This is a genomic window from Streptomyces sp. WY228, from assembly GCF_019287315.1.
GTDB lineage: Bacteria > Actinomycetota > Actinomycetes > Streptomycetales > Streptomycetaceae > Streptomyces > Streptomyces caviscabies.
The window spans coordinates 2816741-2874411 of the sequence record NZ_CP079114.1 but is presented as its reverse complement, the minus strand read 5'-3'; the positions used below and the strand labels follow the sequence as shown (position 1 = coordinate 2874411).

Annotated in this window: 48 protein-coding genes, 3 tRNA genes and 1 pseudogene (1 of these 52 cut by a window edge); 28 read left to right on the top strand and 24 right to left on the bottom strand. The window is 72.8% G+C overall.

Features of this window, described 5'->3' with window-relative positions:
* On the bottom strand, positions 1-313 hold the start of the coding sequence (locus KV381_RS12410) for a Gfo/Idh/MocA family oxidoreductase (RefSeq protein ID WP_256995054.1). Its footprint begins 869 nt before the window's first position; 313 of the gene's 1182 nt are visible here — the first part of the coding sequence; it begins with the start codon at positions 311-313; the stop codon falls past the left edge of the window.
* A 74-nt stretch (positions 314-387) separates the two neighbouring features.
* On the opposite strand from KV381_RS12410, the pseudogene KV381_RS12405 reads away from it, so the two are divergent.
* From KV381_RS12405 to KV381_RS12340, 14 genes and pseudogenes are all read left to right on the top strand, one after another.
* Positions 388-1439, top strand: a pseudogene (locus KV381_RS12405) (ROK family protein).
* Positions 1440-1631: 192 nt separating this feature from the next.
* Positions 1632-2735: a peptidase gene (locus KV381_RS12400; RefSeq protein ID WP_193463289.1), complete on the top strand. Its 1104-nt coding sequence runs from the start codon at positions 1632-1634 to the stop codon at positions 2733-2735.
* Positions 2736-2793: 58 nt separating this feature from the next.
* Positions 2794-3564: a GntR family transcriptional regulator gene (locus KV381_RS12395; RefSeq protein ID WP_193463288.1), complete on the top strand. Its 771-nt coding sequence runs from the start codon at positions 2794-2796 to the stop codon at positions 3562-3564.
* A 197-nt stretch (positions 3565-3761) separates the two neighbouring features.
* Entirely contained in the window at positions 3762-4886 is a 1125-nt protein-coding gene (locus tag KV381_RS12390; RefSeq protein WP_218785218.1) for a TIGR03364 family FAD-dependent oxidoreductase, read from the top strand.
* A gap of 5 nt (positions 4887-4891) precedes the next feature.
* Entirely contained in the window at positions 4892-5614 is a 723-nt protein-coding gene (locus tag KV381_RS12385; protein ID WP_086779537.1) for a phosphonatase-like hydrolase, read from the top strand.
* Positions 5611-6696, top strand: a complete 1086-nt coding sequence (locus KV381_RS12380; RefSeq protein WP_030631869.1) for an ABC transporter ATP-binding protein — start codon at positions 5611-5613, stop codon at positions 6694-6696. The genes KV381_RS12385 and KV381_RS12380 overlap by 4 nt, the downstream gene beginning before the upstream one ends.
* The gene (locus KV381_RS12375) at positions 6693-7601 is read left to right on the top strand and encodes a 2-aminoethylphosphonate ABC transporter permease subunit (RefSeq protein WP_218785217.1); all 909 of its coding nucleotides are present in this window, start codon (positions 6693-6695) and stop codon (positions 7599-7601) included. Before KV381_RS12380 ends, KV381_RS12375 begins: the two co-directional genes overlap by 4 nt.
* Positions 7588-8385, top strand: a complete 798-nt coding sequence (locus KV381_RS12370; RefSeq protein WP_218785216.1) for an ABC transporter permease — start codon at positions 7588-7590, stop codon at positions 8383-8385. Before KV381_RS12375 ends, KV381_RS12370 begins: the two co-directional genes overlap by 14 nt.
* Positions 8386-8409: 24 nt before the next feature.
* Positions 8410-9465, top strand: a complete 1056-nt coding sequence (locus KV381_RS12365; RefSeq protein ID WP_218785215.1) for a 2-aminoethylphosphonate ABC transporter substrate-binding protein — start codon at positions 8410-8412, stop codon at positions 9463-9465.
* A 143-nt stretch (positions 9466-9608) separates the two neighbouring features.
* Positions 9609-11150, top strand: coding sequence for an alkaline phosphatase family protein (locus KV381_RS12360; protein WP_218785214.1), 1542 nt, complete (start codon positions 9609-9611; stop codon positions 11148-11150).
* A 74-nt stretch (positions 11151-11224) separates the two neighbouring features.
* Positions 11225-12049, top strand: coding sequence for an HAD-IIA family hydrolase (locus tag KV381_RS12355; RefSeq protein ID WP_030087761.1), 825 nt, complete (start codon positions 11225-11227; stop codon positions 12047-12049).
* A 91-nt stretch (positions 12050-12140) separates the two neighbouring features.
* Complete coding sequence (locus tag KV381_RS12350) at positions 12141-12707, top strand: hypothetical protein (protein WP_218785213.1); 567 nt, start codon at positions 12141-12143, stop codon at positions 12705-12707.
* A gap of 1 nt (position 12708) precedes the next feature.
* Complete coding sequence (locus KV381_RS12345) at positions 12709-13434, top strand: class F sortase (protein ID WP_218785212.1); 726 nt, start codon at positions 12709-12711, stop codon at positions 13432-13434.
* Between the two features lie 348 nt (positions 13435-13782).
* A complete protein-coding gene (locus KV381_RS12340; protein ID WP_218785211.1) occupies positions 13783-14829 on the top strand; it encodes a glycoside hydrolase family 6 protein in 1047 nt (348 codons plus the stop codon).
* 92 nt (positions 14830-14921) lie between these two features.
* On the opposite strand, the gene KV381_RS12335 is transcribed toward KV381_RS12340, so the two are convergent.
* The 3 genes from KV381_RS12335 to KV381_RS12325 all read right to left on the bottom strand — a co-directional run bounded on the left by KV381_RS12335 (position 14922) and on the right by KV381_RS12325 (position 19386).
* Positions 14922-16859 carry a kelch motif-containing protein gene (locus KV381_RS12335; protein ID WP_218785210.1) on the bottom strand — a complete coding sequence of 646 codons (1938 nt, stop codon included), beginning with the start codon at positions 16857-16859 and terminating at the stop codon, positions 14922-14924.
* Positions 16856-18778 (bottom strand): glycosyltransferase, encoded by a 1923-nt coding sequence (locus KV381_RS12330; RefSeq protein ID WP_086778342.1) that lies wholly within the window; start codon positions 18776-18778, stop codon positions 16856-16858. Before KV381_RS12330 ends, KV381_RS12335 begins: the two co-directional genes overlap by 4 nt.
* A 534-nt stretch (positions 18779-19312) precedes the next feature.
* Positions 19313-19386: transfer RNA gene (locus tag KV381_RS12325), tRNA-Lys, on the bottom strand.
* Between the two features lie 192 nt (positions 19387-19578).
* Here KV381_RS12325 and KV381_RS12320 point away from each other — a divergent pair.
* The 4 genes from KV381_RS12320 to KV381_RS12305 all read left to right on the top strand — a co-directional run bounded on the left by KV381_RS12320 (position 19579) and on the right by KV381_RS12305 (position 25619).
* Entirely contained in the window at positions 19579-20871 is a 1293-nt protein-coding gene (locus KV381_RS12320; RefSeq protein ID WP_030631900.1) for a peptidoglycan-binding protein, read from the top strand.
* Positions 20868-23111 (top strand): SPFH domain-containing protein, encoded by a 2244-nt coding sequence (locus tag KV381_RS12315; RefSeq protein ID WP_218785209.1) that lies wholly within the window; start codon positions 20868-20870, stop codon positions 23109-23111. The genes KV381_RS12320 and KV381_RS12315 overlap by 4 nt, the downstream gene beginning before the upstream one ends.
* 238 nt (positions 23112-23349) lie before the next feature.
* A complete protein-coding gene (locus KV381_RS12310) occupies positions 23350-23940 on the top strand; it encodes a lytic polysaccharide monooxygenase (RefSeq protein ID WP_030087772.1) in 591 nt (196 codons plus the stop codon).
* A 26-nt stretch (positions 23941-23966) separates the two neighbouring features.
* Positions 23967-25619, top strand: coding sequence for an AMP-binding protein (locus KV381_RS12305; RefSeq protein ID WP_193463278.1), 1653 nt, complete (start codon positions 23967-23969; stop codon positions 25617-25619).
* Between the two features lie 58 nt (positions 25620-25677).
* Here the strand turns inward: KV381_RS12305 and KV381_RS12300 are convergent.
* From KV381_RS12300 to ehuB, 7 genes are all read right to left on the bottom strand, one after another.
* Positions 25678-25751: transfer RNA gene (locus KV381_RS12300), tRNA-Lys, on the bottom strand.
* A gap of 87 nt (positions 25752-25838) precedes the next feature.
* Positions 25839-26408, bottom strand: a complete 570-nt coding sequence (locus KV381_RS12295; protein WP_030087775.1) for a hypothetical protein — start codon at positions 26406-26408, stop codon at positions 25839-25841.
* Positions 26409-26477: 69 nt separating this feature from the next.
* Positions 26478-27236 carry an IclR family transcriptional regulator gene (locus tag KV381_RS12290; protein WP_030087777.1) on the bottom strand — a complete coding sequence of 253 codons (759 nt, stop codon included), beginning with the start codon at positions 27234-27236 and terminating at the stop codon, positions 26478-26480.
* A gap of 167 nt (positions 27237-27403) precedes the next feature.
* On the bottom strand, positions 27404-28261 hold the full coding sequence (gene ehuA / locus KV381_RS12285) for an ectoine/hydroxyectoine ABC transporter ATP-binding protein EhuA (protein ID WP_030087779.1): 858 nt from the start codon (positions 28259-28261) through the stop codon (positions 27404-27406).
* Positions 28251-28895 carry an ectoine/hydroxyectoine ABC transporter permease subunit EhuD gene (gene ehuD, locus KV381_RS12280; protein ID WP_030087781.1) on the bottom strand — a complete coding sequence of 215 codons (645 nt, stop codon included), beginning with the start codon at positions 28893-28895 and terminating at the stop codon, positions 28251-28253. Before ehuD ends, ehuA begins: the two co-directional genes overlap by 11 nt.
* Entirely contained in the window at positions 28892-29623 is a 732-nt protein-coding gene (gene ehuC, locus KV381_RS12275; RefSeq protein ID WP_030087782.1) for an ectoine/hydroxyectoine ABC transporter permease subunit EhuC, read from the bottom strand. The genes ehuD and ehuC overlap by 4 nt, the downstream gene beginning before the upstream one ends.
* A gap of 18 nt (positions 29624-29641) precedes the next feature.
* Entirely contained in the window at positions 29642-30544 is a 903-nt protein-coding gene (ehuB, locus tag KV381_RS12270) for an ectoine/hydroxyectoine ABC transporter substrate-binding protein EhuB (protein WP_030087784.1), read from the bottom strand.
* Between the two features lie 223 nt (positions 30545-30767).
* Here ehuB and KV381_RS12265 point away from each other — a divergent pair, with 223 nt between their 5' ends.
* Entirely contained in the window at positions 30768-31235 is a 468-nt protein-coding gene (locus KV381_RS12265; protein ID WP_030087786.1) for a hypothetical protein, read from the top strand.
* On the opposite strand, the gene KV381_RS12260 is transcribed toward KV381_RS12265, so the two are convergent.
* Positions 31225-32211: a D-2-hydroxyacid dehydrogenase gene (locus KV381_RS12260; RefSeq protein ID WP_032791057.1), complete on the bottom strand. Its 987-nt coding sequence runs from the start codon at positions 32209-32211 to the stop codon at positions 31225-31227. The genes KV381_RS12265 and KV381_RS12260 overlap by 11 nt on opposite strands.
* A 248-nt stretch (positions 32212-32459) precedes the next feature.
* On the opposite strand from KV381_RS12260, the gene KV381_RS12255 reads away from it, so the two are divergent.
* Both KV381_RS12255 and KV381_RS12250 read left to right on the top strand, forming a co-directional pair.
* Positions 32460-33131 (top strand): decarboxylase, encoded by a 672-nt coding sequence (locus KV381_RS12255; protein WP_218785208.1) that lies wholly within the window; start codon positions 32460-32462, stop codon positions 33129-33131.
* A gap of 120 nt (positions 33132-33251) precedes the next feature.
* Positions 33252-34391 carry an LLM class flavin-dependent oxidoreductase gene (locus KV381_RS12250; RefSeq protein WP_218785207.1) on the top strand — a complete coding sequence of 380 codons (1140 nt, stop codon included), beginning with the start codon at positions 33252-33254 and terminating at the stop codon, positions 34389-34391.
* A 22-nt stretch (positions 34392-34413) separates the two neighbouring features.
* Here the strand turns inward: KV381_RS12250 and KV381_RS12245 are convergent, their stop codons facing one another.
* A complete protein-coding gene (locus KV381_RS12245) occupies positions 34414-36345 on the bottom strand; it encodes an EAL domain-containing protein (RefSeq protein ID WP_098025440.1) in 1932 nt (643 codons plus the stop codon).
* A gap of 386 nt (positions 36346-36731) precedes the next feature.
* On the opposite strand from KV381_RS12245, the gene KV381_RS12240 reads away from it, so the two are divergent.
* Positions 36732-37973, top strand: a complete 1242-nt coding sequence (locus KV381_RS12240; protein WP_218785206.1) for a M6 family metalloprotease domain-containing protein — start codon at positions 36732-36734, stop codon at positions 37971-37973.
* Between the two features lie 64 nt (positions 37974-38037).
* Here the strand turns inward: KV381_RS12240 and KV381_RS12235 are convergent.
* The 7 genes from KV381_RS12235 to KV381_RS12205 all read right to left on the bottom strand — a co-directional run bounded on the left by KV381_RS12235 (position 38038) and on the right by KV381_RS12205 (position 44880).
* Positions 38038-38111: transfer RNA gene (locus KV381_RS12235), tRNA-Lys, on the bottom strand.
* The gene (locus KV381_RS12230) at positions 38102-38788 is read right to left on the bottom strand and encodes a bifunctional DNA primase/polymerase (protein ID WP_098025438.1); all 687 of its coding nucleotides are present in this window, start codon (positions 38786-38788) and stop codon (positions 38102-38104) included. The genes KV381_RS12235 and KV381_RS12230 overlap by 10 nt, the downstream gene beginning before the upstream one ends.
* A 285-nt stretch (positions 38789-39073) precedes the next feature.
* Complete coding sequence (locus tag KV381_RS12225) at positions 39074-39415, bottom strand: hypothetical protein (protein ID WP_098025437.1); 342 nt, start codon at positions 39413-39415, stop codon at positions 39074-39076.
* A gap of 229 nt (positions 39416-39644) precedes the next feature.
* Positions 39645-40979, bottom strand: a complete 1335-nt coding sequence (locus KV381_RS12220; RefSeq protein WP_218527371.1) for an AAA domain-containing protein — start codon at positions 40977-40979, stop codon at positions 39645-39647.
* 67 nt (positions 40980-41046) lie between these two features.
* On the bottom strand, positions 41047-42723 hold the full coding sequence (locus KV381_RS12215) for a hypothetical protein (RefSeq protein ID WP_218785205.1): 1677 nt from the start codon (positions 42721-42723) through the stop codon (positions 41047-41049).
* Positions 42714-43748, bottom strand: coding sequence for a hypothetical protein (locus KV381_RS12210; RefSeq protein ID WP_030087803.1), 1035 nt, complete (start codon positions 43746-43748; stop codon positions 42714-42716). Before KV381_RS12210 ends, KV381_RS12215 begins: the two co-directional genes overlap by 10 nt.
* Before the next feature lie 106 nt (positions 43749-43854).
* Positions 43855-44880: a phosphatase PAP2 family protein gene (locus KV381_RS12205; protein WP_030087805.1), complete on the bottom strand. Its 1026-nt coding sequence runs from the start codon at positions 44878-44880 to the stop codon at positions 43855-43857.
* Between the two features lie 251 nt (positions 44881-45131).
* On the opposite strand from KV381_RS12205, the gene KV381_RS12200 reads away from it, so the two are divergent.
* The gene (locus tag KV381_RS12200; protein WP_086779624.1) at positions 45132-45728 is read left to right on the top strand and encodes a histidine phosphatase family protein; all 597 of its coding nucleotides are present in this window, start codon (positions 45132-45134) and stop codon (positions 45726-45728) included.
* Positions 45729-46018: 290 nt separating this feature from the next.
* Here the strand turns inward: KV381_RS12200 and KV381_RS12195 are convergent, their stop codons facing one another.
* Positions 46019-47479 (bottom strand): tetratricopeptide repeat protein, encoded by a 1461-nt coding sequence (locus KV381_RS12195; protein ID WP_218785204.1) that lies wholly within the window; start codon positions 47477-47479, stop codon positions 46019-46021.
* Positions 47480-47773: 294 nt separating this feature from the next.
* Between KV381_RS12195 and KV381_RS12190 the strand changes: the two genes are divergently transcribed.
* Together KV381_RS12190 and KV381_RS12185 are read left to right on the top strand one after the other, a co-directional pair.
* Positions 47774-48205, top strand: a complete 432-nt coding sequence (locus KV381_RS12190) for a hypothetical protein (RefSeq protein ID WP_373461020.1) — start codon at positions 47774-47776, stop codon at positions 48203-48205.
* Between the two features lie 77 nt (positions 48206-48282).
* Positions 48283-49260 carry a spermidine synthase gene (locus KV381_RS12185; RefSeq protein WP_218785203.1) on the top strand — a complete coding sequence of 326 codons (978 nt, stop codon included), beginning with the start codon at positions 48283-48285 and terminating at the stop codon, positions 49258-49260.
* Between the two features lie 15 nt (positions 49261-49275).
* On the opposite strand, the gene KV381_RS12180 is transcribed toward KV381_RS12185, so the two are convergent.
* On the bottom strand, positions 49276-49830 hold the full coding sequence (locus tag KV381_RS12180; protein WP_030631958.1) for a hypothetical protein: 555 nt from the start codon (positions 49828-49830) through the stop codon (positions 49276-49278).
* Between the two features lie 134 nt (positions 49831-49964).
* Here KV381_RS12180 and KV381_RS12175 point away from each other — a divergent pair, with 134 nt between their 5' ends.
* The 3 genes from KV381_RS12175 to KV381_RS12165 all read left to right on the top strand — a co-directional run bounded on the left by KV381_RS12175 (position 49965) and on the right by KV381_RS12165 (position 53825).
* Positions 49965-50696: a response regulator transcription factor gene (locus tag KV381_RS12175; protein WP_030631962.1), complete on the top strand. Its 732-nt coding sequence runs from the start codon at positions 49965-49967 to the stop codon at positions 50694-50696.
* Positions 50693-52132, top strand: coding sequence for a HAMP domain-containing sensor histidine kinase (locus tag KV381_RS12170; RefSeq protein WP_030087819.1), 1440 nt, complete (start codon positions 50693-50695; stop codon positions 52130-52132). Before KV381_RS12175 ends, KV381_RS12170 begins: the two co-directional genes overlap by 4 nt.
* A 217-nt stretch (positions 52133-52349) precedes the next feature.
* Entirely contained in the window at positions 52350-53825 is a 1476-nt protein-coding gene (locus tag KV381_RS12165) for a cellulose binding domain-containing protein (protein ID WP_218785202.1), read from the top strand.
* 141 nt (positions 53826-53966) lie between these two features.
* Here the strand turns inward: KV381_RS12165 and KV381_RS12160 are convergent, their stop codons facing one another.
* Complete coding sequence (locus tag KV381_RS12160; protein WP_373461205.1) at positions 53967-55682, bottom strand: bifunctional aspartate transaminase/aspartate 4-decarboxylase; 1716 nt, start codon at positions 55680-55682, stop codon at positions 53967-53969.
* A gap of 46 nt (positions 55683-55728) precedes the next feature.
* Positions 55729-57405, bottom strand: coding sequence for an aspartate-alanine antiporter (aspT, locus tag KV381_RS12155; protein ID WP_218785201.1), 1677 nt, complete (start codon positions 57403-57405; stop codon positions 55729-55731).
* Positions 57406-57671: the final 266 nt, after the last annotated feature.

Genomic DNA, 57671 nt, shown 5'->3' with positions numbered 1-57671 from the left:
TGTTCGGGGTGGCGATCACGACGAGGTCCAGCTCGTCGGCGCGCTCCCACAGCTCGTCCGGCGAGGCGGCGAAGCGGATGTCGCCGAACGCGGCACGGGCCTCGGCCCGGCGCTCCTCGTTCGACGTGACGACCGTGTCGAGGACCAGCCCGTCGGCCGCGGAGATCAGCGGGGCGTGGAAGACGGAGCCGGCCAGGCCGTAGCCGACGAGTGCGACGCGGAGAGGGGCGCCGGTGGTGCCGGTTGTGCCAGAGGTGCCGGTGATGCCAGAGGTGCCGGTGGCGTTGGAGGCGTCGGGGGCGTTGGGGGTCATGCAATCCACTTAAGCAACGCTGTTGCCAAAGTGCAAGCGACCGGCACAATGGGACCGGTGAAGAGGAGTGAGCCGTGAACGGGAGCCGGACGAGGGCCCAGGCCGGGGTCAACCTGCCGGCCCTGCGCCACCACAACGCCGCGCTGGTGCTGGACCTGCTGCGGGCGGCCGGGGCGGAGGGCATCAGCCGGCTGGAGCTCGCCGAGGGCACCGGCCTCACCCCGCAGGCCGTCAGCAAGATCACCGCCCGGTTGCGGGAGGACGGTCTGGCCGTCGGCGCGGGTTCGCGCCCCTCCACCGGCGGCAAGCCGCGCACCGTGCTGCGGCTCGTGCCCGACGCGCAGTTCGCCGTCGGGCTCCACCTGGACCGCGACGGACTCACCGCCGTCCTGGTCGACCTCGCGGGCCGGCCGGTCGCGGTCACCCGCGCACCTCTGGATCTCGGCGCTCCGGCGGACCGGGTCCTCGCGGACGCGGCCGACGCCGTACGCGACCTGTGCGCGGCCGAACCGCACAAGCCGGTGCTGGGTCTCGGCGTCGCCGTGCCCGGCCCGCTCGACCACCGGGACGGAGTCCTGCACCGGGTCACCGGCTTCCCGCAGTGGGACGGCTATCCGCTGCGCGCCGCCCTGGCCGAGCGGACCGGGCTGCCGGTGGTCCTGGACAAGGACACCAACGCCGCCGCCCTCGCCCTCGCTCTCGGCGGGGCGGGCGCTGGCTCGGCGGCCAGGTGCACCGGGGGGCGAGGACGGGCGCGGGCGAGTTCGGCCACCAGACCCTCCAGCTGGACGGCCCGCTCTGCGGTTGCGGCGGACGCGGCTGCATCGAGGCGCTGTGCCTGGCCGCCGAGGCGCGCGGCGACCGGGCGGAGGCGGCCCGGGCTCTGGGAACGGGCGCGGCGAACCTGGTCGGCCTGCTCGACATCGACCGGGTGGTCCTGGGCGGCCGGACGGTGGCCGCCGACGAGGACGCGTACGTACGGGGCGTCCGGGCCGTGATCGGAGACCGCCGGTGCTGGAGCGTGCCGGCGGGCGGTCTCGCGCCCGGCGCGGCGGACGCGGCCTGGCGGAGGCGAGGTGTGGTCGGATGCCGGGCCGAAGCGAGGTGTGGCCGGGTGCCTGACTGAAGCGGGGTGCGGTCGCGCGCCTGGCGGAGGCGGGGTGCAGTCGCGCTCGACCGAGGCGGGGTGCAGTCGGGTGATCGTATGAGTCAAGTCGGCATGTCGACACTCTGATTCCGCGCGCGCGTGATGGCGTCGGAGGTCACCACCGGCGGCCCCCGGCCCCGGTCGTCCGCGAGCAGCGAAGGGTGACCCCTCATGCCCCCCACCTCCTGCGCACGGCTGCGTGAGGCCCGTGCGCTCGCCGCCCTCGGGCTGGCCGCCGGGATCACGGTGCCGGCCGCGCTCCTGGGCGGCCCGCAGGCCGCCGCCCTGCCGGCCGCGCCCGCCGCCGCCTCCTTAGCCGCCGACGAGCAGCCCGGCTGCGGCGACCCGGCCGCCAAGGACTTCCCCATCGAGGCCCGGATCCAGGGCGCCCCGGACCGGTACGCCTCCGGAGGCGGATACGGCACCTGGTTCCTCGACCTCACCAACACCACGGACACTTCCTGCAAGGCCCTGCACCCGGTCCTCGTCCTCGCCGACCGCGACCGCAGGCTGACGTCGGACCAGATCCAGCTGGAGTTCTCCGAGCCCGGCAGCCCCGGGACCGAACACCGGGTCACCTGGGAGAGCACCGACCGCGACGAGCAGATCGGCGTCTTCGGCGAGGAGGGCGAGCAGGGTGGGCGGAGTGATCCGTTCCTCGGGTTCACCGTGCCCGCCGGAGAGACCGTCTCCGTACGCGTCCGCATGGCCTTCACCTCCGACACCGCTCCCGGCCCGGTCACCGCGCACGCCGCCGTCGTCCAGCGCCGCCATCAGGACAGGACCAGGGGAGGCGGGCGCGAGGACGGTGAATGGGTGGGGGAGTCGGAGAAGTACCCCTTCGTGATCGTCGACGGAGCCACGGGCGGCATCCGCGAACCGGACGGCCCCCGGACCGAGCGCCCCCGGCCGGAGGATTCCCGGTCCGAGCGTCCCGACCCGGAGCGCACCGGGTCGGGTGACGGCACCCGTACGGAGCGGCCGGGCGATTCCGACGGTTCGCGTACGGACCCCGGTACGGGCCGGAACCCGTCACCGGACCGCGACTCCGGCGCGGGAGAATCACCGGACCGCGACTCCGGCGCGGGAGAAGAAGACAGCGGTGGCGAGGAGAGCCCCGGGCTGCCGCCCCGCGACGGACTCGGCCGCCCGCTCCCCGAACTCGCCCGCACCGGACCGGCGTCGATCGCCTGGACCGGGGCCGCCGCCGGGGTGCTCCTGCTGGCCGGGGCCGGTCTGTTGCGGCACGCCCGCCGGGTGCGCCGCAACGCCTGACGGTGCGGGGCCGCGGCCCCGCACCGGCCCGTTCACCCGTGTCTGCCACCATCGGGCCGTGGACTACCCGAACGACCAGGCACCTGGCGCACCGATCCGCTCCGGCATCCCTGAGCACGGCCGTATCCCGAAGTACTACGCGGTCAAGGCCCGTATCGCGGTGCTGCTGGACGAGTTGGGCGAGGGCGGGCTCCTGCCCACCGAGCGGGAGCTCGCCCAGCGGCACGAAGTCTCGCGCGAGACCGTCCGCCAGGCGCTGCGCGAACTCCTCCTGGAAGGGCGGCTGCGGCGGCAGGGGCGCGGCACCGTCGTCGCCGGGCCCAAGCTGGAGCAGCCGCTCTCGCTGGCCAGCTACACCGAAGGCGTCCGCCGCCAGGGCAGGCGGCCCGGCCGCCGTCTCATCGGCCTGGAGCGCTTCCCCTGCCCCGAGGCGCTGGCCGCCGAGGTCGGCGTGGAGCGGGGCGAGCCGGTCTGGCACCTGGAGCGGGTGCTGCTCGCCGACGACGAACGCGTCGGCCTGGAGAGCACGTACGTCGGCGTCGCCCGCGTCCCGGACCTGGACACGCGGTTCGACCCGGACTCCTCCTTCTACGCCTATCTCCGCGACCGCCTCGGGATCGCCTTCGGCGACGCCGACGAGCGGATCGAGACCGTGCTCGCGACCCCCCGCGAGGCGCTGCTCATCGGGACTCCGCCCGCCCTGCCGATGCTCCTGATCCACCGGCTCTCCCGCGACACCGACGGCCGGCCGCTGGAGCGCGTGCGCACGCTGTTCCGGGGCGACCGCTTCTCCTTCTCCGCCCATCTGCGGGGCGAGGGGCGGAGCTGAGGCGAGGGGCGGGGCTTGAGGCGAGGGGCGGGGCTGAGCGGGGGCTGGGCTGAGGCGGGGGGCTGATTCGCCGCCCGGCGCGCACTCGCCCTGGATCACGAAAGCATAACGGGTCTGGTCCAAACTTGCGGGGTCGTTCACCGTCCCGTCGGCGACCGGACGTGTCCGGGACACCCGTCCCGAGGAGCGTGGCCGCCGTGAGAGTCATCGTCGTAGGAGCCGGCGTGGTGGGAACCATGCACGCCTGGCACGCAGTCAGCCGCGGCCACGAGGTCGTACAGATCGAGCGCGAGAGTGAGGCGCGCGGGGCATCGCTCCGCAATTTCGGACAGATATGGATCAGCGGGCGGGCCGGTGGCGAGGAGCTGGGAACAGCCCTGCGCGCACGTGAGTTGTGGGAGGCCATCGGGGGGCGGGTGCCCGGTCTCGGCTTCCGGGCCTGCGGTTCGCTGACCCCGCTGCGCACCGCGCACGAGGTCGCCGTCGCCGAGGCGGCCGTCGCCCGGACCGACGCGGCGGCGCGCGGCTACAAGCTGCTCACCGCCGACGAGGCCCGGGCCCTCAATCCGGCCCTGCGCGGCGCGTTCACCGCCGCCCTGTGGTGCGAGCGGGACGCGGCGGTCGAACCCCGCGCCGCCCAACTCGCCCTGAAGCAGGAGCTGCTGGCCTCCGGGCGGTACACCTACCTCGGCGGCCGTGAAGTGCGGGAGGTCGTCGGGGCCGCCTCGGTGCGCGACGACCACGGCGACGTCCACACCGGCGACGCCGTGATCCTCGCGACCGGCGCCTGGCTCGGCGGACTCGTCCGTGAACTCGCCGGGCCCGAGCTGCCCGTGCGCCGCGTCCGCCTCCAGATGATGCAGACCGACCCGCTCGGCGAGCCGCTCACCACCTCCGTCGCCGACGCCGACAGCTTCCGCTACTACCCCGCCTACCGGGGCGAGGCGCTCGACGCCCTCGACGCCGGACAGCCCCAGGACCCGGTCGCCGCCGAGCACCGCATGCAACTCCTCATGGTCCAGCGCAGCGACGGCGGGCTGACCATCGGCGACACCCATGAGTACGAGCACCCCTTCGCCTTCGACACCGTCGAGGAGCCCTACGAGCACCTCACCCGGGTCGTCGAGGCCTTCCTCGGCCGCCCGCTGCCGCGTATCCGCCACCGCTGGGCGGGCGTCTACGCCCAGTGCGCCGACACCGCACGCGTCGTCCACCGGCAGCAGGTGCGCGACGGGGTCTGGCTCGTCACCGGACCCGGCGGGCGCGGCATGACGTGCTCGCCCGCCATCGCCGAATCGACCGCCGACCAACTGGGCTGGTGAACCACATGACGTCAACGGCACCCACGACCGCGAACCCCTATAACCTCGTCGTCCTCGACATGGCCGGCACCACCGTCGCCGACGGCGGCCTCGTCGAGCAGGCCTTCTCCACCGCCGCCCAACGCCTCGGCGTACGCCCGGGATCCGACGAGCACGCCCGTCAACTCGCCTACGTGCGCGCCACCATGGGCGAGTCCAAGATCTCCGTCTTCCGGCACCTCTTCGCGGGCGAGGGCGGCGAGGAGAAGGCGCGGTACGCCAACACCGCCTTCGAGGAGGCGTACGGCGAACTCGTCGGCGGCGGCCGCGTCGCCCCGCTCCCCGGCGCCCGCGAGGCCGTCGACCGGCTCACCGCCGAGGGCCGCACCGTCGTCCTGACCACCGGCTTCGCCCGTACCACCCAGGACGCCATCCTCACCGCCCTCGGCTGGCAGGACCTCGTCCCGCTGACCCTCTGCCCCGCCGACGCGGGCGGCCGGGGCCGGCCCTACCCGGACATGGTGCTGGCCGCCTTCCTGCGCACCGGGGCGGTGGCCGACGTCCGCCGGACCGTGGTGGCCGGCGACACCTCGTACGACATGCTCGGCGGCGTACGGTCCGGCGCCGGGATCGTCGCCGGGGTCCTCACCGGCGCCCACGACCAGGACCAGCTGACCCGGCACGGCGCGACCCACGTCCTCGGGTCCGTCGCCGAACTCCCCGACCTCATCGCGCGGGCCGAGGCATGAGCCCCGAGACCGCCCCCAGCGGCATCCGCTTCGACGGCGTCACCGTCGCCTACGGCGGAAACGTCGTCCTCGACCGGCTCGACCTCACCGTCGAACCCGGCGAGGTGATGGCCCTCCTCGGGCCCTCCGGCTCGGGCAAGACCACCGCCCTGCGCGCCGTCGCCGGGTTCGTCCGGCCCGCCGCCGGGCGGGTGTTCCTCGGCGGCCGGGACGTCACCGCCCTGCCCCCGCACCGGCGCGGCATCGGCATGGTCGTCCAGAGTTACGCCCTCTTCCCGCACCTCAAGGTCAAGGACAACGTGGCCTTCGGGCTCAAGGCCCACCGCACCCCGAAGGCCGAGATCCCCGGCCGGGTCACCGAGGCCCTCGACCTCGTCGGCATGGCCGCGTACGCGGAGCGCCACCCGCGCGAACTCTCCGGCGGCCAGCAGCAGCGCGTCGCCATCGCCCGCGCGCTGGCCATCCGCCCCGGCGTCCTGCTCCTCGACGAACCGCTCTCCGCCCTCGACGCCCGGCTCCGCTCCGGCATGCTCGCCGAACTGGCCCGACTGCACCGTGAGTTGCCGGACGTCTCGATCCTGTACGTCACCCATGACCAGGTCGAGGCGCTCACCCTCGCCGACCGGATCGCCGTCATGGACCGCGCCCGGCTCCAGGACTGCGGCACCCCGCAGGAGCTCTACCGCCGCCCCCGTACGGAGTTCACCGCCTCGTTCGTCGGCAACGCCAATCTGCTCCCGGTCACGGTCGCCGGTGAAGGAGCCGTCGCGTTCGGCGGCCGCCCCCTCGCCGCCCCCACCGACACCGCCGCACCCGGCGCCACCGCCACCCTCTGCGTCCGGCCGCACCTGGTCGGCCTCGGCGACGGGCCCAACGCCCTCACCGGCAGCGTCGCCGAGGTCCAGTGGCGCGGCTCCACCCACCGCGTCCACGCCGACGTCGACGGCCACCGCGTCATGGCCGACCTTCGCGAACTGCGCGAGCCCCCGGCCATCGGCGACCCCGTCACCCTGCACTTCGCCGCCGAGGACGCGGTACTGCTCCCGGCGGGGGCGGGCGACACGGCAGGGGGCGCTCCATGACCGTCACCACCTCTACCGCCGTCCCCCGTACGCCCGGGAAACCGGCCCCCGCGGCAGCCGGCCCCGGCCCCGCCCTCCGCTCCCGTACCGTCCCCACCTGGGTCTGGGCCCTCCCGCCCGTCGCCGTCCTCGCGCTCGCGTTCCTCTACCCGCTGGTTCTCGTCGTCCGGCAGTCCGTCACCCCGGACGAGGGCGGCGTCTCGCTCGACCCGTACGCCGAGGTCTTCGCCTCCGCCGTCTTCCGTGACGCGCTCACCACCACCGTGTGGCTCGCCGTCGGCTCGACCGTGGGCTGCCTGGTCCTCGGGTTCGTCCTCGCGCTGGTCATCGCGTTCGTCCCGTTCCCCGGCGGGAAGGCGGTCGCCCGGTTCGTCGACGTCTTCCTCTCCTTCCCGTCCTTCCTCATCACCCTCGCCCTGCTGTTCATCTACGGCTCGGTCGGCATGGCCAACGGGCTCTGGACCGACGTGACCGGCGCGGCCGACGGGCCCTTCCACTTCCTGACCACCCCGTGGGGGGTCCTGCTCGCCGAGATCACCTACTTCACCCCGTTCGTGATGCGCCCGCTGCTCGCCGCGTTCTCCCAACTCGACACCGGACAGCTGGAAGTGGCCTCCTCGCTCGGCGCCGGACCCGTCCGGATCATCCGGCAGGTGATCCTGCCCGAGGCGCTTCCGGCGCTCGCAGCGGGCGGCAGCCTCGTGCTGGTGATGTGCCTCAACGAGTTCGGGATCGTCCTGTTCACCGGGGCGAAGGGCGTCACCACGCTGCCGATGCTCGTCTACAGCAAGGCGATCCTGGAGTCGGACTACCCGGCCGCCTGTGTCGTCGCCGTCGTCAACATCGCGATCTCCGTGGGCCTTTACGGCCTCTACCGGGTGGTGAGCCGTCGTGCTGGTGCATAGCCGGGTCGGGAAGTGGGCCAGCTGGGCCGTCTTCCTGCTCCTCTTCGTCCCGCTGTTCGCGGTGCCGCTGCTCGTCATCCTCGCCGCGTCCCTCGCCACCAACTGGTCCGGGGCCTTCCCCTCCGGGCCCACCGTCGAGCGCTACACCGCCGCGACCAGCGGCGACGCGCTCCAGGCGCTGACCACCAGCCTCGTCACCGCCGTCGCCGCGAGCGTGCTGGCCCTCACCCTCGGCGGCTGGGCCGCGCTCGCCGCCGCCTCTCTCCGTACCCGCGGAAAGCGGCTCCTGGACGCCCTGTTCATCCTGCCGGTCGCCGTGCCCTCGGTGGTCGTCGGACTCGCGGTGCTGGTGGCCTACAGCCAGCCGCCCGTCCTCCTCAACGGGACGCGGTGGATCGTGATCCTCGCCCACACCGTCCTCGTCACCGCCTTCGCCTACCAGTCGGTTGCCGCCGCCGTGCGCCGCCTCGACCCGATGTACGAACAGGCCGCCGCCGGCCTCGGCGCGGGCCCCGCACGGGTGCTGTGGCGGGTGAAGCTGCCGCTCCTGCTGCCCTCGCTGACGTCAGCCGTCGGGCTCTGCTTCGCCCTGTCCATGGGGGAGTTGAGCGCCACGATGATGCTCTACCCGCCGGACTGGACCCCGCTGCCGGTGCAGATTTTCGCCGCCACCGACCGGGGCTCGCTCTTCACCGGCGCCGCCCTCGCCGTGGTCCTGATGACGACGACGCTCCTCGTCCTGGCCGCCGTCTCCCGCATCCGGACCCGCGCCTCCTACCGCTGATCCCCGTACCCCCTGGAGAAACCCATGCGCAACCGTGCCCGTGCCCTCGCCCTCCCCCTGGCCGGCCTCGCCGCCGTCACCCTCACCGCCTGCGGCGGCTCCTCCGCCGCGTCCGACGAGAAGTCCGTCACCGTCTACAGCGCCGACGGCCTCAAGGGCGAGAGGGGCGACGGCTGGTACGACAAGGTCTTCGAGGACTTCGAGAAGAAGACCGGCATCACCGTCAAGTACGTCGAGGGCGGCTCCGGCGAGATGGTGCAGCGCGCCGCCCGCGAGAAGTCCAACACCCAGGCCGATGTCCTCGTCACGCTGCCGCCCTTCATCCAGCAGGCCGACGCCAAGGGCCTGTTGACCGCGTACGAGCCCGAGGGCGCCGACCAGGTCGACGGCGCCGACCGTGCGCCCGACGGCAAGTGGACCTCCGTCGTGAACAACTACTTCGGCTTCATCCACAACAAGAAGGAGCTGGCCACCCCGCCGCGCACCTGGGAGGACCTGCTCGACCCCGCGTACAAGGAGAAGGTCCAGTACTCCACCCCCGGCGTCGCGGGCGACGGCACCGCCGTCCTCATCAAGGCCATGCACGACTTCGGCGGAAAGGAGCCGGCCATGGCCTACTTGAAGAAGCTCCAGACCAACAACGTCGGCCCGTCCGCCTCCACCGGCAAGCTCGCCCCCAAGGTCGACAAGGGTGAACTCCTCGTCGCCAACGGGGATGTGCAGATGAACTTCGCCCAGTCCAAGGACATGCCGAACCTCGGCATCTGGTTCCCGGCCAAGGGCGACGGGAAGCCCACCAGCTTCGCTCTGCCGTACGCCGCCGGGCTCGTCGCGAAGGCCCCGCACAGCGAGAACGGCAAGAAGCTGCTCGACTTCATGCTCTCCGAGCAGGCCCAGCGCGACGTCAGCGCGGTCGGCGGCGGCTTCGCCGCCCGCAAGGACGTCAAGGCCACCGACGCCAACGCCGTCGAACTGGCCGGGCTGATGGAGGGCGTGGAGATCTTCGAGCCCGACTGGTCGGACATCGGCGCTCACCTGGACACGTGCATCGACGCCTGGAAGTCGGCCACCGGAAGCTGACCGGCCATCTTTCGGCCACGGATTCCTGCGAAGGTCTGGACCCGGCCCGGTTGTCTCGCGAAGGTAACGGGTCTGGTCCAGACGGACGTTCGCGCCCCGCCCCCGTCCGACCCGCCTGCCCCGCCCTCTCCCTGGAGGATCACGTGACCCGGTCCCTGTCCCGCCGCTCCGTGCTCGCCACCACCGCCGTCGCGGCCACGGCCGCCGCCGTCGGCCCGCTCGTCACCGCCCCCGCCGCGTACGCCGCGCCCACCCTCCCGAACGGCACCAGCGAGGACAAGGTGCTCGTCGTCGGCATGGACGGGCTGCGCCACGACGTCATCGCCGCCGCGAACGCCCCGCACCTCAAGTCGATGATGGCGAACGGGACGTACGGCACCTCGCTGCTGTACGCCGACCCGATGGCCGCCACCTCCTCGGGACCCGGCTGGTCGACGATCTCCACCGGCGTCTGGCCCGACAAGCACGGCGTCAAGGAGAACTCCTTCGCCGGGAAGAACTACGCGCGGTACCCCGGCTTCCTCGCCCGCCTCGCCCAGGTCCGCCCCCAGCTCTCCACCTATGCCGCCGTCGACTGGAAGCCCCTGGACGCCCAGGGCACCGTCACCCCGGGCGCCGACGCCAAGCTCGTCCTCGACGGCGACCGCGACGGCTACACCGGCCACGACGCCACCATCGCCGCCGAGACCGAGTCGATCCTCCGGAACCAGAACCCGGACGTGCTCTTCGTCTACTTCGGCCAGACCGACATCGCCGGCCACAACTCCGGTGCCGCCGGCACCGCCTACCGCCAGGCCATCGACGTCCAGGACGGCTACCTCGGCCGCCTCCTGACCGCGATCCGGGCCCGGCCCTCGTACGCCACCGAACGCTGGACCGTCATCGTCACCACCGACCACGGCCACACCGACTCCGGCGGCCACGGCGGCAGCGCCATCGAGGAACGCCGCACCTTCGTCCTCGCCCAGGGCCCCGGCATCGCGGCCGGCGCCCGCCCCGCCGACACCCGCCTCGTGGACGTCGCCGCCACCGTCTTCCACCAGCTCGGCATCGCCCCCGACCCCGCCTGGGGACTGGACGGCAAGCCGGTCCAGGAGCGCTCCACCGACCCCTTCGAGGCCCTCCACCCGGCCCTGTCCGCCCGCGTCGACGAGACCGGCATCCCGGCGGGCGTCCTCGGCTGGACCCACACCGCGCCCAGCGGCTGGTCCGTCGTGAACTCCGCGATGGGCACCGGAGGCGTCACCGAGTGGCGCGGCTGGACCTTCGCCACCGACGAGTTCTGGAGCCGCAGCCAGCGCGACCAGTCCCGTGAGCTGAACGTCCGCTCGCGCGGCGTCTTCGCGGTCGCCGACTCCGACGAGTGGGACGACAAGGCGTCCTCGGGACCGTACGACTCCACGCTCGTCACCCCGGCGTACGCCGTCGCGGGCAAGTCCACCGTGACGCTCGGCCTCACCACCCTGTACCGCCAGGAGGGCAGCCAGAGCGCCCGGATCCTCGCCTCCTGGAACGGCGGAACGCCCGTCGAGGTGAAGCGCTACACCGCCGACGTGATCTCCCAGCCCCAGAGCCTGACCCTGGACGTCCCGCCCGGGGCCGCCAACGTGAGCTTCCGGTTCCACTACACCGGCAGCAACAACTGGTACTGGGTGATCGACGGGGTCACAGTCACCACCTCGTAATTATGCTGGGGGTGCACGGACGGCGCGGTCCGGGCACCCCCAGCACGCAGTGCGTACGGCAGGAGTCCCGACACATGGCAGACCGCAAGCCCATCACTTCCTGGCTCACCGACATGGACGGCGTCCTCATCCACGAGGGCACGCCCATTCCCGGCGCCGACGCCTTCATCAAGCGGCTGCGGGATTCCGGGCTGCCCTTCCTCGTCCTCACCAACAACTCCATCTACACCGCGCGCGACCTGCACGCCCGGCTCAAGCGCATGGGCCTGGACGTGCCCGTGGAGAACATCTGGACCTCCGCGCTCGCCACCGCCCAGTTCCTGGACGACCAGCGCCCCGGCGGCACGGCGTACGTCATCGGCGAGGCCGGTCTCACCACCGCCCTGCACGACATCGGGTACGTCCTCACCGACCACGACCCGGACTACGTGGTGCTCGGCGAGACCCGTACGTACAGCTTCGAGGCGCTCACCAAGGCGATCCGGCTGATCAACGCGGGCGCCCGCTTCATCTGCACCAACCCCGACGAGACCGGCCCGTCCGCCGAGGGCCCGCTGCCCGCCACCGGCTCGGTCGCCGCCCTCATCACCAAGGCCACCGGCAAGGACCCGTACTTCGCGGGCAAGCCGAACCCCCTGATGATGCGGACCGGGCTCAACGCCATCGGCGCGCACTCCGAGACCAGCGCGATGATCGGCGACCGGATGGACACCGACGTCCTGGCCGGCCTCGAAGCGGGCATGCAGACCTTCCTGGTCCTCACCGGGCTCACCACCGTCGCCGACATCGACCGCTACCCGTTCGGCCCGTCCCACGTCGTCGAGTCCATCGCCGACCTGGTCAACCTCGTCGAACTGCCGGACCAGGCCGACCAGCCCACCGCGGGGAACCGCGACTGACCTGCGCGGACCGCATCCGCAGTCGCTCGAATGGAGGACTGCGGATGCGGTCCGCCGTCGCAGGCGTGAACCTTCCCGTAGGAGGTTCACGATGCGTTCCATGTCCATCACTTTCTGTGCCGCGGCGGCGGCCGCACTCATAGCCGTGCCCGCGCCCGCCGCGCTGGCATCCCCGGCCGCCCCGGCCGGCGACGACGACCGGCGCACCGGCACCGTCTCGGTCACCCCGTCCACCACCGCCCCGGGCGCGCAGGTGGAACTGTGGGTCGATGCCTGCGGCAAGGGCCGCCGGGCCAAGGGCAACTCCGACGCCTTCGCCTCGGTCGCCCACTTCCGCCCGGCCGACGGCAAAGGCCTCTTCGCGGAGGCCCGGATCCGGTCCGACGCCGAACCCCGCTCCTACGACGTCTGGGTGACGTGCGAGGACAGCGACGGCAAGGCGACCGGCACCCTCACCGTCGTCCACCACAACCGCCCCTCGCCCGCCGCGCCCGTCAAGGCGGGCGGCGGAGGCACCGCCACCCTCGCCGAACGGTCCGCCGAGGCCGAGGGGCCCGGCACCCGGCACGCGGTGATCGGCCTGGTGCTCGCGGCCGTCGCGGCCGTCGCCGTCGCCCTGCGCAGCTCGCGCCGGCGCCGCGACCCGGCCGGCAGTTGACATGAGCGCCCAGGACCGCCCGGCAGGCAACGGGCGACTGCTCACCGGAGTGACCTGGGCCGTGCTGCTGCTCGGCCTGTGGCTCTGGGGCAAGGAGGCGGGCGGCGGGATCGGCGGCCTGTCGGGGCCCACCACCGGCGACGTGGCCGCGGTCGGCCGCCCCTTCGGGGCCGAGCTGCCCCCGGCGCACGACCCGGTCGCCGGCGCCGCCCCCGAACGCGTCGAGGTCCCCTCCGTCGGGATCACGGCCCCCGTCATCGCCCGCGGCCTCGACCAGGACGGGGCCATCGACCCGCCCCCGTACGGCATGCCGAAGACCGCCGGCTGGTACGGCGACGGCATCCAGCCCGGGGCGAAGGGCGCGGCCCTGTTCGTCGGCCATGTCGACACCGACACCAAGCCGGCGGTCTTCTACGGGCTCAGCGCGGTGAAGCCGGGCGCCCGGATCGAGGTCACCCGCACCGACGGCAGCGTCGCGGAGTTCACCGTGGACGACGTCCAGGTCGTCACCCGCGAACGCTTCGACGCGCAGAAGGCGTACGGGCCCCGCCAGGACGGCCGGGCCGAGCTGCGGCTGATCACCTGCGGCGGGACGTACGACCAGGAGACCCGCTCCTACACGGCGAACGTGGTCGTCTCCGCGTACCTCACCGGCGCGAAGGACGCGCGGGACGCCGGAGACGCGGGGGAGCGCGTGCAGGCAGTGGCCCGCGGGGCACGCGGCTGACGCACGGTGTCCAACCCGGCCCGGCCGGCCGCCTCTCACGGGGCGTGCCGGCCGGGCCGGTCCTCGACCGCGTGCGCCCGGCCGCGGGAGTCGCCCGGCGCGGTACGGGAGGTCGGTGCGGTGGGGAAGGTCCGTGCGGTCGGGAAGCCCGGGTCCCTCGTCACTGTAGGGGCCCCGCCGGACGGATGACCGGCTTTCGAACGGGATGTCCGGAACCGGTGCCCCGGTGTGACCGTTGTACGGGTGGGAGCGTGGGCGCCCGGCCGCTGTGCCAGGATGGATCGGACCGGCAGCACATCGGTGCAACCAGTGAGCGACAGTGCAGGCAGTGCACCCAAGGGGGAGTGGATGTACGGCAGTTACACCGGCCGGTCCCGGACGCGCAGGCGCGCGGCGGGCCTGCGGGCGACCGGTACGGCGGCGGCGCTGGGGGCGGCCCTGCTGCTGGCGGGATGCTCCGGTGACGGGGACGGCGGCGGGAAGAAGAGCGCGCCGACCGTCGAGCAGCAGCCCAAGGACAAGGATCCGTACTGGGTCAACCCCGACGGCAACGCGGCCCGTCAGGTCGCCGCGTACACCGAGGACGGCGACGCGAAGAACGCCGCGCTGATCCGGAAGATAGCGCAGCAGCCGGTCGGCGAGTGGATCACCCCGGACAACCCGGAGTCGCAGGTACGCGGCATCACCGAGGCGGCCGCCGCGGCCGACCGGGACGCCCTGCTGGTCCTCTACAACGTCCCGCACCGCGACTGCGGCCAGTTCTCCAAGGGCGGCGCCTCCGACGGCGACTCCTACCGCTCCTGGCTGGACGGCGTCGCCAAGGGCATCGGGGACCGCAGCGCCACCGTGATCCTGGAGCCGGACGCCCTGCTGCACCTGGTCGACGGCTGCACACCGCAGGAGTTCCACGAGGAGCGCTACGACCTCCTCAAGGGCGCGATCCAGCGGCTGAAGCAGCAGCCCGCCACCAAGGTCTATCTGGACGCGGGCAACGCCGGCTGGCAGTCGCCCGACGCGCTGTTCCAGCCGCTCCAGCGGGCCGGGATCGCCGAGGCGGACGGCTTCTCGCTCAACGTCTCCAACTTCCAGACGACGGCCGTCTCCACGGAGTTCGGCAAGAAGCTGTCGGAGAAGATCGGCAACAAGCCCTTCGTCATCGACACCAGCCGCAACGGCAACGGCCCCTACACCGGCGGCGACCCCGCCGAGAGCTGGTGCAATCCGCCCGGCCGCGCGCTGGGCGAGGCCCCGACCACGCAGACCGGCGACGAGCTGGTCGACGCCTACCTGTGGATCAAGCGCCCCGGCGAGTCCGACGGCGACTGCAAGGGCGGCCCGAAGGCCGGCGACTGGTGGCCGGAGTACGCCCTGGGCCTGGCCTCCGCCACGCAGTAGCGGAAACGGCCGGAGGCCGCACACCGGGAGCCCGATCTCCCGGTGTGCGGCCTCCGCCGCGTACGGACGCGGTACGCGCCCTTGCGTGGCCCCTACTCGGGCACCTCCACCCACATGCCCTCGGACGGGGTGCCCTGGTCGTCGGTGACGAAGAGCATGTACCAGCCGGCCGGCACCAGCGCCCGGTTCTCCGGCACGGTGACGGTGATCCCGTCCTTCGACTTCTCCATCTCCAGCGCGACGGTGCGCTGGTCGGTGTCGGTGACATGGGTGACCGCCGAGGGCCGCATCAGCTTCGCCGAGGTGATCTTCGAGGCGTGCTGCGTGGTGAAAAGACCCGTGGAGCCGCGCTCGATCTTCTTCGGCCCGGCCGTCAGCTCCGGCCGCGAGTCCCGGTAGAGGTAGGGCGGGGTGTAGATCTCGATGCGCTGCTCGAAGACGCCGGGCCGGGTGTTGGCCTTGTCGGAGAAGAGCGAGTCCGAACCGAAGATCATCACCCGGCCGTCCGGCAGCAGCACCGAACCCGAGTGGTAGTTCCGGCCGACCGCCGGGTCCGCGACCTTCTTGTACGTATCCGTCTTCGCGTCGTACAGCCGGGCCTGGAGCACGTCCGAGCCGCCGCGCCCCCGGTAGTCGTTGGAACCGCCGGTGACCAGCAGCGAGTCGTCGGGCAGCAGCGAGGCGCTGGGGTAGCGGGTGCCCTCGGAGAGGGACGCGCCGTCGGTGAACTCCGGGTTTTTTTTCTGGAGGTCGACCAGCCGGGACTTCTCGCTGGACTTCTCCGACTCGCCGACCCCGCCGCCGCCGATCACCATGAACTTCTCGTCCTGGGCCGGGGGCAGCCGTACCGTCGCCGAGGTCTCCATCTGGTCCGGGTCGCTGAGCCCGGGGATCTTCTTGAACTTGTTGGTCGACAGGTCCCAGACGCCCGGGTCGCGGCCCACGTCCGCCGGACCGTATCCGGCGTTGGAACCGGAGTAGAAGAGCTTGCCGTCGTTCAGCAGGAAGACCGCCGGGTAGGTGGGGAACCTCCGCTCGATGCCGGTGTACTCCCACTCCTTGGTCTCCGGGTCGTAGATCTCGTCCTTGCCGGGGACGATCTGCCCGATCTCGTCCAGACCCGACAGGGCGAGGACCTTGCCGTCCTCCAGCGTCGTCAGCGTCGGGTACCAGCGGGCCTCGTTCATCGGGTCGACGGGTATGTACTTCTCCGCGACCGGGTCGAACTCGAAGGCCTCCTTGATCCCCTGGAAGTCCTTCTTGTCCAGGGCCAGCTTCTGCGCGATGCCGTAGACGTTGCGGGTGTCCGAGCCGGACAGGCCCGCCACCCGGTAGTTGTCCTCGGTGCCGGTCTCGTACTTCTTGCCGGTCTGCTGCGCCTCGACGTAGATCCGGCCGAGACCGGGGTCGTTGCGCAGGAACGCACCGGTCTCCTTGTCGAAGACCTTCTTGGCCTTCTCCACCAGCACCGGGTCCTTGGAGACGAACGTCTTGCCGTTCTCCTTGCCGGTGAACCGGGTGCCCGCGGGCAGGGTGATCGGCTTGTCCGGGTTCTCGTTGTGGACGATCATCAGGCCGCCGGCCTTGGTGACATCGCCCTGGAGCTTCTCGTACCGCTTGGTGCCGCCGGCTATGAGGAGCTTGCCGTCGGGCAGCTGGGTGTGCCCGGCGCAGAACATGTCCTTGGGGGTGGGGATGTCCTTGAAGACGTTCGTCTTCGGGTCCCACAGCACCGAGCGGAAGCTCTTCGCGTCGAAGTTCTTCTGGTTGTTCCCGGAGCCCGCGACGAGCAGCACCTTGCCGGTGTGCAGCAGCGCCGCGTGGATCGTGTTGATCCGGTGCTCGGAGGGGACGTCCAGGAAGTCCCAGTGCCCGTTGGCCGCCTTGTAGTCCGGCTGGTTGATCTTGTACTCGTGGTAGCGCTCGGTGCTGAAGCGGTACAGCCACGGCCCGTTCGCCCCCGCGAGCGCGAGAACCACCGCCGTACTGATCGCCAGGCGGCGGGTACGGCGGCTCGGACGGTACTTCATTTCTTACGTCCCCCCAGGGAGATCTGCATGGTCTGGTCGTTTCCGGGTGCTCCGGGCAGCGGCTGGGGCCTCGGCTCCGGGGCCGGTCCGCCGCTGCGGTGCGATCCTCCGCCCGAGCGGCGTTTCTTCTTCTCGGCGCGCATCGTGTACCGCCAGCCGATGATCGGCGCCGCGGTGATCAGCAGCGCCAGCGTGGCCCAGGTGACCATCGCGGGGTGGCTGTGGCCGAGGAAGAAGGAGGAGATCATCGAGGCGCCGAAGACGACGATGAAGAACAGATGGATGCGGAAGGTGCCGAACAGGGTGTCCGGGCTGGACGAGTCGCCCTTCGGGGTCACCACGAACGAGCTCTTGCGGCGCAGCACCGCGTCCATCAGCGAGCGGGCGTAGATCGGCGCGGAGAGCGCGGACATCACCATGCCGGCCAGACCGCCGGAGCCCTCGGGCTCGTGCGGCGAGACGTTGTGGCGGCGGTTCCAGATGTAGAGGCCGATCTGGAGCGCGGAGGCGTTGCCGTACAGCATCATCCAGATCGTCGGGTCGATCTGGACACCGGAGGCGCCCATGCCGAGGAACAGCGCGCAGCTGAGCGCCGCGAGGATCCAGTTCAGCGCCGACATCGGATAGAAGATGATCATCATCGTGTAGTTGAAGAGCTTGCCGGGCGGCATGGTCCCGAAGCCCTTCCAGAACTGCCCGATGATCGTCTCGTAGGTGCCTCGCGACCAGCGCAGCTGCTGGGTGAAGAAGTCCGTCCACGCGGTCGGGCCCTCGCCGACGGCCAGCACGTCCGGGGTGTAGACCGAGCGCCACTTCTTCCCCGTGGCCGGGTTGCGGTGGCGGTGGATCTCGAAGCCGGTGGCCATGTCCTCGGTGATCGAGTCGTACAGACCGCCGATCTGCTTCAGCGCCGAGATCCGGACCGCGTTGCTGGTGCCGACGAACATGGGCGCGCCGTAGCGGTTGCCCGCGCGCTGGATCAGCGCGTGGAAGAGGAACTGCTGCGACTCGGCGGCCTTGGTGACGAAGGTGTCGTAGTTGCCGTAGACCTGCGGGCCGATGACGAAGCCGACGTCCGGGTCGCGGAAGTAGCCGAGCATCCGCTCCAGGTAGTTCGCCATCGGGATGTGGTCGGTGTCGACCGAGGCGAAGAAGTCGTAGTCGCCGCCGTGCGCGTCCAGCCAGGCGTTGTAGTTGCCGTGCTTGGTCTTGGCGCGGTGCGGGCCCTTGGCCTGGTTCCAGTGCGCCACGCCCTTGCGGGAGAAGTGGTGCACACCGAGCCGGGCGCAGACCTCCTTGACCGCCGGGTCGTCGCCCTCGTCCAGCAGCCAGACGTGCATCAGGCCGCGGTGGCGGATCTTCACGGCCGCCTCCAGCGTCTTCGTCACCATCTCCAGCGGTTCCTTGCCGGGAACGAAGGAGGTGAGGAAGGCGACCCTGGTGCCGGACTCCGGGATCACCGGGACCGGGTCGCGGGCGACCAGGGTGGCATGCGCGTTCGAGAGGACATTCATCGTGCGGAACAGCTCGATCAGACCGATCGAGACCAGCATGACGATGTCGAGGACCAGCAGGAGGTCGTTGTCCAGGTTGGGGTCGCGGTCCGTCCAGTGGCCGGGCTGCATCAGCCAGGCGAAGAGACCGAGCGAGACGAGGGGAGCCGCGCCGAGCAGGAGCGCCGCGCGCACGCGGTGCGGCTCCTGCGATATGAGCGAGCGGTACTGGACCTTGTACGGCTTGCCCGCGGGGGGCTGCGTCAGCGGTCCGGCGAGCCGGCTGTAGTGCTCGTAGTCGTAGCGCGGCAGCTCTTTCTTGGCACGCCGCCTCGCCGCGCCGGCCCGCAGCCCTGCCGGTATCCGGAGCTGCGTCGTCCGGGAAGCGTCGTTCTCCTGCCGGTCGCCTGGCGGCGTCGACGTCATGGGTACATCCCCCCGCACGCATGCTGGTGCGTGACTGTTCGGTCTCTCTCGTGCGTGCGCGGTGGCCCCCGTTCTTCACCGGGTACGCACACGGTGGCAAGCCACCGTCCCCACAGACATGGTTCGGCAGCCTTCCGGTTGCATGATGCCCCCTCGGCGTCCGCCACCGAGCGGGACCCCCACCCCGCGGTACGGACAACCGGAACGTCACGCTCTGCTGTGCCAACTGTACGGATCGGCAGCCCCCTTGGCGCCCGTCGGGCCCCCAGACAGATTGTCCGACACGGAACGGGATCGCAAGGGTGAAACAGACTGTTTACCGGTCATACGCACGATTTGGGCCCCAGGTGTGGAGGGGGTGTGACGAAGTGAGGATCGGCGCTCGCGCGCCCCTCCGTCACTGCCTCGTGACGGAGTGCAGTTCGACGTGCGGCTGTTCGTGCGCGGTCGCGGGGTGCTGCCGGGTGTCACCGGATACCGGACAGGGAATGATCAAAGCCCCCTCACTGAACGTGAGGGGGCTTTGACCGTGCGTGCGCCGTCAGGGACTCGAACCCCGGACCCGCTGATTAAGAGTCAGCTGCTCTAACCAACTGAGCTAACGGCGCCTGCTGACCTGGAGAACTCTACCGGACCTTCCGGGGTGCTCCGAACCATTTACCGGCCGCCACGCCCCGTCAGATAGTCGTTTTTTTCCTTTGTTCCGTCAAAATGCGATATGTCGGGAGAGTTGAAACACTGACGCCCGTTGCAGCTGCGCCCAAAGATCTTGACGAATGACGAGTGCGGAGGGGAATCGCATGACTGTGCCGGTCTTCGAGGAGTACGAACCCGCCATCGACTGCGGATGTGCGGGGTGCGCCGTCCGGCGGCGTACCGCCGCGAGGTCGCTGCCGGTGCGGCGCGGCGGACACCCCGCCGCGCACGGCGCGCGGCGGGCCCTGGTGCTGGCGACGGCCGCCGGGGTGGTCCTCTCCTGCGGGGCGGCGGGTGCGGCGGCCGCCGGCGGCCACGCCCCGGAAACCCCGCACGCCGACGGGGGCGCCGACCCGGAGCCGGCCACTCCGCAGGGCGAGAAGGGCCCGCTGAAGGGCAGTGGCGCCTCGGGCCCGCCGTCCGCCGGGGCGGCCGCGCCGAAGACGACCCGGGCCGACATCATCAACCGGGCCAAGAGGTGGGTGTCGGCGAAGGTCCCGTACAGCATGGAGAAGTACTGGTCGGACGGCTATCGCCAGGACTGTTCCGGCTATGTGTCGATGGCCTGGAACCTCGGCACCAACGAGTGGACCGGCAGCCTCGCCGCCTACGGGACCAGGATCGACCGCGCCGACCTCCAGCCCGGCGACATCCTCCTCTTCCACAACCCGGCCGACCCTTCCAAGGGCTCGCACGTCACGATCTTCGGCGGCTGGACCGACTACACGCGCACCCATTACGTGGCCTACGAGCAGGCGCGCCCGCAGACGCGGAAGCAGTCGACGCCCATGGCGTACTGGAACAACTCATCCCGATACGTCGCCTACCGGTACAAAGGAGTCACCGGCGGCTCGCCCGGCTCCGGCTCCTCCACCGCGTTCCCCGGAGCCAAGCAGTTCGGCCCCGGCGCCAACAACAAGTACGTCACCCAGCTCGGCCAGATGCTGGTCCAGCGGGGCGGCAAGCGGTTCTACGCGGTCGGCCCCGGGCCCGTGTGGGGAACGGCGGACCAGCGGGCGACCCAGGCGTTCCAGCTGGCGCAGGGCTGGAAGGGCAAGGAGGCGGACGGCATCCCCGGCCCGGACACCTGGCGCCTGCTGACCACCGGCGCCGGACGCAGCATTCCGGCCGCCGGCGCGGGCGGCAGCCCGAATACGGCCGTCGCGTTCCCCGGACGCGGCTATTTCAAGCCGGGTCAGTCCAACAGCCATGTCGACCGGCTCGGCAAACAGTTGGTGAAGAAGGGATACGGCAAGCACTACGTGTCGGGCCCCGGCCCGCTCTGGACCGAGGCCGACCGCCGCAACGTCGAGGCGTTCCAGCGGGCCCAGGGCTGGCGCGGCGGTGCGGCCGATGGTTACCCGGGGCCGGAGACCTGGCGCCGGCTCTTCGCGTGACGGACGTGACGGAAAGGAATCGGGAACCGGTGACCCCCAACAACGACCAGCCCCCCCGAACCACCCCCACCCCCACCCCCCACCCCTTGGACGACCACCTCCCCCCGTCACTCTTCGCCCCACCGGGCAAGGGAAGCCCGCCCCCGCTGTTCGGACCGGTGGCGTCGAGTCCGGCGGAGCCGGAGGACGAGCGAGCGGATGCGCCGGGCGGTGGGCGCAGGCCTGCGTCGGACGGTGAGCTTCCGGGTGCGCCGGGCGGTGAGCGTCGGCCTGCGCCGGGCGCTGAGCTTTCGGATGTGCCGGGCGTGGGGCTTCGGCCCGCGCCGGACGGTGGGCTCGCGCCCGCACCTGATGGTCAGCTTCCGCGTTCGCCGCGCGCCGAGTCCGCACCCGCGGCGGACGCCGGGCCCGGTCCCTCGCCGCGCGCCGGCACGACCCCACCCGTACCGCCCCGGACCGTCACCCCGGAGCCCCCGAACGTGAGCCTGCACCTCGGCCCGACCCCGGACCGGCGGACCGGGGGCTCCACTCCGGTGAGTCCGTCCGGGGGCTCCGCCGCGGAGGACCGTACGACGGACCGCCCGGCCGGATCCCCCACTCCCGCGCGCCCCGCGCCCGACCGTCGCCCGGACCGGCCGACCGAGGGCCCAACCCCGGCACACCCGACCCCGACTTCGGCCTCCGCCCCCGCGCGCCCCGCCCCGCTGGACGGGAACCTCCATCTCAAGCCCGTCCGGCGTTTGAGGACGGAACCCTCGGCGGAGTGGACCCCGCATCCCTCTTACGGGGCCGAGCCGGGGGCCGGGAAGGGGGCGGGCACGAAGGCCTCCGCCGAACGGGAGAGCCGGGCCGTCCCGGCGAAGGGCCCCGTGGACGACTCCGGACCCGACACCGAGCTGGACCTCGTCCTGGACCTGGCCCCCGGCGACCGGGCCGCCTCCGCCACCTTCTCCGTGCCGGTCTCCGTACCCGCGTCCGGTACGGCACCCGTGCCCACGCCGGCATCGGCTTCCGGGACAGGGGCCGGGGCAGGGGCAAGAACCGGGGCCGGGACAGGGGCCGGGAGCAGGACCGGGGCACCGGCCACCACGACCGCGGCGACCCCTCCGTACCCCGCCCGCCGCCACTCCGTCATCGCCAACGAGACCACCGCCTCCATCCCCGTACACCTGCTCTTCCGTGACGACCAGGAGCCGGCCGAAGCGGCGGCCCTGCCCGCGGCCGTCGTCCGTCGCCCCGCCGGAGGCGACCGCGCGCCCGCCACCCGGCGGCCCCCCGTGCCGCGCTCGCCGCAGACCCGGGTGCAGCCGTCGACCCGGCCCGCCCCGGTCGCCGACCCCCGGCTCGCCGAACGGCCCGGACCCGCCCTGCCCGGCTACGCCGCCCTCCTCACCGGCGCGGCCGGAATCGCCGGCGGACTGGCCGTCCTGTGGTGGCGTGGCGCACTGCCCGCCGCCTGGCAGAACGCCGTCGGCCTCACCCCACGCCCCGACCTCGGCATCGGGGCCGGCGCCTGGGCCCTGCTCGCCCTCCTCACCACCATGGTGCTCCTCGCGCTCGGCGGCCTCGGCCGCGGCCGGGTCGGCTACGCGTGGGTGCTGACGCTGTTCGGCGACTACCGGGGCAGCGTCCGCCGCACCGGCCTCGTCTGGGTCTCGCCCCTGCTGCTGCGCCGCCGCGTCGACGTACGGCTGCGGCACTGGCGCAGCGAACCGCTGCCCGCCGTCGACGCGAACGGCACCGCACTGCGCGTGGTCGTCCTCGTGGTGTGGCGGATCAAGGACACGGTCCGGGCCGTCCTCGGCATCGAGGACCACGAGGCCTACCTGAGCGCCCAGGTCGAGGCAGCCATGGCCCGGGTCCTCTCGCAGCTGCCCGCCGACGCGTTCCACGAGGACGCCCCGAGCCTGCGCGACGCGGAGGCGGTCGGCGACGCGCTGACCCGGATGCTGAAGGCGGACTGCGAACCCGTGGGCGTGGAGGTGTACTCCGCGCAGCCGACCGGCATCGAGTACGCCCCCGAGGTCGCGGCGGCGATGCAGCGGCGGCGGATCGCCGCGATCGACTCCAAGCACCGCGACAGCGTGCTCACCTCCGTGGTGGACGCTGTCGACGACACCGTCAACCGGCTCACCTCGCGCGGCATCGTCGAGCTCGACGACTACGAACGCAAGGCACTCGTCAAGGACTTGACCGTTGCCTTCTACACCGGTCGCAGCGGGGGAGGGGACGGGGCCTGAGCGGTCGGGGGAGGTTCGGAGCGGGTTCGGAGCGGGTTCGGCGGGCCGTCGGAATATGACGCTCATTGGTCTGGACATGTTCACGCCGCGTCAATAATCTAAGACTTGGTCTAGACCGCAGCACCGCATGCACAGGCACCACACAGGTGTCCCACAGGCACCACGCACACGCACCAAGCGCGCAGCAGTCGAGCAATGCTCATGGAACCTCCCCCACGTTCTAGAGGAGCGACAGCCCATGCGGAAAAAGGCAAGCGCGGCCGTGATCGGTCTGGCGATAGCGGGCGTCTCGGTGCTCGCCACCACCAGCGCCAGCAGCCACGGCTACACGGACTCCCCGATCAGCCGTCAGAAGCTCTGTGCCAACGGCACGGTGACCGGCTGCGGCAACATCCAGTGGGAGCCGCAGAGCGTCGAGGGGCCCAAGGGCTTCCCGGCGGCAGGACCGGCGGACGGCAAGATCTGCTCCGGCGGCAACGGACAGTTCGCCCAGCTCGACGACCCCAGAGGCGGTAACTGGCCCGCCACGCAGGTCACCGGCGGACAGGGCTACAACTTCCGCTGGCAGTTCACCGCCCGCCACTCCACCAGCGACTTCCGCTACTACATCACCAAGAACGGCTGGGACTCCACCAAGCCGCTCACCCGGGCCGCACTCGAATCGCAGCCCTTCATGACCGTGCCCTACGGGAACCAGCAGCCGCCGGCCACGCTGACCCACCAGGGCACGATCCCCACCCAGAAGAGCGGCAAGCACATCATCCTCGCCGTGTGGAACGTCGCGGACACCACCAACGCGTTCTACGCCTGCTCCGACGTTAAGTTCTGACGCTTCATCAGTTATCGTGCGGCGCCATGAGGAGTACCGGCACCGTCGCGGAGCTCGTACGACGTCAATGGGGTGACCACCGGCCCGCCCTGAAGCACGGCCCCACCGTGCTCAGTCATCACCAGGTGGTCGAGGGCGCCGCCGCACGGGCGGCGCTCCTCGCGGATCTGCTGCCGCGCGGCGGCGAACCGCACCTCGCCGTACTGCTCGACAACACCCCTGAGTTCCCGCTGTGGCTCAGCGCGGCGGCCCTGGCCGGGGCCGCCGTCGCGGGCATCAACCCGACCCGGCGCGGCCCCGAGCTGGCCCGCGACATCCTGCACACCGAAGCCCGGGTCCTGATCACCGAGCGCGCCCATCTGCCGCTCCTCGCGGACCTGGAGCTGCCGGGCGTACGGGTGGTGGTCACCGGCACCGAGGCGTACGCCGCCCTGCTCGCTCCGTACGCGGGCGCACGCCCCGGCGACGCCGTGCTCGCCCCGGTCGGTCCCGACAGCCGCATGCTCCTCTACTTCACCTCCGGCTCCACCGGCGCGCCCAAGGCCGCGATCTGCACCCAGGGCCGGCTCGCCGGGGCAGGCGCCTCCCTCGCCGGGCACTTCGGCGTACGGCCCTCCGACACCCACTACATCTGCATGCCGATGTTCCACGGCAACGCGGTCCTCGCCGACTGGGCCCCGGCGCTCTCCGCCGGAGCCGCCATAGCGCTGCGCCCCCGCTTCTCGGCCTCCGCCTTCCTCGACGACGTACGCGCCTACGGGGCGACGTACTTCACCTACGTGGGGCGGGCCGTGCAGTACCTGCTGGCCACCCCCGAGCGCCCCGACGACCGGGACCACCCCCTGCGCCTGGGCTTCGGCACCGAGGCGGGCGCGGTGGACGCGGCCCGGTTCCGGGAGCGGTTCGGGGTGCGGCTGGTGGAGGGGTACGGCTCCTCCGAGGGCGGCGCGGCCATCCAGCACACCCCCGGCACCCCGGCCGGCGCGATCGGCCGGGCCGCCCCGGGCGACGATCTCGCCGTCGTCGACCCGGAGAGCGGTGCGGAGCGGGCCCCGGCCCGCTTCGGCCCGGGCGGGCGGCTGCTCAACGGAGACGAGGCCATCGGCGAGCTGGTCAACCGGGGCCCGACGCCCTTCGAGGGCTACTGGCGCAACCCGGCGGCGGACGCGGAGCGGGCCCGGCGCGGCTGGTACTGGACCGGCGACCTCTTCTACCGGGACGCCGACGGCTTCCTCTACTTCGCCGGCCGCACCGACGACCGGCTCCGCGTCGACAGCGAGAACCTGGCCGCCGCGACGATCGAGCACATCCTGGCCCGCTGGGAGGAGGTGGCGGCCGCCGCCGTCCACGCCGTCCCGGACCCGGTCACCGGCGACCAGGTGATGGCCGCCCTGACGCTCCGGGTGGGCGCGGCCTTCGATCCGGCCGCCTTCGCCGCGTTCCTGCGCGCCCAGCCGGACCTGGGGACGAAGATGGCCCCGCGCTTCGTCCGGATCCTCGACCGGATGCCGGTCACCGCGACGAACAAGATCCACCGGGTGGCGCTGCGCCGGGCGGGCTTCCGCTGCCCGGACCCGGTCTGGTGGGACCGGGACGGCGACGGGACGTATGTGCCGCTGGACGCGGCGGGGCTCGCGGCCCTGCTGGAACGGTACGAGGAGCACGGCACGCCCCTGTGAGCCGTTCCCGGAAAAGCGAAGTGGCGGCCTTCGTGAAGAAGACCGCCACCCCGTGTCGTGCGCCGTCAGGGACTCGAACCCCGGACCCGCTGATTAAGAGTCAGCTGCTCTAACCAACTGAGCTAACGGCGCCTGCTGACTCGAAAATAATACCTGGTCCGCAGGGGTGCTGATGACACCCTCCGCCCGGGAGCCTCCCGGAGCCCGCCCGGACCGCGCTCAAGCCGCCCCGTGCCCGCCCACCGCGTCCGGGATCAGCGGCCCGATCCAGGCGGTGAACGGCTCCCGCAGCTCCTCGCCCGCCGCCCGGACGATCTCGTTCGGATCCTCGGCGGCCTCCAGGCCGAAGCGGTCGCGCAGCCAGGCCCGGAACGCGGGGTTCTCCGGGCAGGGGTCGTAACCGTCCCCGTCGTCCCCGTCCTGCTCCCCTCCTTCCTCCTCGCGCTCGTCGAAGTAGTCCAGGCGGTCCCAGCCGCCCATCGGCTCCCAGCCGGAGGCGAGGACGCGCAGCAGCTCGGGCAGGTCGCGCGCCGCGACGTGGACGCCGCCCTCGTCGCCGAGGAAGAGCACCGGCAGGGTGGCGAGGTCGGCGCGGTCGTCCCGCAGCCAGAACGCATAGGTCGAGCCGGATCCGGTGGCCTGGGCGAAGGGCCGGATGCGGTCGGAGAGCTGGGGGTAGCCGCCGTCGTCGTGGCCGAGCTCGATCAGCTCGAAGCCGGGGGCGTAGGAGTCGTCGACGCCCGCGTCGAACTCCGCGAGCAGGTCCAGGGTGGGGGTCGGTGTCCGCATGGCGGTGACGCTACCCGGGGCCTCGGACAGCTCCCGCCCCGGCCGGACCCGGGCGGGGCGGGAGAGTCCCTACAGCGCCAGCGACAGCAGCACCGGCGCCGCGCGGCGGCTCAGCGTCTCGGCCGCCGACTTCAGCCGGTGCGCGTCCTCGATCGGCAGTGACAGGGCGAGGCAGCCCGCGGAGGAGCCGGCCGTCAGCGGCACGGCCGCGCAGACGGTGCCCACCGCGTACTCCTGGAGGTCCAGCACCGGGACCGTGGCGGACTGGGCGTCCAGCTGCGAGAAGAGGATCTTCTCGTTGGTGATCGTCCGCGAGGTGAGCCGGGCCGTCCGGTGCCGGGAGATGTGGTCGCGCCGCCCGTCGTGGTCCAGCTGGGCCAGCAGGCACTTGCCGACCGCGCTGGCGTGCGCGGAGGAGCGGAAGTCCACCCACTCGTTGACCGCCGGGGTGAGCGGGCCGTCCGCGACCTGGGTCACGCTGACCTCGCCGTCCACATAGCGGCTGAGGTAGACCGCCGCGCCGACGGAGTCGCGCAGCTCGGCGAGGGTGAGCTGGAGTCGGTCCTCCAGGGCCTGGCGACGGGCCGCCCCGGAGCCGAGCAGCAGCAGCGAGGCGCCGATGACGTACGCGCCGTCGCTGACCTGCTCCACATAGCCCTCGCGGCGCAGGGTGAGGAGCAGGGAGGCGAGGTGGCCGGTGGGCAGCCCCGTCTCGCGGGAGATCTGGGTGTCGGTCACGCCGTCGCCGTGCTGGGAGACCGTTTCGAGCACGCGCAGGGCGTACTGCACCGAGTGGAACGGTGCGGTCGGCTCGGGCTTCAACGCCACGGTGTCCCCCTACCAGGTTGTGACCGCAAGCTTTCGCTCCACGATAGCCGCCGAACCGCCGGTACGGGGCGGCAGTTGACGAGTCAGTAGGCGCGCCCCGGAGCTGTCAGCTGGGGCGCACCCGTCTGGCATATGCCAACGTCATGGGCGGTGGCTCAATCGCGAGGTCACAGGACCGCGTTGAGGAACTCGCGCGTACGTTCGTGCGACGGATCGGAGAAGATTTTTTCCGGCGATCCGGACTCCACGACCCGCCCCGCGTCGAACATCAGCACCTTCTCCGAGACGTCCCGGGCGAAACTCATCTCGTGGGTCACGCAGACCATGGTGATGTCGGTGTTCCGGGCGATGTCCTCCAGCAGCTCCAGCACGCCCGCCACCAGCTCCGGGTCGAGCGCCGACGTCACCTCGTCCAGCAGCAGGATCTCCGGCTCCATGGCCAGGGCGCGGGCGATGGCGACCCGCTGCTGCTGGCCGCCGGAGAGCTGCGAGGGGTGGGCGTCGACCTTCGCCGAGAGCCCGACCAGGTCCAGCAGTTCCCGGGCCCGGGTCTCCGCCTCCTCGCGGCTCCTGCCGAGCACGCTGACCGGGGCCTCGGTGATGTTCTCGATCACCTTCATGTTCGGGAAGAGGTTGAACTGCTGGAAGACCATCCCGATCTTCTTCCGGGACTCCCGCAGCTGCTTCTCGCCCGCGGGCTTCAGCGCACCGCCCGGGGTGCGGACGTGGGTCAGCGGTGAGCCGTCGACCCAGATCACCCCGCCGCTGACCTTCTCCAGCGTCATCAGCAGCCGCAGGATCGTGGTCTTGCCCGAACCGCTGGGCCCGATCAGGGTGACGTGCTCGCCGCGGTCCACGGTGAAGTCCAGCTCGTCCAGGACCACATGGTCGCCGTAGCGCTTCACCACCTTGTCGAACCGCACCAGCGGCTCGCCCGTGCGGGCCGCGGCCGGGACGGCGTCCTCGGGAGCTGCGGCCGGCCCCGGCGACTCCGTCTTCTTCAGGGGGAGGGGTTCAGTGGCCAAGGCGCTTCTCCAGCTTTCTCATCAACAGCGACGTGGGGTAGCTCGCGACCAGGAAGATCAGGCCTGCGAGGGTGAACACCTCGGTGTACGCGAAGTGTTCGGCCCCGTACTTCCGGGCCTCGAAGACCATCTCCTGCACCGTGATCACGGCGAGGAACGGCGTCTCCTTGAACATCGAGATCGCGTAGTTCCCGAGCGCGGGCAGCACCTTGCGCACCGCCTGCGGCAGGATCACGGCCTGCCAGGTGCGCCGGGGCGACAGCGACAGCGCGCGGCACGCCTCCCACTGGCCCTTCGGCACCCCGTCGATCCCGGCCCGGTAGACCTCGGAGGTGTACGCGGCGTAGTGGACGCCCAGCACGGTGATGCCGATGTACAGCGGCTCCACCGTGTTGAACAGGGCCGCCGCGCCCACCAGTTGGACCAGCAGCGGGGTGGAGCGGACGAACTCCGTGACGAGGCGCACCGGGACTGTCACGAACCGGCTGGGCGCCCGCCCGGCCACCGCGACGGCCAGCCCCAGCACGGCCGCCACCAGGGTGCCGAGCACGGTGGCGAGCAGGGTGACCTTGAACCCCTCCAGGAGGAGCGGCAGGGACTCGCGGACGGCGTCCCAGTCGAAGCCGTCGTTCATCGGGTACCTCCCACGGCGGCGGTGGACGCGCTGCGGCTCTTGAACAGGCTCGTCCCGCCGGTGGCCAGGCCGAGCCGCCGCTTGGCGCTCCGCTCCAGCAGGTTCATCAGCATCGTCAGCGCGTAGGCCAGCACGAAGTAGACCGCCAGCAGGGTCAGATAGGCGGTGAGGGTCTCACCCGTGCGGTCGCGCAGCGTCTGCACCACCGTCATCAGGTCGGCCGCCGAGAGCAGCCACAGCAGCGGGGTGCACTTCAGCAGCTGGATCAGCAGATTGGTGAAGGAGGGGATCATCTGCACCCAGGCCTGCGGCAGGATCACCTTCCACAGCCGCCTGGACGGCGACAGGTTGAGGGCGATCGCCGCCTCGTACTGCGCGCGCGGTACGGAGTTGATGGCGCCGCGCACCACTTCGGCGCCGTACGCACCGTAGTTGAGGCCGAACGCGACCACCCCGCACGCCACCGGCGCCAGTTCGTAGCCGGTCACCAGCGGCATCGCGTAGTAGAGCCAGAACAGCTGGATGTAGAGGGAGGTCCCCCGGAAGAACTCCACGACCACCCGGGAGACCCCGCGGGCCAGGAGCAGCCGGCTGTTCGCCATCAGACCGAGTGCGAAGGCCAGCACCCCGGCCAGCAGCGCGCCCAGGACCGTGGCCTGGAGCGTCACCCATAGACCCGAGCGGACCTGGGGGAACTCCTCGACGAGGAGGGAGAAGAAGTCACTCATACGTGCGCGTCCGCCCCGTCAGCCCTTGCACAGATCCGCGGTCTTCAGGTCGGCGGGCGGGATCTCCGACTCCCCGAACCCGTACTCCTTGAGCAGCCCCACATAGCGGGAGCGGTCCGACACGATCTTCTTCAGCTCGCGGTTGAAGGAGTCCCGCAGGTCCTCGTTGCCCTTGCGGAACACCGCGCCGCCCGGCGAGAACTGCTCCTTGCCGTCCAGCTGCGGCACGAACGCCTCGGTCACCTCGGTGTCCGGGTTGGTCTTCGCCAGCCAGCGCAGCGAGATGCCGGTGAGCAGGAACGCGTCGATCCGGCCGCCCTTGACCGCGTCCGCCCCGTCCTGAGGCTTCTGCAGCGTCTTGATCCTGTCTTCCGCGATGCCCGCGCCCTTGGCGTAACTGCCCTCCACCGCACCCGACATCACACCGACGGTGATCCCCGCCTCCTTCGCGGAGGCCAGGTCGGTGACCTTCTTCGGGTTGCCCTTCTTCACCATCAGCGCGGTCGGCGAGATGAACTCCGGCTCGGAGAAGATCGCGTTGCCGCAGCGCTCCGGGGTGATGGCCATGCCCGCGCTGACCACGTCGTACTTCCCGGCCTGGAGCCCGGGGATCAGCCCGTCCCACTCGGAGAGCGTCGGCTTCAGCTCGTCCACCCCGAGCGCCTTGAAGATCTCGCGGTGCAGCGTCGGGGCCTCGCCCTTGAGCTCCTTGCCCTCCAGGTAGCCGTACGGGGCCTCGTTCGCGTACGCCACCCGTACGAAGCCCTGCTTGCGGAGCTTGTCCAGGGCGCCCTCGCCGGTCGCGGAGCCGGAGTCGGTCTTGCTGCACGCGGTGAGGAGGCCGGGAACGACGAGGAGGCCGCCCACGGCCGCCGATCCGTTGAGGAAACCCCGGCGGGACAGGTTCGGGAATTCAGCCATGGTTCGCAATCTCCTGGAGGTCGAACAGTCCGGACAGGGTGAGCGCCTGCCCGATCCCGTACGTCTATGCAGGAAGCCGGGGCATGTAACCCAACAGTGGCCGGAAGGTGACCTTCCCGTGCCCGAAGGAGGGCGGAGGGCGACCGGCGGTGCGCGGGGCGTGTTCCCCCGTCGCGGAGCATTCATGACCTCACGTCGGTCACTTCTGTGGTCAGCTGGTGCCATGGTTGCCCTTTGGACAAGCGTCGTGGCGGTCGTGGGCACGCTCCTGGGAGCCGTGGTCACGTACCTCTTCCAGCGCCAGACCGCCGCGCGCACGGAGAGGTTCTCCCGGTCGGAGGCGCTCCGGCAGGAACGCACCGCCACCTACAGCTCGTTCGCCGCCGCGGCGGAGGAGTACCGGCACGGGCAGGCGGGCCGCTGGTACCGCATGCGGCAGGGCCACGTCGCCGATGCGTTCATCGAGGCGCGCGACGAGGCCCACCGGCTGCGCACCGCCACCCGGCAGGTGCTCTACCGGGTCAAACTGCTCACCGACGACCCGGAGGTGGTCGGCGCCGCGGAGGAGGCATACCGGCGCACCCGGGACGTTTCGACCGCCCAGGACCAGGCCGAGCACGACGCGCTGGACGCCGGGGCCAGGGAGGCCATCGAGGCGTTCGTCGTCCGCGCCGCGCCGCTCACGCGTTGAGGGCGTCGAGCCCGCCGGGAGCGTCGAGGTCGGCGGAGGGGACGTAACCGCGTTCCTTGTCGACCACGTTCGGCAACGGCTCGCCCCGCGAGCGGCGTTCGTACAGCGCGACGAACTGCTCGCTCAGCCGGTCGCGCCACCCCACCGTGTCCCCGCTCAGATGCGGCGAGACCAGCAGCCCCGGAACGTCCCACAACGGGCTCTCCGGGCCCAGCGGTTCGTCCTCGAACACGTCGAGCGCCGCCCCCGCGAACCAGCGGCGGTTCAACGCGTCCACCAGATCGGCCTGCACCACGCTCGCCCCGCACCCCACGTTGATGAACCGCGCCGAGGGCTGGAGCAGTCCGAAGAAGCGCCGGTCGAACATCCCGCGCGTCGACTCCGTCAGCGGGGCCGCCGCGATCACCCAGTCCGCCCGCGCCGCCAGCCGGTCCAGGTCCGCCACGCCGTGGATGGTGCGCCGGGCGGTCCGCGCCACCAGCGCCACCGTGACGCCCAGGCCGTGCAGCAGCCGGGTGATCTCGCGGCCGACGGGGCCCGCGCCGACGACCACCGCCCGTGAACCGGCCACCTGCTGCCCGTCCCGGTGGTGCCAGCGCCGCTCCCGCTGGCGGGCGAGGGTGGCGGGCAGATCCTTGGCGAACGCCAGCACCAGACCCGTCACGTACTCGGCGACCGGCCGCTCGAAGATCCCCCGCGCGTGGGTGAGCACGGTGTCGGAGGCGACCAGCTCCGGGCAGAGCAGCCGGTCCACGCCCGCGCTCGCCGTGTGCACCCAGCGCGGCCGCGGCCCGGGCCCCGGCCAGGCCTCCCGTACGGCGTCCGACGCGACGTCCCACACCAGCAGCGCATCGGCGGCCGGCAGCCGCTCGGCGAGCGAGGCGGCGTCCGCGTACCGTACGTCCACCCTGCCGGTGAGCCGGCCGAGCCGCGGGGACGGTTCGGCGTCGAGGACGAGCAGGACGGGATCCGGCATGGGCGGTCGGCCCTCCGCGGTGGACGTGGACACGGACGTGAACGATCGCCACGCTCGCAGCAGGCCACCCCCGCGTCAACGAGGCCCGGCCGCGCGCCCCGGCGCCCGCGCGGGGGAATACTGGGAACAAGTCGGGGCAAGAGTGACCGGTCGCGCGGTCACGGCCGCCGGAGCGTTCGCAGGGCCGCCGCGCCCGTGCCGGGGCCGCTCGCCGCGCGGCGAGCCGTCGACGCACAGGAAGGGTGGACATGACGACCGTAGGACTTCTCTACCCGGGCCACGCCGCCGAGGACGACTTCCCACGGATCGAGATCCTGCTCGACACCGACATCCGGCTGCCCCTGTTCTCCACCGAGACCGGCGAGGACGCCTACCGTCCCGACGCGCTGCGCGAGCAGGGCGCGGCCGAGCGGATCGCCGAAGGCGTGGAGGAACTGCGCCTCGGGGCCTGCGGCAGGGCTCGCGGCGGCAGCTTCGCTGGGCCAGCCTCCACGGCTTCGGCCACGCGGTACGGGGCGGCGGGCTCGCCGTCGCCGCGCCCACCCGGACGACGGGTCGGCCCGCCACGCCTGGAGTCGGCGGGCATCGAGGTGGTGGCCGCCGCGTCCGGCGGGGCGGGCTCCTCGGCGGAGGCCGGGTCCTGGGGCCCGGACGAGGTGAAGCGGCTGGTGCGCGAGGCGGACCACCCGGACGCCGAGGTGGTGCTGGTCCCGGACACCGCGCTGCACACCGCCGCGTACGTCCCCGAGCTGGAGGAGCTGCTCGGCAAGCCCGTCCTCACGGCGAACCAGGTCACGGTGTGGGAGGGGCTGCGCCTCGCCGACCGCCGCACCTGGGCCCCGACGCTCGGGACGCTGTTCGCCACCCGCGAGCCGGTGCTGCGGCAGCTGGAGCCGAAGGGCATCGAGGTGCGGGAGTAGGAGGCGCAAGCAGCGCCGCCGCGCGCGCACCGGACCCGTCGGGAATAAAACGGAGTCGCCCTCCTGTTGTCTCCCTCCGATACGCAGACGTACGACAGCAGCACCGGGAGAGGCCGACACGTGGACGAGATCCGAGGCGACGAGACCCGCGACGACGCGAGGGGCGGCGCGAGTGACGGTGACGGGATCCGGGGCGTCGCAGCCGGAACGGCCGCCGTTCCGCTGTCCGTCCTCGACCTGGTCACCGTGGGGCAGGGCCGCACCGCGACCCAGGCCCTGCGCACCAGCGTGGAGATCGCGAAGCTCACCGAGAGCCGCGGTTTCCACCGCTTCTGGGTGGCCGAGCACCACTCCATGCCCGGGGTCGCCTCGTCCTCCCCGGCCGTGATCCTCGCGCACATCGCCGCCCACACCGGGCGCATCCGCCTCGGCTCCGGCGGTGTGATGCTGCCCAACCACGCACCGCTGGTGATCGCCGAGCAGTTCGGCACCCTGGAGGCGATGGCCCCGGGCCGGATCGACCTCGGCCTCGGCCGGGCCCCCGGCACGGACGGCGCGACGGCGGCGGCCCTGCGCCGCAGCGACCGGCTCAACGAGGGCGCTGATGACTTCCCGCAGCAGCTCATGGAGCTGATCCGCTTCCTGGACGACGACTTCCCCGACGGACACCCGTACGGCCGGATCCACGCCGTGCCCGGCCCGGTCCAGGCGACCGCCGACGGCGGCGTGCAGTCCGCGCACCGGCCGCCGGTCTGGCTGCTGGGCTCCTCCGGCTTCAGCGCGCGGCTGGCCGGCACGCTCGGGCTGCCGTTCGCCTTCGCGCACCACTTCTCGGCGCAGAACACCATCCCCGCGCTCGACCTGTACCGCGAGTCCTTCCGGCCCTCCGCCGTGCTGGACGCCCCGTACGCCCTGATCGGGGTCTCGGCGCTGGCCGCCGACGACGAGCGCGAGGCCCGCCGCCAGGTGCTGACCGGCGCGCTGTCCATGGTCCGGCTGCGCACCGGCCGCCCGGGGCTGATCCCGAGCCCGGAGGAGGCGGAGGCGTACGCCTTCTCGCCGATGGAGCGGGAGTTCGTCGACGGCTGGCTCTCCAACGTCGTCCACGGCACCGCCGACGAGGTCCGCGGCGGCCTCGACGACCTGGCGAAGCGGACCGGCGCCGACGAGCTGATGATCACCGCCAACGCCCACGGCGGCGACGCGCGGCTGCGCAGCTACGACCTGATCGCGGACGCGTACGGCCTGCCCGCCGCCTAGCCGCTCCCACGGGTGGTCCCGGTCAGCCCTCCAGCGGCCGGGACCCGATCAGGCCGGCGATCTGCTCCGGCGCCACGGCCCGTGAGTACAGCCAGCCCTGCCCGGTGTCGCAGCCGATCCGCCGCAGCCGCTCCGCCTGCCCGGCCGTCTCCACGCACTCCGCGGTGACGGTCAGGCCCAGGCGGTGCGCCAGCTGCACCATGGCCTCCACGATCGTCTCGTCGGCCGGGCTCGGATGCGTACCGTCCTCGTACCGGAAGCCCTTCACGAACGCCCCGTCCAGCTTCAGCACGGAGACCGGCAGCCGGCTGAGGTAGGCGAGGTTGCTGTACCCCGTGCCGAAGTCGTCGATGGCGATCCGTACGCCCATGTCGCTCAGCGCCTGGAGCGCCCGCAGCGGACGGCCGCCCGAGCCCATCACCGCCGACTCGGTCAGCTCCAGCTGGAGCAGCCCGGGGGCGAGCTCCGTCTCCGCCAGGATCTCGGCCACATCGGCGACCAGGTCGGAGTCCCAGACCTGCCGTACGGCGACATTGACGCTGATGAACAGCGGCGGCTCGTCCGGGTGGTCCAGCTGCCAGCGCCGCGCCTGCCGGCACGCGGTGCGCAGCACCCAGCGGCCGAGCTGGACGATCGAGCCGTCCTCCTCGGCGATCTGGACGAACCGATTCGGCGGCAGCACGCCGAACTGCGGATGGTTCCAGCGCACCAGCGCCTCGACCCCGCGCAGCACCCCGTCCGCCATCCCGACCAGCGGCTGGTACTCCAGCGTGAACTCGCCGCGCTCCACGGCGGGCCGGAGCGTGGAGGAGAGGGACTGCCGGGTCATGCGGTGGGCGTTGCGCTCCGGGTCGAACACGGTCCAGCGGGCCTTGCCGTCCGCCTTCGCCCAGTACAGCGTGGTGTCGGCGGCCTGCATCAGACCGGTGGGCGAGGTGCCCGCCGCGGTCCGCTCGACCACCCCGATCGACGCGGAGACCGAGAGCCGCTGCCCGGCCAGGTCGAACGGCTGCTGGAGCGCGGTGAGCACCGAGCGGGCCAGGTCGGTCAGCTCCTCCGTACCGGTCGAGTCCTCGACCAGGATCGCGAACTCGTCGCCGCCCAGGCGCGCCACCAGCCGGCTGCCGCCGGGGTTGCGGGAGGCGTCGTTCTCGGCGCAGTCGGTGAGCCGGGCGGCGACGGCGGCCAGCAGCCGGTCGCCGGTCCGGTGGCCCAGGGTGTCGTTGATCGCCTTGAAGCCGTCCAGGTCCAGATAGCAGAGCCCGATCCGGCCGTGCTGCCGGGGCGGCAGCGAGTCGTCCTGGTACGGCGGGGTCTCCAGGGCCGAGGCGAGCCGCTCGAAGAACAGCGTCCGGTTGGGCAGCCGGGTCACCGGGTCGTGCATCTGGAGGTGGCGCAGCCGCTCCTGGAGCTCGAGCCGGTCGCTGACGTCCGCGACCGTCAGCAGCACCCGGGCGGACTCCGCCGCCGACGCCCCGGTCATCGGTACGACGGTGATCTCGGCCCACAGCGAGCGCCCGTCGGGGTGCTTGAGGCGGCGGGTGCAGCGGAACCGGGAACGGCGGCCCAGCAGGACCTCGCGATACGCGTGCCAGGTGCGGTCGTCGGAGGCGAGGTCGAGCAGGTCGCACGCCTGCCGCCCGGCGAGGACCGCCGCCGGGGCGCCCAGCAGCCCGCCGAGCGCCTCGTTGGCGCGTACGACGTGGCCCCGGCCGTCGACGACGCCCATGGGGAGCGTGGCGGCGTTGAAGGCGGCCCGGTAGTCGCGCAGTTCGGCGGCGGTGGGACCGTCACCGGCGTCGGCACGGCAGGGACCGGCGGGCGACGGATCCGTGGGCGCCGGGCGCGCGGGGGTGGGATCCACCGCCGCCGCATGACGCTCCGTGACCGGCGCGGAGGGCCCGCCGGAGGCCGTGCCTGCCGGGGCGCTCGGCCCTTCGGAGGTTCCGCTCACCGCTCGCTCCCGCTGTGAAGGTCGTCGTGAACTGGTGGGGTCGGACAGGCCACCGGGTGGCGGTTCCGTGAAGGGACCCGTTCCACGCGGGAAAGCGTGGTGAAGCATAGAGGGTGCCGCGTCGGCCGTTCCAGCTCGCCGTCCGGTCCGGGCCATCGAGCGGGTCCGTGCATGGCTGGTAGCAGGCGTTCCGCTTTGCCCGTTCCTGATTGGTTCTGCGCGTATCTGTCGCTTCGGATGGCTGAGCTGATCGATGGTGACGTTCCGTGAGGGTGTGGGTGGTGATTTTGACCGCTGACCCGTGTGGGGCAGCACAACAGGGCGTGCCGTGGTGAAGCGGCACAGGGTGGACGGGAAGGACCGCGTTTCCCCACCCGGAGGTCGATGTGCCGTCCCGTCGCGGACCGGAGCGAGCGGAACGGCCGCCCCTGCGCAGTCTGGCCGCCGCCGCCACCTCGCTGCTGGCGCTCGCCGCCATGTCCCTCGTCGCCGGGCCCGCCGCGGCCGCCACCGGGGATGCCGCTCCCTGCGCCCTGCCCCGGACGGCGGCGCACCACTCGCTCGGCCTGAACACCTGGAACGGGTCCTATCCGCGCCCCGACCGGGAGCTCGACGCGGTCATGATCTTCCTGTCCTTCCCGGACTCCGAGCCCACGCTCACCCCCGAGACGCTCACCGCCGACCACTTTCCCGCCACCACCCGCTTCTTCGAGCGCGCCAGCTACGGCCGGTTCACCCTGCGCGCCCATCCGCAGCGCACCTGGACACTGATGCCGCGCGACTCCACCTGGTACGGCATAGAGCGCGACTGGGACGCCGAGCGGCGCACCGCCTATCTGCGCGACGCCATCGACGCCGCCGACCCGGAGGTGGACTTCTCCCGGTACGACGTCGTCTACCTGGTGGCCGACCCGGACGCCCCCGGCGTCGACTCCGACGCCACCAAGGTCGTCAACTTCGAGCGGCCGCTGCGCGCCGACGGCAGCGACATCCGGCGCGTGGTCACGGTCTTCGAGCAGCACCCGCCCGACCGCAACGTCCTCGCCCACGAGACCGGGCACGTCTTCGACCTCGCCGACCTCTACCACCGGCCCACCGACGGCAAGGGCGACTGGGACACCCATGTCGGCGACTGGGACGTCATGGGCAGCCAGTTCGGCCTCGCCCCCGACCTGTTCGGCTGGCACAAGTGGAAGCTCGGCTGGCTCGGCGGCCGCCAGGTCGTCTGCGTCCAGGGCTCGGCCGACCTCACCCTGGAACCGGTCGCCGCCGCCCCGGTGCCCGGCGGGTCGATCGGCACCCGGCTCGCCGTCGTCCGTACCGGCAGCGACAGCGCCCTGGCCATCGAGGCCCGCAGCGCCACCGGGAACGACCGGGGCACCTGCGCCGAGGGCATCCTGATCTATCGCGTCCGCAGCGGTACGGCCTCCGGCGGCGGTCCCGTCGAGGTGGTCGACACCCATCCGAACACCGGGGCCTGCTGGGACCGCTCCGTCTACCCGCCGCTGGCCGACGCCCCGCTCGGGGTCGGAGAGACCTTCACCGTGCCGGGCGCGGGCACCCGCGTCGAGGTCGCCGACCGCACCCCGTCCGGCTCCTGGACCGTCCGGATCACCACCGGCGTCTGACCGCACCGCCCGGCGCCGGAACACGAAGAAGCCCCCCGCTTCCGCGAGGGGCTTCTTCCGTCGGTGCGCCGTCAGGGACTCGAACCCCGGACCCGCTGATTAAGAGTCAGCTGCTCTAACCAACTGAGCTAACGGCGCCTGCTGACGTCGTAGACATTAGCATCCTGATCCGCCCGAGGAAAAATCGTCTGTGCGGCACCCCGGGAGGCCGCGGACCGGCTCACCCGCACACAGGCCCAGAGCAGCACATCGGGGCCCGGCAGCCAGGGGTTACGGGTGTCGGGGGCGACCACCCAGCGCGGACCGCCGTCGGACGAAGGGCAGGTCAGCGGCGGTACGGTCACGGCGTCACCGGTGCCGTGACAGAGCAGCGGCGGCACCTCGCCGCGCCGCTCGCCGGGGCCCGCCGCACCACCGGATCCCCACTCCTCCCAGGCGAGCAGCGAGGGCAGCCGCTGGGCCGTCCCGGGGGCGGCGAACAGCAGCATCCGGCCCCGGTGCGTGGCGACCGGGCCGGAGCCGGGGCCCTCGGCCCAGAGCCGCTCCAGCATCCGCCGCCCGAACAGCGCCGGCACGTTCACGACGTCGAAGGCGGAACCGCACGGGAGCACCCCGGGCGCCGTGGGGCGCTCCTCCCACTGGGCGAGCGTGCTGCGCGGGTACGGGGCGGCCCCCGCCAGCCAGGCGGCGCCGGCCGCCGTGACCTGGGCGGCCTGGGGGCCGGACTGGTCACGCAGCAGGGCGAAGATGTCGACGCCGTGGTGCGGGGCGGCACCGGCCTGCAGGGTCGTTTCGTCTTTCAGCCATGCGCTCATGGAGAAAGGTCTACCGGGAGTGACGGAAAGGATTCCGAGAGTTGCGGGAAACCGGGACAGGGCCGGAGGGGGAGGGGTATCTTGCGCGCCGGAATATGCCACGGGACCTGACCCCCGGCCTGCCGGAACAGCACCTGCCCCGCCCGCCCCACGCGTCACATCGGCCCCATGGTCGACGCCTGCCCGGAAGAGCCCCGTGGGTCAGGCTCCGGGCGCCGGGCTTCGGATGCCGGGCTTCGGGTGTCAGGCGTCGGGCGTCGTGCTCCGGACGTCGGGCTCCGGGTGTCAGGCTCTGGGAGCGTCCAGCAGGGTGCGGCCGAACTCGATCATCTTCTTCGCGTAGTCCTCGGTCCACTCCGCGCGCTCCGCGACATCCGCCGCCGTCAGCCGGTCGAACCGGCGCGGGTCGGCGAGCTGCGCCGCCGCCAGCGCCTGGAACTCCACCGACCGGTCCGTCGCCGCCCGGAAGGCCTGCGTCAGCTCGGTCGCACGGGCCAGCAGCTCGCGGGGGTCCTCCATCGACTCCAGGTCGAAGAAGTGCTCCGGGTCCGCCGTGGCCTGAGACGGCTCGAAGAGCAGCGGCGCGGGGCGCAGCCGCTGCCGTTCGTTCCGCTCGGACTGTGTCATGTGGTGTTCCTCCCTCGGGCGACCTGATGACCGGAAGACCCGGACGGCCACCCTCCATTGTCCAACCCCGCGCAAGGGGGCCGGGGCGTGCGTCGGGGGCGCGGGGGAGCGACGCCCGCTCTGGGCCGTGACCGTGCGCCCCGGCATCGGGGCTCCGGGAACGTGCCCCCCGGCACCGGGGCTCCGGGAACGCTCCCTCGGCCCGGTGGCTCCGGCGACGCGCCCCCGCTCAGGGCCGCCACCGCACCCGCCGCTCCGTGAGGTGGGCCAGCACCGCGTGGTTCGCCTCCCAGCCGTCGGGGAACTTCACCGTGACGCCCAGCTGGACCGGCTCGGTGGACGGATGCTCGTCCAGCAGATCCGCCACCCCCTCCCGGCACACCACGACGCACGCGTGCCGGTGCCGCGAGGCCAGCACGCACAGCCGGCCCGTCTCCAGATGGAAGGCCGTGGCGTCGGGCCGCCCCGACAGCGGGTGCAGCACCACCGTGACGTCGAACTCGCGGCCCTGGAGCCGGTTCGCCGTGTCCACCGCGACCCCCGTGACGCCCAGCTCCGCGAGGGCCGCCCGCACCGCCGCCGCCTGGTCCCGGTGGGCCGTGCCGACCGCCACCCGGTCCGCCGTCACCGGCACCGGATCCTCCGCCCGCTCGCTGGTGGCGACGCCGCCCCGGTCCAGCAGCCGCCGGACCACCAGCGCCACCGCCCGTACCGCCTCGGGGTCGGTGCGCGGGGTGTGCCGGGCCGGCAGCTCCAGCAGACCCCACCCGGACTCCGCCGCCACGTCCAGCACCCGGTCGGGCCCCGACCCGTCCGACGCCACCCCGAACGAGAGCTTCCGGTCCCCGTGGTCCGTACCGCTGCGGAACGGGGTGTACGGGTAGAACGCGTCCGACACCAGCGGGGCCGCCGACGCGGGCAGCCGCCACGACACCGGCAGCCGGTGCTGCGGCAGCTCCGGATTGTGCGCGAGCAGCGTGGACACCGCGCTCGCCGACGGGTCGTAGCTCAGCCCCGCCCACTGGTCGGCGCCGACGATCGAGAACGGGTCCAGCTGGCCCGGATCCCCGACGAACAGCGCCCGCTCGAACAGCCCGGCCACGGCCAGCAGCGCGTCCGAGCGCATCTGGTACGCCTCGTCGACGATCGCGTGTCCCCACGGCTCCACGTTCTTCACGTGCGCCCACTTGGCGGCCGTCGAGATCACCACGTCGAGCCCGGCCAGATCCGCCGCCTTCGCCGACTTCGTCACGTTGGCGAGCCCGTCCAGCACCTTGTCGTACGGGTCGGAGTCGCTGCTGTGCAGCCGCCCCACCGGCAGCTCCGGGTCCTTCTCCGCGAGCCGCACCACCAGGTCGTCGACCTGCGCGTTCGTCTGTGCGATCACCATCAGCGGATGGCCGGCGGCGGCCAGCTCCAGTGCCGCCCGGACCACGAGCGTCGACTTGCCCGCGCCGGGCGGCGAGTCCACGACGACGCCCCGGGAGGAGCCGCGCAGGGTGTCGTCGAGGATCGCGCCGGTCGCGCGCGCCGCCTCCGCGCCCGGGTCGAAGACGGCACGCACAGCGGGTCCTCCCGGGTGGCCGGTCGTCACAGCGGTCCCTCCGTGGCGGTGGCGACGGCGGTCGGGATCACAGCAGGTCCTCCGGGGTCACGGGGTCGGGGTGCTCCGCGCGCGTCGCGGCGTCCGCGCCCGGCGGGCCGCCGTGGGTCCACGGCGTCTCCTCCGGGTCCGGCAGCTTCGGGCCGCCGCGCTGGTCGTGCTCGAACAGGGTCCAGGCGATCCGCTCCCCGGGCTCCGGCACCGAACCGGGGGCGGGCTCCTTGCCCCGGCCCATCCGGTCCAGGATCCGCAGCACCAGCAGGATCTCGCCGTCCTCGGCCACCGGGGAGGCGTCCCCGGCGGCGTCCCCGGCGGCAGAAGCGGCGTCCGCGTCGGCGGGTGCGGCGTCCGCGTACCGCACGAACTCCGCCGTCTGCGGCTTGCCGTCCAGCGAGCGGTAGACCTTCGTCCGCTCGCCCAGATGCGGCCGCTCGTCCGTGCGGACGGTGACCAGCGGGCGCGGGGAGGGCCGCTTGGACTCGGTGTACGCCATCTCCACCTCGGTCACCGTGGCGAGGAACGCCTCGCCCGCCAGCCGCCGCCCCGCCAGCACCAGCGGATCGTCCAGCGCCTCCTGGGCCTCCAGCTGGGCCTGGGCGGTCTCCCGGGAGGCCAGCTTCTGGGCCGCCGTCACCGCGTCGTCGCGGCGCGGCTGCGGCGGCTCGCCCGAGCGCACCCGGTCGCGGTGCGCGGTGAACGACCAGCGGTCCCGGGTCCAGCGGTCCTCGGCCCGGGCCCCCTCCGGCAGCTCCCGCAGCAGATCGAGGCTCCGCCACACCGCGTCCCAGGTCGGCAGCATCACCTTCGCCAGCAGGGAACGGATCGCCCGCTCGGCGTCGCTCAGCTCGCCGAGGCGGGCGTCCGCCGCGAGACCGTCCTCGGCGGACGCCAACGCCGTACGCGCCCGGTCGTACCGCTCGATCGCCGGGGCGAGGAGGCGGTTGTCGAAGTCCGGATCGGTGGCCGGTCCGGCCGGCGGGCACAGCAGCTGGCCCTCGCCGTCCCGGGCCAGCTCCGCCCGGAGCGCCGCCTCGGCCCCCGAGGAACCGGACGGCGGGTCGATCCAGGCCAGCAGCGCGCCCAGGTGCTGGTCCTCCAGGCTGCTCTGCCCGGTCGCCCAGTGCCGGTTCAGCAGATCCGTGGCGGCGGGCAGCAGCGAGGAACCGGGCACCCGGGCCCGCTCCCCGTAGTGCGTCAGCCAGCGGCCGAGCAGCGGCACCCGGGCCGGGGCCGGATACGGGGTGTCCGGATCGTCCTCGGCGGTGCGGCGGAACCGCATGGACCGGCCCAGCAGCCGCACGAACTCCACGCCCGCCCGGCTCGGCACGATCAGCTGCGCGGCGTCCGTGCACAGCTCGACCTCGACCTTGGTCTTCTTGCCGGTCGCCGGATCGGTCTCGTTGCGCTCGGCGGGCTCGACGACGTCCGCGTACGCCTCGATGTGCGGCAGGACCGCCTCCGCCAGCTCGGCCAGGAACGCGAACCGCAGGTCCCGGTCGCGCGGCTGGGCGACGGCCAGCAGCCGGGGCGCCTCCCGGTCCGTGCCGACCAGCGCCCCGAGCGGGGCCCCGGCCTCGCCGGCGGTGGTCAGCGGCACCAGCACCAGCGGCCGGTCGGTCAGATGGCGGTGCCGTACGGTCGCGAGCGGCTGGGCACGGCCGGTGTCGACGGCCTCCAGCCGGGCCAGGGTGGTGATCAGCGACATGCGGCCGCACCCTCCGGCGCCCCGGCGCGCGTGACGGAGGCTGCTTCCCGTGCCTCGGTCCGCAGGACGGCGGCGCTCTCCAGGGCCTCGGCGCGCAGGGCGGCGGCCCGGCGCAGCGCGGCGACCGTCGGATCGGCGGGATCGCCCTCCTTGCCCGCGGCGGCCGCCAGCACCCCGGCCACCGTCGTCAGCCCGCCCAGCTCACCGCGGACGCTGCGGCCCAGCGTCTCCACCGCGCCCTCGGCCCGGGACTTCGCCCGGCAGTGGAAGGCCAGCTCGCAGGCGGCCAGGCACTCCGGGGCGTACGCCGGGGGCACCGCCGCCACGGCGGCGTCCAGCTCCTCGGGCGGGCACGCCGGGTCGAACGTCGTGCCCTCCGGCAGCGCGGCCGCGATGTCCTCGACGCGCGTCAGCCGGGTCAGCTGCCGGCGGGTCACGGCGCGCTGCTTGCGTACGTCCACGACGGAGGCGGTCGGCAGGTTCGAGAAGTCCTTGGGGCAGACCAGCAGCACCCGGTGTCCGACCTCGGCACGCTCCGTGACCGCCGCGACCCGCTCCAGCGCCAGCACGTACACCGCGGCCTGCCGGGCGGCGGCGCCGACCTTCGAGGCGTCGGCGGAGGCGTCGATCATCGGAAACGACTTGATCTCGACGACCGTCCACCGGCCGTCGGGGTGCACCACCACCGCGTCCGGCTCCAGATAGGCGGGGGAGCCCGCCACCTCCAGGGCCAGCATCGGGTGGTCCAGCAGCGCCCAGCCGCCCGCCGCCGTGGCCTCCCGCAGGGCCAGCGCGGTGCGCGCGGCACGGCCCTCGGGACCGGCGGCGCTCAGATCGGGGGTGGCGACGTCACCGGCCGGGGCCGGGGCGCCGCCGCCGAGCCGTTCGTACAGCAGGCGCAGCAGCTCGGCCCCGCCGTCGGCCTTGACCTTCGCCTCGAAGGCGTTGCCCCGCATGAAGGCGAACTGGGACTGCCCGAAGGGGGCGGGGGAGCCGAGCGCGGTGGCCAGCACGCCCTTGTCCACCCCGGCGCCGTCGAGCAGGGCCCGCCGCTTGCAGCCGGGGTTGGCGGCCAGCGCGGCGAGGGCTCTCGCGTCGAGCGGATGCGGTGCGACGGACGGACCGCGTAGCTCAGCGAGCCGCTGCCGGAGCGTCGTCGCTCGCGGCCGCGTCGGCGGCGTCTCTGTCTGCCGGGCCGCCGACTGCCGTGCCGGGGGGATCTGCGGAGGTGGTCCGCTGGCCGGGGATTCGCTCACCCGGGGAAGTCTTGCACCCGGCACTGACATTCGGGGGCACGGTCGCCGGAACGGCCTCGGGAACCTCCGCGGGAACGGCGCTCCGGCCGCCTGCGGACCGGCCGTCGAACAGCACCGCGAGCGGGCCGGTGACCCGGGCTCCGGCCCAGGCCTTGGCCCGGTCCGCCAGCCGGACGACGGGCCGGACCAGCAGGGCGCCGACCCCCATCACGGCGGCGCCCGCGACGGCGTCCAGGAAGTAGTGGTTGGCGGTGCCCATCACGACGATCGTGGTGAGCAGCGGATAGGCGACGCCCGCCGCCCGGACCAGCGGATGGCGGCCGTGCCGCCACAGCAGGATCCCGCACCACAGCGACCATCCGACGTGCAGGCTGGGCATCGCCGCGTACTGGTTGGTCATCCCGCTCAGCCCGCGCGGGGCGCTCGCACCCGCGCCCCACCAGCCGTACGCGCTGTACTGCGCCATCGTGTCGACGAAGCCGTGGCCCGCGTCCAGCAGCCGGGGCGGACAGGTCGGCATCAGCGTGAAGCCGACCAGCCCCAGCAGCGTGGAGTTCATCAGCCAGACCCGGGCCGCCCGGTACGCCGACGACCTCCGCCGGAACATCCATATGAGGACGCCCGGGGTGACCAGGTAGTGCAGGGACGCGTACGCGAAGTCGGCGGGTATGCCGAGCGACGGGGTGCTGGTGAAGAGACGATTCAGCGGGTGCTCGGCGTTGAGGTACAGCGCCTGTTCCAGCCGCAGGATCGCCAGTCCGTGGTCGACGGCGGTCGAGACGTCGCCGCGCACCAGGAGCCGGCCCACCGAGTACAGCGCGTACACCACCGCGATCAGTGGCAGCTCCGTCCACCAGCGGGGCCGATGACCGGTCACGGGTGGCGCGGTGGCGTGCGGCATCCGGTAGCTCTCCCCATGTTCATGCGGCCGACGGCGAGCGTTCAACCGTACGGCGGCACCGTGCCGCCGGTTCCCCCGGGGTGTCCCCTTCCGGACATCCCGTACGCAGCGGTCCCCGCCGTGGTCGGAAGCGGTCGGCGGGCAGCTGCTCAGGGAGGGACGCCCGGACGGCCCCGGAGGTTGCCTTTCCGCCCGGTACGGGATGATGGAAGGCCCATCACCAGCGTTTCAGCGTTTCAGGGAGAGCCGTCATGGCACCGCGCATCCTGCTCGCCCGGCACGGCCAGACCCAGTGGTCGGTCCGGGGCAACCACACCGGCAGGACGGACATCCCGCTCCTGGACACCGGGCGCGAGGGCGCCGTACTGCTCGGCGAACGGCTGCACCGGGAGCCCTGGGCGGGGCTGCCCGGCGTCGAGGTCCGCACCAGCCCGCTCGTCCGGGCCGCCGAGACCTGCGAACTGGCCGGGTTCGGGAAGCGGGCCGAACGGTGGGACGCGCTGATGGAGTGGGACTACGGGGCGTACGAGGGGCTGACCCCGGCCCAGATCAAGGCGGACCGGCCGGACTGGCTGATCTGGCGGGACGGGGTGCCGGACGGGGAGTCGGTGGCCGACGTCACCGCCCGCGCGGACGAGATCGTCGACTGGGCGCGGTCGGCGGACCGGGACGTCCTGGTCTTCGCCCACGGCCACATCCTGCGGGCGCTGGGGGCGCGGTGGCTGGGCGAGGACCTGTCCTTCGGCGCCCGCGTCCGCCTGGAGCCGACGTCGCTGTCGGTCCTGGGCTGGGCGTACGGCCTGCCGGCCGTGGAACGCTGGAACGACACGGGCCACCTGGAGCGGTAACGCCCGCCCCGCGCCACCCAGCCGGTCCGGCGCGCGCACCCAGCCGGTCCGGCGCCCACCCAGCCCGTCCGGCGCTTGAGGACGGAACCCCCTGCTCGGGCGGGCGCTCCCTTGACGGAACCCTCGGTCCTCTCCAGCAGACGTCCCCCTTGACGGAACCCTTAGGCCCTCTCCAGCCTGTCCGGCGTTTGAGGACGGAACCCTTTGGCCGGGTGGGCGGCTCCCTTCACGGACCCCGGGGCTCGGGAGCCCCTGATCAGCACCCGGGAACGTGCTCAACGGTTCCGTCCTCAATCGCCGGACGGGCTGGCGGGTGCGCCGGACGGGCTGGCATGCGTGGCGGCGGTGGACTCCCGGTGGCGGGTCAGGAACGTCGACGCCGGGCCCACCCCCGCCCGGGACTCCAGCACGCGCGCCGCCCCCGCCAACATCCCCCGGATCCGCGACGACTGCACCCGGGTCAGCAGATCCAGCACCTGGTGCCCCGCGGCCGCCGCCTCGTCCGCCCGCCCCGCCCGGGCCAGGTCACCCGTGAGCTGGGCCCGGTACAGCGCCAGGTTCCGGGTGAAGTGCGCGTCCTGGAGCACCACCGCCCGCCGCCCGTGCCGCGCCGCCCGGGACCAGTCGCCCAGCGCCGACCAGCACTGCGCCTCCAGCAGCTCCAGCTCCGCCTCCCGGAAGAAGCTCATCCACTCCGGATCACCTGCCGCCGGCCCCCGCTCGAACGCCGCCCGGGCCCGCCCGATCGCCCGGTCGCACCCCGTACGGTCACCGAGCCCCGCCCGGCCCCCCGCCTCCCGCAGCGCGAGCAGCGCCAGCAGCCGGGGCGACCCCTGCCCACGGGCGGCCCGCTGTCCGGCCTCCGCCGCCCGTACCGCCTCCCGGGGCCGCCCCGCGTCCCGGGCCAGGAACGACGTGTTGCAGAACGCGTGCGCCTCAAGACCCGCGTCCCCCGCCAGCCGCGCCGTGGCCAGCGCCTCCGCGTAGTGCGAGCGGGCGTCGTCGAAACGGCCCGAGTCATGGGCCAGCCAGCCCACCGAGATCGCCAGCTCACCGGCCCCGGCGTGCAGCCGGTCCGAGGTGGCGCGCCGGGCGGTGGTCCCCGCGTCCAGCAGCTCGTACGCCGCACGCAGCGGCTGCGCGGCCCGCCGGTAGAGCCCGTCCGCGCCGTGCCGGTCGTCCAGCAGCCGGATCTGCCGGACGGCCTTCTCGACGGCGCTCACCTCCGCCTCGCCGACCCGGCGCTGCGCGGGCAGAGAGACCCGGGCGGCGGAGGCGGGCGCTCCGCCGAGACCCAGGGAAGCGGCCGCCACCGTGGCGGTGCCGCTCGTCATGAACACGCGACGCAGCACGTCGCTCTCCTCGGTAATGGGGACGGGGACGGTGAGTTCGTCGGTCTCGGGTTCGGGTTCGGGTTCGGTGTCGCGGTGGGGGAGCGCGGGACCGGCCTCCGGCGCGGGCGGCGGTTCGGACACGACCCGGGCGCCCCGCCCCCGTACGCTCTCGCGGGCCGAGAACCCCAGGTCGGCCAGGGTCGCCCCGGGGAACATGTGCAGGAAGACACGCTCGTAGGCGTAGTTCGGGCAGCGGATCTCCCCGGACTCCACGCGCCCGATGTACCGGGCGTCGCACGCGACCTGCTCCCCGATCTCCCGTGCCGCTCTGCGGACGGCCGCCGCGAACTCCCCGGCGGAGCGCTGTCCGCGCAGCCGACGGAAGGCGAGGTTGGGAACTGCCGCTGTCGACACCATGGCCGGCCCCTCTCTGGTGCGGCCGGGATCCGTGGTTCCCGGTGTCCCGGCGGAGCAAGAACGTACCTGCTGTGACGAGGCGCACACACAGCGTTTCGTTGCGAAAGGGGCATTCCGCCACCGATCCGCCATGAACTGCCACCCTTTGCGGCGGTGTGGGCCCGTAGCCCTTGACGCACCCGCGGCGTTGGTCCATGTGGAGACGGAGTGTGGCTCCGTTCGGCGATGAGAGGAGGGGTTCCCTTGTTGCACCTCGGCAGGGAGACCGGCTCACGGACGACCGCGACGCAACCGATGCCCCCGACTGCCCCGACGGCCAGGACCGGTCCGAGGAACCCCCTCGCCCCCGCGGCCCCCGCCGCCTCCGCACCGGGGGACCAGTCCTGCGACCTCGTCACGGTCCCGGCGCGCCAGGGCCTGGAAGCCGTCGACATCCTCCGCCGGGGACGGGACCAGGAGGCCGTCGGCCCGGTCCTGCACGACGGCGCCTGCGACACCCTCGGCTTCCTCGTGCCGCCGGGCACCGCCGACGCCTGGGACGTACCGGGCAGCGCCTGTACGCGGACCGACGGGCGCGGCCTGCGCATCCCCGCCGAGCCGCCCGCCACCGGCGCCGGCTGGCTGCTCCCGCCCGCCGACGACGCCCCGGTCACCGATCCGGCCGTGCTCCGCGCCGCCCTCGACCAGGCCGCCCGGCTGATCGAGGCGGCCGACAACTGCTGCTGAGCCCATAATGGCCGGACGGGCGGAACACCTCCGCCGCGGCCGGCGACCCGGGCCCCCACCAGCGAGGATCAGCGAACGTGGCACGTCGAGGAGCGCCGGCCCGGGGCGGGAACAAGGCCGCGGGCACGGACAGGGCCACGGGCCGGAACAAGGGCAAGGGCAAGGGCAAGGGCGCCGGTACGGGCACGGGTGACCGGGCGCAGGACCGGCGGGGCGAGCGGGAGCCCGTCTCGCGGCAGGTCGGCGGCGGCCTCGCCGAGCTCATACCCGACCGGGAACGCCCGCACGGCTGGACGCTCCTGATCGACCGCGCCCCGCAGTCCCACGTGGACCTCGACGACCCGGCCCACCTCTCCTTCGCCTACCAGCGCCGCCTCGGCCACGTCATCGACCTCGCCGCCCCCGCGCTCCAGCCGCTGCACGTGCTGCATCTGGGCGGCGGCGCGTTCACCCTCGCCCGGTACACCGCCGCGACCCGCCCCCGCTCCACCCAGCAGATCGTCGAGCTCGACGCGCCCCTCGTGCAGTTCGTCCGCGACCACCTCCCGCTCGACCCCCAGGCCCGCGTCCGGGTCCGGTCGGCCGACGCCCGCGAAGGGCTCGGCAGGTTCCCGGACGGCTGGGCGGACCTGGTCGTCGCGGACGTGTTCAGCGGGGCCCGCACCCCCGCCCACCTCACCTCGGCGGAATTCCTCACCGAGGTCCGCCGGGTCCTGAAGCCCGAGGGGCGGTACGCGGCCAACCTCGCCGACGGGCCCCCGCTCGCCCATCTGCGCGGTCAGGTGGCCACCGCCGCCGCCGTCTTCCCCGAACTGGCGCTGGCCGCCGACCCGGTGGTGTGGCGCGGCCGCCGCTTCGGCAACGCGGTCCTGCTCGCCTCGGCCCTGCCGCTGCCGGTCGCGGAGTTCACCCGGCGAGTGGCGAGCGACCCGCACCCGGGCCGGGTCGAACACGGCCGTGCGCTCACCGACTTCACCGGCGGCGCGGCCGTCGTCACCGACGCCGCGGCCAAGCCGTCCCCGGCGCCGCCCCCGTCGGTCTTCGAGAACCCCTGATCAGTCTGCCCAGGCCTACGGTTCGACGATCTGCACCGTCGGCGGTGTCCCGTTCCAGGTGCAGAACACCGAGTACGTCGTGCCGTCCTTCCCGCCCCCGTCGCCGAAGTCCACCCGGATCCAGGCGTCGTTCGTCCACACCTGCATCGACCAGCCCGGCTCCGGCGTCGCCGAGACGAGCTTCGCCGAGTCGGCGCCCAGCTCGAACACCACCCGGCCGCCGTCGGTGCGATAGCTCTTCACCGTGCCCGAACTCGTCGGTGCGGGCGGCTTCGCCGGGGTGGCCGAAGGCGTACGGGAAGGGCGCGGGGCCGACGGCGAAGGGCTCGCGCCGCCGGTGCGCGGGGAGGCGGAGGGCGAGGGCGACGCCCGGTGCGTCGAGGAGACCAGCGGCGGCTCGGTGGACTGCCCGATGCGCTGCGGCGGCCCCGCGCCCACCGAGACCGGCACCGCCCGGGGCGGGTCGTACGCCGTCCCCGTCATGACCGTGTGCACACCCCACCACGAGAGCGTGACCGCCGCGCCGGTGGCGAGCGACCACGCCAGCGCGTGTACGAGTCCTCGTTGCATCGGGCACATCCTGCACCACCCGGCGCGTCCCCGCTCCCGCCCGGGGGCCACGGACAACCACCCTTCTCCGGCCTTTGCGGAGGTTTCCGGCGGGGCCGGGACCGGGCCCGCCGGCATGGCGTACGGTGCCGCCCATGGCAAGTGTGCTCGTGGTCGAGGACGACCAGTTCGTACGTTCCGCCCTCATCCGGCACCTCAGTGAGGCCTCCCACACGGTACGGAGCGTGGGCACCGCGCTCGAAGCGCTGCGCGAGGTCGCGCACTTCCGCTTCGACGTGGTCATCCTCGACCTCGGGCTGCCCGATCTGGACGGCGCCGAGGCGCTGAAGATGCTGCGGTCCATCACCGATGTGCCCGTGATCATCGCCACCGCCCGGGACGACGAGAGCGAGATCGTCCGGCTGCTCAACGACGGCGCCGACGACTATCTGACGAAGCCGTTCTCCGTCGAGCACCTCTCCGCCCGGATGGCCGCCGTGCTGCGCCGCTCGCGTGCCACCGGCGGTGAGGCGCCGCCGCCCCGGGTCATCCGCGTCGGCGGGCTCTCCATCGACCCGCTGCGCCGCAGCGCCGAGCTGGACGGGGCCGGACTCGACCTGACCCGGCGCGAATTCGACCTGCTCACCTTCCTCGCCGGGCGGCCCGGCGTGGTCGTCGCCCGCAAGGAGCTGCTGGCCGAGGTCTGGCAGCAGTCCTACGGCGACGACCAGACCATCGACGTCCATCTCTCCTGGCTGCGCCGCAAACTCGGCGAGACCGCCGCCCGCCCGCGCTATCTGCACACCCTGCGCGGCGTCGGCGTGAAGCTCCAGCCGCCCGCCGACGCCCCGCACCCCGACACCCCGGTCGCGGAGCCGCCCGCATGAGATGGGCCCTGGTCAAGGTCTGCCTGGCGGTCACCGCGATGGTCGTCATCGCCTTCGCCGTACCGCTCGGACTCGTCATCCGCGAGATGGCCAGCGACCGGGCCTTCTCCGACGCCGAACGCCAGGCCGCGACGATCGCCCCGGCCCTCTCCATCACCACCGACCGCGAGGAGCTGACCCGGGCCGTCCTGTCCACCGAACCGGGCGACCGGGGCCGCCTGGCCGTCCACGTCCCCGCCGAGGACGGGCCCCTGGACATCGGCACCCGGCGCGCCACCCCCAAGGACGTGGAGACCGTGCGCAAGGCCGGGCGCGCCTCCGTCACCGAGGTCACCGGCGGGTTCGCGCTCCTCCAGCCGACCGCGCTGAGCACCGGGGACATCGCCGTCGTCGAGGTGTTCGTCGCGGAGGGCGACGTCTCCAACGGGGTCGCCACCGCCTGGCTGATGCTGGCGGGCGTCGGCGTCGCGCTGATCGTCGGCTCGGTCGCGGTCGCCGACCGGCTCGGCGTACGGATGGTGCAGCCCGCCCAACGCCTCGCGGGCGCCGCCCAGGACCTGGGGGAGGGCCGCCTCGGCACCCGGGTCCCGGAGGAAGGGCCCACCGAACTGCGGTCCGCCGCCGTCGCGTTCAACTCCATGGCCGACCAGGTCGTCCAGCTCCTGGCCAACGAGCGCGAGCTGGCCGCCGACCTCTCGCACCGGCTGCGCACCCCGCTCACCGTCCTCCGGCTGAACGCCGCCTCGCTCGGCGAGGGCCCGGCGGCCGAGCAGACCCGGGCGGCGGTCCAGCAGCTGGAGCACGAGGTCGACACGATCATCCGGACCGCCCGCGAACAGCGCCCGGCGACCCAGGGAGTGCAGACGGGCGCGGGCTGCGACGCCTCCGAGGTGATCCGCGAACGCATGGGCTTCTGGTCGGCGCTCGCGGAGGACGAGGGCCGCGAGGTGCGGCTCGCGGGAGTCGACCGTACGGTACGGATCCCGGTGGCCCGGCCCGAACTGGTCGCCGCGCTCGACGCGTTGCTCGGCAACGTCTTCCGCCACACCCCGGAGGGCACCGCCTTCGCCGTCGACGTCCACCACAGCGGCGACGCGGTCATCGTGCTCGTCTCCGACGCGGGCCCCGGCATCCCCGACCCGAAGGCGGCCCTCGCCCGGGGCGCCAGCGGCCGCGACGGGTCGGGCGGGTCCGTCGGCTCCACCGGCCTCGGCCTGGACATCGTGCGCCGGGTCGCCGAGTCCACCGGCGGTGACCTGCGCATCGGCCGGTCCGTCCTCGGGGGCACGGAGGTCCGGATCTGGATCGGCCTGCACGGCAGCCGCCCCGAGCGCGGCCGGCGCGGACACGGCCGTCGGGTCGGCCGCCGAATCGGCCGTCAGCGGGGCGGCGAGCGCGGCGGCGAGCCCCGCACGGCCACCGGCCCCCAGCGCTGACCCACCGTCGGCGCCGCCCCGCCGCCCGTACCGGCACCCACCCCGTCGGCCCCAGCATTAACCCGCGCCCATGCGTTCCTTAAGCGCGCCCTAAGAACATCAACTCGCGTCCGTAACGCCCCCTTTGCCCGTTCCGCTGCCGCTAGCGTGCTCTCGAAATCCCCGGACGGCAACCCCGGGCGGATCCGCAGAACACAGAGGCAGGCAGGGCACGTTGATGGCTTCCCGTACGCACCGTCGCACGACGACCACCCGCACCCGGGCGATCGGCGCGATCGTGGCCGCCGCCGTCATCGGCGGCACGGTCTTCGCGCTGACCGGCACGGCGCAGGCCGCCGCGATCGGCGCCGCCTACACCCGTACCAGCGACTGGAACGGCGGCTACACCGGCCAGTACGTCGTCACCAACGAGACCGACAAGCCCCTCACCGACTGGACGCTGGAGTTCGACCTCCCGGCGGGCACGCGCATCGGCTCGCTCTGGAACGGCGAGCACACGGTGCAGGACAACCACGTCACCGTGAAGCCCGCGAGCTGGGACAAGGAGCTCGCCCCCGGCAGGTCCGTCACCGTCGGCTTCGTCACCTCCGCCACCGGCACCGCGGGCGACCCGGCCGGCTGCCTGATCAACGACGCCGCCTGCTCCGTCGACGGCGGCGCGACCCCCACCCCCAGCGGCCGCCCCACCGACACCCCGACCACGGCCCCCACGCCGACGGCCACCCCCTCCGCCATCGCCCCCACCAGCCCCCCCACGCCGACCCCCACCGCCACCGGCCGCCCCGGTGGCGGTGGGGAAACCGGCGCCCGGTTCGCCCCGTACGTCGACACGTCCCTCTACCCCGCCTACGACCTCCTGGACACCGCGACGAAGACCGGTGTGAAGGAGTTCCACCTCGCCTTCATCACCTCCGGGGGCGGCTGCGCCCCGCTCTGGGGCGGTGTCACCGGCCTCGGTGACGACCAAGTGGCCTCGCAGATCGGCGCGTTGCGCGAGAAGGGCGGTGACGTCCGGGTCTCCTTCGGCGGCGCGGCCGGCGCCGAACTGGCCCTCAACTGCTCCTCCGCCGACGAACTCGCCGCCGCGTACGGCAAGGTCGTCGACGCCTACGGCCTCACCAAGGTCGACTTCGACATCGAGGGCGCCGCCCTGCCCGACACGGCCGCCAACACCCGCCGCTCCCAGGCCATCGCCCAGCTCCAGAAGAAGTATCCGGACCTCGACGTCGCCTTCACGCTGCCCGTCATGCCCGAGGGCCTCACCCAGCCGGGTGTGGACCTGCTGGCCGACGCGAAGAAGAACGGCGTCCGCGTCGACGGGGTCAACATCATGGCGATGGACTACGGACCCGCCTACAGCGACGACATGGGCGCATACGCGATCCAGGCGGCCACCGCCACCCAGGCCCAGATCAAGGGTGTCCTCGGGCTCTCGGACGCCGCCGCGTGGCAGACCGTCGCGGTCACCCCGATGATCGGCGTCAACGACGTCGTCACCGAGATCTTCACCGTCGAGGACGCGGGCCAACTGGTGGAGTTCGCCGGGCAGAAGGGCATCGGACGCCTCGCGATGTGGTCCGGCACCCGGGACAAGGCCTGCCCCGGCGGCCCCAAGCCGGCGGCCGACGCCACCTGCAGCTCGATCGACCAGGAGCCGCTGGCCTTCACCAAGGCGTTCGCCGCCCACCAGTAGCCCACCCGTCCCGCCCGCCCCATCCGGAAGCCCGCACGCCCCCGAACCACTGAGCCCCCCACCGCGCGCCCCGGCCGGACCCCACCCCACCTCCGGCCGGGGCGCGTCCCCACGCCCGGCGCCCGCGCCCGAAAGGTGCCCTCAAGCGCCGGACGGGCTGGAGTCACCCGCCCGCCACTCCCGCGCGTACTCGTCGAAGATCGCCCGCAGATGGTGGCCGATCTTCAGATAGTCCAGGTCGTCCAGGTTGGCCAGCGACACCCGCACCGACCACTCGGGGCCGTCGAAACCGCCGCCGTTGAGCAGCACCACCGAGGTCTGCTCGGCCAGCCGGAACAGCGGGTCGACCGGGTCGTAGTTCTGCTCCAGGAAGTCGGCGAACGGCTTTCCGTGCACCCGCTCCGCCTCGGCCAGCAGATCCAGCTCGATGTAGTACGCGGCCCGCTTCGGGTCCTCCGAGACCTTCATGTGAACGCCCTCCAGCAGGAGTTCGAGCCGCTGCCGGACGATCGCCCGGATCCGGTGCTTGTACGCCTGCCCCTCGTCGAGCATGTCGAAGAGCGAGAACAGCGCCATCATCGTCTGCTGCGGCAGCGAAAGACCCGCCGTGTGGTTCAGCGCCACCTGCCGCGAGTCCGCCACCATCCGGTCGATGAACCGCATCTTCTCCGGCTCCAACGACAGCGACCCATAACGCCTGTTGAGCCGGTCCTTCTGCTCCCGGTCCTGCTCCGCCAGCATCGTGTCGATCACGTTGTCGTCGTGCAGCGCGATCACCCCGAGCCGCCAGCCGGTCGCCCCGTAGTGCTTGGAGTAGGAGTAGACGAGGACCGTGTTGCGCGGCAGGTCGGCGGCGAGCGAGCGGAAGCCCTCCACGAACGTTCCGTACACATCGTCGGTCACGATGATCAGGTTCGGGTTCCGCTCACGGACGATGGAGACCAGCTGCTCGGAAACCCGTGAAGAGAGCGCCAGCGAGGGCGGATTGCTCGGGTTCACGCAGCAGACCAGCTTCACCGACGGATCCGCCAGCTTGGCGATCTCCTCCTCCGGGTAGCGCCACTGCCGCACCCCGGTCTCCGTGAACAGGTTCGCCTCCACGTGCACCACGTCGAAGTCGTACGTGTCCAGCTCCGGGATCTCCAGGTACGGGGTGAACACCGGGACCATCAGGGCGATCCGGTCGCCCTTCTTCAGGATTCCGTTCTTCATCAGCGAGTCGAAGACGTAACACATCGCCGCCGTGCCGCCCTCGGTCGCGAACAGGCTCAGCGTCTGCTCCTCCGGCGGCCGGTGGTCGAACATCTCGTCCGCGACGTAGCCGCGCACGATCTGCTCGGTGTGGCGCAGGATCCGGTCCGGCACCGGGTAGTTGTCGCCGATCGAGGAGTCCGCCAGTTCGTGCACGAAGGCGTCCCGGTCGAAGCCGAACCGCTTCACCGCCAGGTCCACGCTCGCCTTCAGCAGTTCGATGCCCGGCAGCTCCGGATGCGTACGGACGAAGCGCTCGAAGCGCTCCGCACACCCCGACTCCTCCGGCATGCCGCCCAGGTTGTCGGCCGTCCACACCCGCCGGGACTCCGACAGCGCGAAGTAGCCGAGCGCGTGGTACGCCTCGCGGGGCCCGGTGGCGACCCAGTTCGGGTTGCCCCGGCCCGCGTTGAGCATGGCGCGGGTCGTCTTCCCCTTCTGGCCCGGACGGTCGCTCTGCGCGTCCGTCGCGATCCGGATGAACGTGTCCTTCAGCTCGAAGGGCGAGAGCCGGGCGTACGACCGGATCTCCTCACGGCTGAGGCCGGCCCCGCGCGTGGGGGTCGTCCCGCGCGTGGCGGTTTCCGCGGTGGTGCTGGTGTCCATGGTGGTGTCCGTTCCGTACGGGTCGGTGGTCGCGAGGGCGAGCACGTCAGGCCCCCAGCACGCCGACGAGGATGGGCCCGGTCAGCGGCAGCAGGAAGTTGGAGAGCGTGTACGTGATCGTGTAGCCGAGGAGCGGGACGGAGCTCTGGGCCACCTGGGTGATGGAGGTGATCGCCGGGGTCGAGCACTGCTGGCCGGCGATGGCGCCGATCAGCAGCGGTTTCTCGATGTTCAGCAGCTTGCGTCCGACGATCAGCGAGATCGTCGCCGGGACCAGCACCATGGCGATGCCCGCGAACGGCAGCAGCGCCCCGTACTCCTTCAGCAGCGGCCAGGCCTGCGGTCCGGCGGCCAGTCCGGTGCAGGCGATGAAGACGGCCAGGCCCATGTCCTTGAGCGTGGTCGCGGCCTGCGGCGGGAACGCCCCGAAGGTCTGGCTGCGGGAGCGGAACCAGCCGAAGACCAGGCCGGAGATCAGACAGCCGCCGCCGGTGCCGAGCGACATCGGGATGTCCCCGAACCTGACGACGATCTGGCCGAGCAGCGAGCCCGCCACGATGCCGAAGCCGAGGTAGATGAAGTCGGTGGCGTCGTTCTTCACGACCGCGCCGAGCTTCGCGACGAGCCGGTTCAGCCCGCCCCGGGCGCCGACCAGGGTGAGCACATCGCCCCGGGCGAGGACCGTCTCGCCGCTGGCGGGCAGATGCTGGTCGTTGCGCAGGACGTCGGTGATGTAGACGCCGTCCTTGCGGAACTCCGGATGGCGCCTGACCAGCCGGTCGATGCTCGCCCCGATCGTCTCCTTCTCGGTGACGGCGACCTGGCCGGCGGCCAGCGGGGTGCCCAGCCCCGGCACGGCGGGCGTCTCCGGGCCGATCTCCCGGCCCGCCTCGATGATGGCCGACCGCAGTCCGACCACCTGGATCAGGTCGCTGAGCGTCAGTTCAAGACCGGGGGAGGGGGTGAGCAGCCTGCTGCCGCGTTTGACGCCCTCGACGGTGATCCGGCCGCCCAGGGCGCTCTCCAGCTCACCGACGGTCCGCCCGTCCGCCAGCGTCACCAGGTACGTGCGGCCGACCGTGCCGGGCAGCGCCTCGCGCTCGTCGGACTCCAGTCTGCCGTGCCCGCCGCGCATCTTCTCCCACAGCTCGCGCGAGGCGTCGGCGAGGTTGATGCGCAGCAGCATCGGCATGATCTGGCTGGTGAAGAGCACGATGGTGATCAGGCCGAACAGATAGCAGACCGTGTACGCGGTGGCCACGTGCCCCTGGTACTGGCTGATCTGCTCCGCGGTCAGGTCGTCGAGCTTGCCGATGGCCTCGGTGGCCGTTCCCACGACGGCGGACTCGGTCGCCGCCCCGGCGAGGATACCGGCCGCCGTGCCCACGTCCAGGTCGAAGGCCTTGGCGAGCCCGTAGGCGATGCCGAGGACGCAGACCAGTTCGATCAGGCAGAGCGTGAAGAAGCGCAGGCTCTTGCGGTTGAGGTTGGCGAAGAACTGCGGCCCGGCCAGGTAGCCGAGCGAGAAGATGAACAGTGCGAAGAAGACGGTCTTGACGTCGTCGTCGACGCTGATGTGCCGGGTGCCGAGCAGCAGCGACACGATCAGGGTGCCACAGATGCCCCCGAGGGTGATGGGGCCGACGCGGAGTTTGCCGACGAGGTAGCCGGCCGCGAGGCAGAAGAAGAGGGCCAGTTCGGGGTGGTCACGCAGGACGCCCATCCCGCCTCACCCACCGGGTCCGGTGTCGGCGACCGGAATGATCAAAAGGTGCATAAGGGAGAAATTAACAGGGGTGGGGTGTCCCGGTGCCACATTCGGCCCGGCCTGGCCCCCGTTCACCTTCCGACGGGAGGGCGGCCCAACGGCCCCTCCGTGACGCGCCGGACATCCCTCGGCAACGGAATCGTCTTCAACTCTTGACACCCACCCCCTTGAGGCAGCAACCTTCCGGCAACGATGCATGGGAGCGCTCCCATGCGCCATTG

Excerpts from the sequence above, each read along its gene's own strand:
- KV381_RS12400 (WP_193463289.1), top strand. The coding sequence starts at position 1,632 with ATGCCCCCCACCTCCTGCGCACGGCTGCGTGAGGCCCGTGCGCTCGCC.
- KV381_RS12385 (WP_086779537.1), top strand. The coding sequence starts at position 4,892 with ATGACGTCAACGGCACCCACGACCGCGAACCCCTATAACCTCGTCGTC.
- KV381_RS12380 (WP_030631869.1), top strand. The coding sequence starts at position 5,611 with ATGAGCCCCGAGACCGCCCCCAGCGGCATCCGCTTCGACGGCGTCACC.
- KV381_RS12375 (WP_218785217.1), top strand. The coding sequence starts at position 6,693 with ATGACCGTCACCACCTCTACCGCCGTCCCCCGTACGCCCGGGAAACCG.
- KV381_RS12365 (WP_218785215.1), top strand. The coding sequence starts at position 8,410 with ATGCGCAACCGTGCCCGTGCCCTCGCCCTCCCCCTGGCCGGCCTCGCC.
- KV381_RS12355 (WP_030087761.1), top strand. The coding sequence starts at position 11,225 with ATGGCAGACCGCAAGCCCATCACTTCCTGGCTCACCGACATGGACGGC.
- KV381_RS12350 (WP_218785213.1), top strand. The coding sequence starts at position 12,141 with ATGCGTTCCATGTCCATCACTTTCTGTGCCGCGGCGGCGGCCGCACTC.
- KV381_RS12345 (WP_218785212.1), top strand. The coding sequence starts at position 12,709 with ATGAGCGCCCAGGACCGCCCGGCAGGCAACGGGCGACTGCTCACCGGA.
- KV381_RS12340 (WP_218785211.1), top strand. The coding sequence starts at position 13,783 with ATGTACGGCAGTTACACCGGCCGGTCCCGGACGCGCAGGCGCGCGGCG.
- KV381_RS12335 (WP_218785210.1), bottom strand. The coding sequence starts at position 16,859 with ATGAAGTACCGTCCGAGCCGCCGTACCCGCCGCCTGGCGATCAGTACG.
- KV381_RS12330 (WP_086778342.1), bottom strand. The coding sequence starts at position 18,778 with ATGACGTCGACGCCGCCAGGCGACCGGCAGGAGAACGACGCTTCCCGG.
- KV381_RS12320 (WP_030631900.1), top strand. The coding sequence starts at position 19,579 with ATGACTGTGCCGGTCTTCGAGGAGTACGAACCCGCCATCGACTGCGGA.
- KV381_RS12310 (WP_030087772.1), top strand. The coding sequence starts at position 23,350 with ATGCGGAAAAAGGCAAGCGCGGCCGTGATCGGTCTGGCGATAGCGGGC.
- KV381_RS12305 (WP_193463278.1), top strand. The coding sequence starts at position 23,967 with ATGAGGAGTACCGGCACCGTCGCGGAGCTCGTACGACGTCAATGGGGT.
- KV381_RS12295 (WP_030087775.1), bottom strand. The coding sequence starts at position 26,408 with ATGCGGACACCGACCCCCACCCTGGACCTGCTCGCGGAGTTCGACGCG.
- ehuD (WP_030087781.1), bottom strand. The coding sequence starts at position 28,895 with ATGAACGACGGCTTCGACTGGGACGCCGTCCGCGAGTCCCTGCCGCTC.
- ehuC (WP_030087782.1), bottom strand. The coding sequence starts at position 29,623 with ATGAGTGACTTCTTCTCCCTCCTCGTCGAGGAGTTCCCCCAGGTCCGC.
- ehuB (WP_030087784.1), bottom strand. The coding sequence starts at position 30,544 with ATGGCTGAATTCCCGAACCTGTCCCGCCGGGGTTTCCTCAACGGATCG.
- KV381_RS12265 (WP_030087786.1), top strand. The coding sequence starts at position 30,768 with ATGGTTGCCCTTTGGACAAGCGTCGTGGCGGTCGTGGGCACGCTCCTG.
- KV381_RS12260 (WP_032791057.1), bottom strand. The coding sequence starts at position 32,211 with ATGCCGGATCCCGTCCTGCTCGTCCTCGACGCCGAACCGTCCCCGCGG.
- KV381_RS12255 (WP_218785208.1), top strand. The coding sequence starts at position 32,460 with ATGACGACCGTAGGACTTCTCTACCCGGGCCACGCCGCCGAGGACGAC.
- KV381_RS12230 (WP_098025438.1), bottom strand. The coding sequence starts at position 38,788 with ATGAGCGCATGGCTGAAAGACGAAACGACCCTGCAGGCCGGTGCCGCC.
- KV381_RS12225 (WP_098025437.1), bottom strand. The coding sequence starts at position 39,415 with ATGACACAGTCCGAGCGGAACGAACGGCAGCGGCTGCGCCCCGCGCCG.
- KV381_RS12215 (WP_218785205.1), bottom strand. The coding sequence starts at position 42,723 with ATGTCGCTGATCACCACCCTGGCCCGGCTGGAGGCCGTCGACACCGGC.
- KV381_RS12205 (WP_030087805.1), bottom strand. The coding sequence starts at position 44,880 with ATGCCGCACGCCACCGCGCCACCCGTGACCGGTCATCGGCCCCGCTGG.
- KV381_RS12200 (WP_086779624.1), top strand. The coding sequence starts at position 45,132 with ATGGCACCGCGCATCCTGCTCGCCCGGCACGGCCAGACCCAGTGGTCG.
- KV381_RS12195 (WP_218785204.1), bottom strand. The coding sequence starts at position 47,479 with ATGGTGTCGACAGCGGCAGTTCCCAACCTCGCCTTCCGTCGGCTGCGC.
- KV381_RS12190 (WP_373461020.1), top strand. The coding sequence starts at position 47,774 with ATGCCCCCGACTGCCCCGACGGCCAGGACCGGTCCGAGGAACCCCCTC.
- KV381_RS12180 (WP_030631958.1), bottom strand. The coding sequence starts at position 49,830 with ATGCAACGAGGACTCGTACACGCGCTGGCGTGGTCGCTCGCCACCGGC.
- KV381_RS12175 (WP_030631962.1), top strand. The coding sequence starts at position 49,965 with ATGGCAAGTGTGCTCGTGGTCGAGGACGACCAGTTCGTACGTTCCGCC.
- KV381_RS12170 (WP_030087819.1), top strand. The coding sequence starts at position 50,693 with ATGAGATGGGCCCTGGTCAAGGTCTGCCTGGCGGTCACCGCGATGGTC.
- KV381_RS12165 (WP_218785202.1), top strand. The coding sequence starts at position 52,350 with ATGGCTTCCCGTACGCACCGTCGCACGACGACCACCCGCACCCGGGCG.
- KV381_RS12160 (WP_373461205.1), bottom strand. The coding sequence starts at position 55,682 with ATGGACACCAGCACCACCGCGGAAACCGCCACGCGCGGGACGACCCCC.
- aspT (WP_218785201.1), bottom strand. The coding sequence starts at position 57,405 with ATGGGCGTCCTGCGTGACCACCCCGAACTGGCCCTCTTCTTCTGCCTC.